Origin of the sequence: Turicimonas muris, from assembly GCF_002221595.1 — a bacterium.
Lineage (GTDB): Bacteria > Pseudomonadota > Gammaproteobacteria > Burkholderiales > Burkholderiaceae_F > Turicimonas > Turicimonas muris.
This window is the reverse complement of the sequence record NZ_NHMP01000001.1, coordinates 341,079-398,749: the sequence shown is the minus strand read 5'-3', so window position 1 is coordinate 398,749 and position 57,671 is coordinate 341,079. Positions and strand designations below refer to the sequence as shown.

The 57,671-nt window shown below is 42.2% G+C and carries 45 protein-coding genes, 1 pseudogene and 1 CRISPR repeat array (2 of these 47 cut by a window edge); of the genes and pseudogenes, 16 read left to right on the top strand and 30 right to left on the bottom strand.

The features are described from left to right. Together ADH67_RS01970 and ADH67_RS01965 are read left to right on the top strand one after the other, a co-directional pair. On the top strand, positions 1–196 hold the 3' end of the coding sequence (locus tag ADH67_RS01970) for a porin (protein WP_066591144.1). It extends 950 nt beyond the left edge of the window; 196 of the gene's 1,146 nt are visible here — the last part of the coding sequence; the start codon falls outside the window, past its left edge; the stop codon is at positions 194–196. Positions 197–614: 418 nt separating this feature from the next. Beyond that, positions 615–2,426, top strand: a complete 1,812-nt coding sequence (locus ADH67_RS01965) for a gluzincin family metallopeptidase (protein ID WP_066591143.1) — start codon at positions 615–617, stop codon at positions 2,424–2,426. Positions 2,427–3,039: 613 nt separating this feature from the next. On the opposite strand, the gene ADH67_RS01960 is transcribed toward ADH67_RS01965, so the two are convergent. Beyond that, positions 3,040–4,212: an AAA family ATPase gene (locus ADH67_RS01960; RefSeq protein ID WP_236578445.1), complete on the bottom strand. Its 1,173-nt coding sequence runs from the start codon at positions 4,210–4,212 to the stop codon at positions 3,040–3,042. A gap of 506 nt (positions 4,213–4,718) precedes the next feature. Beyond that, the gene (locus ADH67_RS01955) at positions 4,719–6,095 is read right to left on the bottom strand and encodes an ISNCY family transposase (protein ID WP_066591141.1); all 1,377 of its coding nucleotides are present in this window, start codon (positions 6,093–6,095) and stop codon (positions 4,719–4,721) included. 286 nt (positions 6,096–6,381) lie between these two features. On the opposite strand from ADH67_RS01955, the gene ADH67_RS01950 reads away from it, so the two are divergent. Together ADH67_RS01950 and ADH67_RS01945 are read left to right on the top strand one after the other, a co-directional pair. Further along, entirely contained in the window at positions 6,382–7,050 is a 669-nt protein-coding gene (locus ADH67_RS01950) for a Fic family protein (protein WP_066591139.1), read from the top strand. Between the two features lie 148 nt (positions 7,051–7,198). Beyond that, a complete protein-coding gene (locus tag ADH67_RS01945; RefSeq protein ID WP_066591137.1) occupies positions 7,199–8,515 on the top strand; it encodes a glycosyltransferase family protein in 1,317 nt (438 codons plus the stop codon). A 256-nt stretch (positions 8,516–8,771) separates the two neighbouring features. On the opposite strand, the gene ADH67_RS01940 is transcribed toward ADH67_RS01945, so the two are convergent. The 12 genes and pseudogenes from ADH67_RS01940 to argH (ADH67_RS01885) form a co-directional block, all read right to left on the bottom strand. Further along, positions 8,772–9,680, bottom strand: coding sequence for a permease (locus tag ADH67_RS01940; protein ID WP_066591135.1), 909 nt, complete (start codon positions 9,678–9,680; stop codon positions 8,772–8,774). Positions 9,681–9,781: 101 nt separating this feature from the next. Continuing rightward, positions 9,782–10,090, bottom strand: coding sequence for an ArsR/SmtB family transcription factor (locus ADH67_RS01935; RefSeq protein WP_066591133.1), 309 nt, complete (start codon positions 10,088–10,090; stop codon positions 9,782–9,784). Beyond that, positions 10,074–10,559 (bottom strand): molecular chaperone TorD family protein, encoded by a 486-nt coding sequence (locus ADH67_RS01930; RefSeq protein ID WP_236578444.1) that lies wholly within the window; start codon positions 10,557–10,559, stop codon positions 10,074–10,076. The genes ADH67_RS01935 and ADH67_RS01930 overlap by 17 nt, the downstream gene beginning before the upstream one ends. A gap of 125 nt (positions 10,560–10,684) precedes the next feature. Continuing rightward, positions 10,685–11,446 carry a 4Fe-4S dicluster domain-containing protein gene (locus ADH67_RS01925; protein WP_066591129.1) on the bottom strand — a complete coding sequence of 254 codons (762 nt, stop codon included), beginning with the start codon at positions 11,444–11,446 and terminating at the stop codon, positions 10,685–10,687. A 14-nt stretch (positions 11,447–11,460) separates the two neighbouring features. Then, positions 11,461–14,010 (bottom strand): molybdopterin-dependent oxidoreductase, encoded by a 2,550-nt coding sequence (locus ADH67_RS01920; protein WP_066591127.1) that lies wholly within the window; start codon positions 14,008–14,010, stop codon positions 11,461–11,463. Positions 14,011–14,206: 196 nt separating this feature from the next. After that, the gene (locus tag ADH67_RS01915; RefSeq protein ID WP_089275691.1) at positions 14,207–15,418 is read right to left on the bottom strand and encodes an ATP-binding protein; all 1,212 of its coding nucleotides are present in this window, start codon (positions 15,416–15,418) and stop codon (positions 14,207–14,209) included. A gap of 520 nt (positions 15,419–15,938) precedes the next feature. Then, positions 15,939–16,208 (bottom strand): annotated as a pseudogene (locus ADH67_RS13715) (HNH endonuclease); the annotation flags it as partial. Positions 16,209–16,232: 24 nt separating this feature from the next. After that, entirely contained in the window at positions 16,233–16,877 is a 645-nt protein-coding gene (locus ADH67_RS01905) for an OmpH/Skp family outer membrane protein (RefSeq protein ID WP_066591125.1), read from the bottom strand. Positions 16,878–17,429: 552 nt separating this feature from the next. Beyond that, positions 17,430–18,413: a lyase family protein gene (locus ADH67_RS01900; RefSeq protein WP_084081405.1), complete on the bottom strand. Its 984-nt coding sequence runs from the start codon at positions 18,411–18,413 to the stop codon at positions 17,430–17,432. 2 nt (positions 18,414–18,415) lie between these two features. After that, the gene (locus tag ADH67_RS13595; RefSeq protein ID WP_084081404.1) at positions 18,416–18,856 is read right to left on the bottom strand and encodes a lyase family protein; all 441 of its coding nucleotides are present in this window, start codon (positions 18,854–18,856) and stop codon (positions 18,416–18,418) included. Between the two features lie 3 nt (positions 18,857–18,859). Continuing rightward, entirely contained in the window at positions 18,860–20,182 is a 1,323-nt protein-coding gene (locus ADH67_RS01890) for a lyase family protein (protein WP_066591124.1), read from the bottom strand. A gap of 60 nt (positions 20,183–20,242) precedes the next feature. Next, on the bottom strand, positions 20,243–21,754 hold the full coding sequence (gene argH / locus ADH67_RS01885) for an argininosuccinate lyase (protein WP_066591123.1): 1,512 nt from the start codon (positions 21,752–21,754) through the stop codon (positions 20,243–20,245). A 136-nt stretch (positions 21,755–21,890) separates the two neighbouring features. Here argH (ADH67_RS01885) and ADH67_RS01880 point away from each other — a divergent pair, with 136 nt between their 5' ends. Next, positions 21,891–22,910: a LysR family transcriptional regulator gene (locus ADH67_RS01880; protein WP_066591122.1), complete on the top strand. Its 1,020-nt coding sequence runs from the start codon at positions 21,891–21,893 to the stop codon at positions 22,908–22,910. 1 nt (position 22,911) lies between these two features. Beyond that, positions 22,912–23,703 (top strand): hypothetical protein, encoded by a 792-nt coding sequence (locus tag ADH67_RS01875; protein ID WP_066591117.1) that lies wholly within the window; start codon positions 22,912–22,914, stop codon positions 23,701–23,703. A 77-nt stretch (positions 23,704–23,780) separates the two neighbouring features. Here the strand turns inward: ADH67_RS01875 and ADH67_RS01870 are convergent, their stop codons facing one another. The 7 genes from ADH67_RS01870 to ADH67_RS01840 form a co-directional block, all read right to left on the bottom strand. Continuing rightward, on the bottom strand, positions 23,781–25,091 hold the full coding sequence (locus tag ADH67_RS01870; RefSeq protein ID WP_066591115.1) for an anaerobic C4-dicarboxylate transporter family protein: 1,311 nt from the start codon (positions 25,089–25,091) through the stop codon (positions 23,781–23,783). Positions 25,092–25,331: 240 nt separating this feature from the next. Then, the gene (locus ADH67_RS01865; protein WP_066591113.1) at positions 25,332–26,309 is read right to left on the bottom strand and encodes a LysR family transcriptional regulator; all 978 of its coding nucleotides are present in this window, start codon (positions 26,307–26,309) and stop codon (positions 25,332–25,334) included. 12 nt (positions 26,310–26,321) lie between these two features. Beyond that, complete coding sequence (locus tag ADH67_RS01860; RefSeq protein ID WP_158212609.1) at positions 26,322–27,356, bottom strand: threonine aldolase family protein; 1,035 nt, start codon at positions 27,354–27,356, stop codon at positions 26,322–26,324. An 84-nt stretch (positions 27,357–27,440) separates the two neighbouring features. Continuing rightward, the gene (locus tag ADH67_RS01855; RefSeq protein ID WP_143597700.1) at positions 27,441–28,901 is read right to left on the bottom strand and encodes a lyase family protein; all 1,461 of its coding nucleotides are present in this window, start codon (positions 28,899–28,901) and stop codon (positions 27,441–27,443) included. Beyond that, entirely contained in the window at positions 28,810–30,264 is a 1,455-nt protein-coding gene (locus ADH67_RS01850) for a lyase family protein (RefSeq protein ID WP_066591109.1), read from the bottom strand. Before ADH67_RS01850 ends, ADH67_RS01855 begins: the two co-directional genes overlap by 92 nt. A 327-nt stretch (positions 30,265–30,591) precedes the next feature. After that, positions 30,592–31,452 (bottom strand): DMT family transporter, encoded by an 861-nt coding sequence (locus ADH67_RS01845; RefSeq protein ID WP_066591108.1) that lies wholly within the window; start codon positions 31,450–31,452, stop codon positions 30,592–30,594. Between the two features lie 109 nt (positions 31,453–31,561). After that, positions 31,562–32,692, bottom strand: a complete 1,131-nt coding sequence (locus ADH67_RS01840) for a LysR family transcriptional regulator (protein ID WP_066591107.1) — start codon at positions 32,690–32,692, stop codon at positions 31,562–31,564. A gap of 62 nt (positions 32,693–32,754) precedes the next feature. Here ADH67_RS01840 and ADH67_RS01835 point away from each other — a divergent pair, with 62 nt between their 5' ends. The 3 genes from ADH67_RS01835 to ADH67_RS01825 are packed head-to-tail and all read left to right on the top strand — an operon-like array spanning position 32,755 to position 36,973. Continuing rightward, positions 32,755–34,071: an anaerobic C4-dicarboxylate transporter family protein gene (locus ADH67_RS01835; RefSeq protein WP_066591105.1), complete on the top strand. Its 1,317-nt coding sequence runs from the start codon at positions 32,755–32,757 to the stop codon at positions 34,069–34,071. Between the two features lie 12 nt (positions 34,072–34,083). Next, the gene (locus ADH67_RS01830) at positions 34,084–35,538 is read left to right on the top strand and encodes a lyase family protein (RefSeq protein WP_066591101.1); all 1,455 of its coding nucleotides are present in this window, start codon (positions 34,084–34,086) and stop codon (positions 35,536–35,538) included. Between the two features lie 10 nt (positions 35,539–35,548). Beyond that, positions 35,549–36,973, top strand: coding sequence for a lyase family protein (locus ADH67_RS01825; protein ID WP_066591100.1), 1,425 nt, complete (start codon positions 35,549–35,551; stop codon positions 36,971–36,973). A 177-nt stretch (positions 36,974–37,150) separates the two neighbouring features. On the opposite strand, the gene ADH67_RS01820 is transcribed toward ADH67_RS01825, so the two are convergent. After that, entirely contained in the window at positions 37,151–37,561 is a 411-nt protein-coding gene (locus tag ADH67_RS01820) for a peptidase dimerization domain-containing protein (protein ID WP_066591099.1), read from the bottom strand. A 9-nt stretch (positions 37,562–37,570) separates the two neighbouring features. Further along, positions 37,571–39,268 (bottom strand): zinc-binding metallopeptidase family protein, encoded by a 1,698-nt coding sequence (locus ADH67_RS01815; RefSeq protein WP_066591098.1) that lies wholly within the window; start codon positions 39,266–39,268, stop codon positions 37,571–37,573. A gap of 201 nt (positions 39,269–39,469) precedes the next feature. On the opposite strand from ADH67_RS01815, the gene ADH67_RS01810 reads away from it, so the two are divergent. The 3 genes from ADH67_RS01810 to ADH67_RS01800 all read left to right on the top strand — a co-directional run bounded on the left by ADH67_RS01810 (position 39,470) and on the right by ADH67_RS01800 (position 42,938). Further along, entirely contained in the window at positions 39,470–40,336 is an 867-nt protein-coding gene (locus ADH67_RS01810; protein WP_066591097.1) for a DMT family transporter, read from the top strand. A 20-nt stretch (positions 40,337–40,356) separates the two neighbouring features. Beyond that, complete coding sequence (locus ADH67_RS01805; RefSeq protein WP_066591096.1) at positions 40,357–41,172, top strand: helix-turn-helix domain-containing protein; 816 nt, start codon at positions 40,357–40,359, stop codon at positions 41,170–41,172. A 68-nt stretch (positions 41,173–41,240) separates the two neighbouring features. Further along, the gene (locus ADH67_RS01800; protein ID WP_066591094.1) at positions 41,241–42,938 is read left to right on the top strand and encodes an FAD-dependent oxidoreductase; all 1,698 of its coding nucleotides are present in this window, start codon (positions 41,241–41,243) and stop codon (positions 42,936–42,938) included. A 77-nt stretch (positions 42,939–43,015) separates the two neighbouring features. On the opposite strand, the gene ADH67_RS01795 is transcribed toward ADH67_RS01800, so the two are convergent. From ADH67_RS01795 to ADH67_RS01785, 3 genes are all read right to left on the bottom strand, one after another. Beyond that, complete coding sequence (locus ADH67_RS01795; protein ID WP_066591092.1) at positions 43,016–43,342, bottom strand: HigA family addiction module antitoxin; 327 nt, start codon at positions 43,340–43,342, stop codon at positions 43,016–43,018. Further along, positions 43,342–43,620: a type II toxin-antitoxin system RelE/ParE family toxin gene (locus ADH67_RS01790; protein ID WP_066591090.1), complete on the bottom strand. Its 279-nt coding sequence runs from the start codon at positions 43,618–43,620 to the stop codon at positions 43,342–43,344. The genes ADH67_RS01795 and ADH67_RS01790 overlap by 1 nt, the downstream gene beginning before the upstream one ends. 129 nt (positions 43,621–43,749) lie before the next feature. Beyond that, complete coding sequence (locus ADH67_RS01785; RefSeq protein ID WP_066591088.1) at positions 43,750–44,244, bottom strand: 3'-5' exonuclease; 495 nt, start codon at positions 44,242–44,244, stop codon at positions 43,750–43,752. A gap of 85 nt (positions 44,245–44,329) precedes the next feature. Between ADH67_RS01785 and ADH67_RS01780 the strand changes: the two genes are divergently transcribed. After that, on the top strand, positions 44,330–48,412 hold the full coding sequence (locus ADH67_RS01780; RefSeq protein WP_084081401.1) for a DEAD/DEAH box helicase: 4,083 nt from the start codon (positions 44,330–44,332) through the stop codon (positions 48,410–48,412). A 293-nt stretch (positions 48,413–48,705) separates the two neighbouring features. Then, positions 48,706–50,139, top strand: coding sequence for an NAD(P)/FAD-dependent oxidoreductase (locus ADH67_RS01775; RefSeq protein WP_201415703.1), 1,434 nt, complete (start codon positions 48,706–48,708; stop codon positions 50,137–50,139). A 333-nt stretch (positions 50,140–50,472) separates the two neighbouring features. Here ADH67_RS01775 and ADH67_RS01770 read toward each other — a convergent pair whose 3' ends face one another. Continuing rightward, positions 50,473–51,075 (bottom strand): MarC family protein, encoded by a 603-nt coding sequence (locus ADH67_RS01770; RefSeq protein WP_066591079.1) that lies wholly within the window; start codon positions 51,073–51,075, stop codon positions 50,473–50,475. An 82-nt stretch (positions 51,076–51,157) separates the two neighbouring features. Then, positions 51,158–52,666 (bottom strand): argininosuccinate lyase, encoded by a 1,509-nt coding sequence (gene argH, locus ADH67_RS01765; RefSeq protein ID WP_066591076.1) that lies wholly within the window; start codon positions 52,664–52,666, stop codon positions 51,158–51,160. Positions 52,667–52,826: 160 nt separating this feature from the next. On the opposite strand from argH (ADH67_RS01765), the gene ADH67_RS01760 reads away from it, so the two are divergent. Together ADH67_RS01760 and ADH67_RS01755 are read left to right on the top strand one after the other, a co-directional pair. After that, positions 52,827–53,771, top strand: coding sequence for a LysR family transcriptional regulator (locus ADH67_RS01760; RefSeq protein ID WP_066591074.1), 945 nt, complete (start codon positions 52,827–52,829; stop codon positions 53,769–53,771). Between the two features lie 220 nt (positions 53,772–53,991). Further along, a CRISPR array of direct repeats spans positions 53,992–54,532; the repeat unit is 37 nt; unit sequence GTTTCAGTTGAAGGTTGTAAGTTTGTACAATTGAAAC. A 556-nt stretch (positions 54,533–55,088) separates the two neighbouring features. Further along, positions 55,089–56,879, top strand: coding sequence for an IS1634 family transposase (locus tag ADH67_RS01755; RefSeq protein ID WP_066591070.1), 1,791 nt, complete (start codon positions 55,089–55,091; stop codon positions 56,877–56,879). A 102-nt stretch (positions 56,880–56,981) separates the two neighbouring features. Here the strand turns inward: ADH67_RS01755 and ADH67_RS01750 are convergent, their stop codons facing one another. Further along, positions 56,982–57,302 carry an integration host factor subunit beta gene (locus ADH67_RS01750; RefSeq protein ID WP_066595594.1) on the bottom strand — a complete coding sequence of 107 codons (321 nt, stop codon included), beginning with the start codon at positions 57,300–57,302 and terminating at the stop codon, positions 56,982–56,984. Positions 57,303–57,320: 18 nt separating this feature from the next. Further along, positions 57,321–57,671: the end of a 30S ribosomal protein S1 gene (rpsA, locus tag ADH67_RS01745; protein WP_066591067.1), read on the bottom strand. Its footprint extends 1,347 nt past the window's final position; 351 of the gene's 1,698 nt are visible here — the last part of the coding sequence; its start codon lies off the right edge, out of view; its stop codon occupies positions 57,321–57,323.

The following is a 57,671-nucleotide window of genomic DNA, read 5'->3' as shown; positions in this document are numbered from 1 at the left end:
TAAAGGTAAAACCGCATCATATGGAGATTATGAGGCTGTACAAAGCTCGTTGGGTTACCTGTATCCTTTGAGTAAGAGAACCAGTGTTTACACAGTGTTTAGCTATTGGCACGTCAGAAAAGTTCACAAAACGGTTGCCACCAACTCCGTGACAGATAATTTTTCTTTTGCCCTGGGACTTAGCCACAAGTTCTAATTTAGAAATCTGATCCGGAAAGACGGAGTCTTTCAAGCTGAAACTTTTCTCTTGAACAGGCTCCTTTTTTCTAGAATCCAAAAGAGTAAACGACCAATTATTTCACGCTAAGCTCCGGAACCAAAGGCAACTTCAAAAAGTATTAACGGCTAATTTACCACGCGTGAAGTTTTGGAATTCAGGTATTCATGAGCCATCCCATTCATGCCTTTTGGAGATATTCTTCTCTCGCAAAGTAAAAAAATAAATCGATTTTTAAGCCCTTAAATACCACTTCGTTATAGGTTTTGTTGACACGAAGGACTTGCAATTGAAAAATAATAACCTTTGCAGACGATTGCCTTTTAAGAAATATTAGCCCTTGTCCTTTGGGACTCAACGAAATATTATGCAGATGCTTTAATTGAGAAGAACTAAAATGGATAGATTGAATAGCAGAACTCAGAATCCTCCTCAGTGGACTCTTAAAGATGCTTTTGAAAGCTCTACGAGCTCAAAATTTCGGTTGGAGCTAGCGCGCTTGAAAACTCTCATAGCGGCCATAGACGGCAGTGCACGGCTAGCTAAGGAAGTTGAAGTCTATTCGCATAGTTCTGTCTCTTTACGAACAGTCTTTGGCAAGCTTACACACCTTAAATGCTTTTTTAAGATGCGAAACATCCATAGATGCGTTAAAAGATGCGCCCTTAAAAAACAAGCTGAAGTTAATAGCATCGGCAGCAAACTAGATTCCGCTATCGCACCCGTGATTTCTTTTCTTCGGAGTCTCTCGGATGACGATCCTATTTGGGAAGACGAAGAAATCCAAGAATGGTATGTTTACCTCAAAAGTCTTCCTCATTTCAACGATAAGCTGAACGAAGATGCAAGAAGCGTCATCTCGCAATTTCAATACCAAATCAATCTTCATGTCAGACAAAGCTTTCATTTATTAAATAAAGGAATGAGACTGCGCGTTAAAAACCTAGACGGCTTTGATCAAGTTCAAGGCTATATGAAAAGCATCGGAGTTCTTAAAGGAGAAGAAGACGAAGAGTTGCGCCGAACAACCTTTGATGCGATGAATATGTTCTACAACGAACATGGTTCTATGTACGCTCAGCTTCTTAATTTGCTCGCCGGCTTTCGTATTACATCGTACAATGATTCTGGAAATTCGGAAGTTCTTTCCTATTCGCTTCAACAGAATCGTATCAGCAGAGAGGCTGTAGAACAGATGCTTAGTTGCTGTGAGAATAGGATTTCAGATATTCGCCGCACTATCAGTCTTCGTTCTAAAGCCGTAGGAAGTAAGCTAAAGGTATACAACCTATATTCTCCTGCTCCCCTCTCGCCATCACTCATAAATAAAAAGACGAATTTTTACGACAGTATTCAAAATATCAAAGAGGCAGGGAAAAATATTAGCGATACATTTCCTGACTTTGTTGACTTAATGATTGAGAAAAAATGGATCGAGGCTCGTTTTTCATCGGTCAAGGCCGGGGGAGCCTTTTATGTTTTTTTAAAAACTTTAAAACAGCCTCGAATTTTTTCAACCTATTTCAATAATTTGTCATCAGAGTATCAACTTGCTCTGATGCTTGGGCACGCTTGGCATGCATGGCAATTGAAAGATTATCCCGAGCACAGAAGTTTAATTCCAATGAGTTTAACGGAAGTAGCCGGCATCCTCATGGGTGAACAATTGCTGTCTTTTTTGCTGAATAAGTCTGAAAGCCAGGAAGACAAGTTTTATTTTTTATGGCAGCAAATGAAATATGCAACAAACTACCTCCTTAACATCCCTGTACGATTTGAGTTTGAAAAGAACTTACTCAGTTCTAAAAAGAGAGGAAACCTGACCGCTTTGGATCTCAACAAATCCATGGAAAAAAGTTGGGAGAAATGGTATGGAGATGAAGTAGACGGCTGCGATCGTTTCCTTTGGGCGTACAAGCAGCACTTTTATAAACCGGACCAATTCTTCTATAACTATCCTTATGCGGTTGGCTACTTAACCGCCCAAGGATTTAGCAATATCCTTTCCGAGACACCCGATAGATTCAAATCAATTTATCCTAAGTTTTTACTAGATTGCGGTTCGCAAAGTTTTGATGAATGCATCCAGAAGTACTTTAAATTAAGTCCTCAAAGGCCTGATTTCTGGAATTGGTGTTTAGATAACGTTGTGAAGAAAATCAACTCTTTTGAGGAATTGCTCTCCTCAGGACATTCCAAAAGAAATTAGACACTTCGCTTCTGCATGCGGGCTCTCATTAGAGAAGAATCGAAATAAAACCGCTATCAATGCTTTGAAGCCCGAACCTTTCTTCCAAAACTTTTTCGTAGGAAGATCTAGACTTCGATGCATGAATGGACGTGCTTGGGTGTATTTCTGTGCCATTCGGGGGAAAAAGCTACTTTGATTATCCACTTGTGCTCATTATTGTTCTACTTTAACTGCAAGCCCACTTTACGAAAGTTTTTTCTTTTAACCCGAATACCAGAGCCGTCCGGTAATGAACTTTACTCGCATTGTCAGCCCCATACCTCCTTGCCTGTATTTGAGTTAACGCTTCTTGCAGTTTGGATTCCGAGCTTTCTCCTTCTCTGAAAACTTTAAATTCAAATACCCCGTCCTCTCTCCTATCTCCACCTCGAGATCGGTACGACCATGCGCATTATGATGCTCAATACGTGAATTCAGACCGGCTCCAGACAAGTAGACTTGAACAAATGATCTCAGCGAAAACTCATCTTCAATTGGATAACGAACATAATCAATGGCAGCAAACAATCGATTCAATATATAAAAGACCGCCTCCGTTAAGATTTTTACGATAGACCGGCTCCGACCTGCCCTAGTACTTGGCCATTGAGCTGTTGCTGCAAATATAGCTGAGCGATAGCTTTTTAGCTTCCTTATTCGGATATCGTAGGAATACCGTATCGCCATACTCTACAGATTTAATAGTTAGATAACCTGAGAGTGTCAACAATTCGACATCTGACAAATTTTCAATATCCGATGAACCGCGTAAGACGTATAACGACAAACTTTGTTCCTTATCGTATTCTTCCGGATTTCTTAATAAGTGAGACTGAAGATACTTAACCAATGGACTCGGTTTTCCGCCGCTTTCAAACCAATAATCCTTCAAGCCTCTTTCAGGTGATGAGAAAAAATGCAACAAAGACCAAGGAGCAAATACCTTTTGTTTTGCTGTCTCTTCAAAACAAAAACCGTCATAGTGTTCCGTCAGTTCTTTGAAAAGTTCATCCTGCGTAGTTCCTAACGTTTCCGAAGCAGAAATCAAGTACTCGGAAAAGTACTTCTTCACCTCTTCATACGTAAATCCTAAAAGCGAGCCATACTCTGCCGAAAGTGAAATATCAGATAAATTGTTTAGCTCCGAAAAAATACTGGAATTGTGAAATTTCGTTATCCCCGTAACGAACAAAAAACGTAACGGACCATCATTTGATTTAATGACTGCATAAAATCTTGATAGTTGTCGACGAACCTGCTCAAAAAGCTTGAAATTATCAAAGCAAGACGTCAGCGGCGCATCATACTCATCTATCAACAACACTACAGAACTCACGGCTTGCTTCTTGAACCAAGTAGACAATTGACTCATGAGTGAGGTACCGTGAAGTTCAAAACGAAATCCGTAAGGTGCAAAAGCATCAACTATTAAATCGTGAAATTGGAGCTCAAACTCTTTCAAATTACGGAAACTTTTTGCTTCAGAGAAATCTAGTTTCACCACCAAAAATTCTTTGTCCTCTTTCCAAAGTTTTTCAATCTCGAGACCATGAAAGTCTCTCAGTCCATACTTGAATAAAGATTCAAACGTGGAAATTAACAACGATTTTCCAAATCTTCTCGGACGAGCCAGAAAGTACTTTCCATTGCGACAGGCTAGAGAGTAGACCTTCTCCGTCTTATCAACATAGATTTGGCCCAGTTGTCTTAACTTCTCAAATGATGATTTACCTAAAGGCAGATGTCGCAATAGTTCCGTATTCATAGGAATTCCTTCTCCTTACATCACAATTATAAAAGTGTCAGCTTTTCTCAAGCCTTCTCTCTTCATGGAGTAACTCAAAAAATTGAACCAATCTGCCTTACAATCATGCCGGCCCGGTTATGTCTTGATTCAGAGGAGTTCAAAGCACGCTCAGTTAACCTACTTACCTCAACTACTACTCCTTTGGATAAATCCAGTTCTGCCTAAGATCCATATTCTCTCTTTCGGGGCATAAGTAAGAGCTGAAAAAATCAAGAAATATCTGAAATGGTTCTCTCACCGGTTCCTTTTCTTTTGAAGAATGAGCCAAGTAATTCTTCTAAAAAATCTCGATTCCTTGTTAAGCCAAGGCGATTTTGAGAGTCAGAAAACAACACGATTTTGAGAGAGCCAATTTTTAAGTGAAAGTCTTGCAAATTCTGTGGCTTTTAATTGCAATGAAAGGGGGTATTAACTCAGGTAAGCGTAGCGAACCTGAGTTAATACCCCCTTTCATCGCAATGCGCTTAGTGCTTATCCTTTTCGCTGTCTTCCTTTATTATCTCTTCAGCAGCCTCGATCACTAGTTCTCTCATGTTTAGTACTTCTCTTACTTTGGCAGCTCGCTTATTAAGCCACAGTTGTCTTCGTTGATTTTCTTTCGCCATGATTTCGTCGACACGAGCATCAATGGTTTTAGCCGTTTCTGTGTATTCTTCAAATTTAGGACAACCTACCTTAGGAATAATTTTTATGGGTATTACTCTCAATCCCCATAGCATCTCGATCTTTCCATCCGGGTACTCTACGATAGAAACCTCCTTTCCAATCAAGCCATGACGGTTCTCAACCCCAAGAGCCTGAATGATTTGATTTTTGAAACTACAACTAAGATTTTTAGATAAATGTCGTTCGTGCCAGGTAGCACAGATCCTCTTTAACTCCTCTTCTGTTGCCAAGAGCGGTACATGAGCATCTTCTTGGTAAAAAGGCTTAATTGCAAACTCTTCGTTGTACTCGTTGACAAACTCCTCTATGTGCAAATTAGCGGTGTTAATATCCTTTATGCCTCGGAGCTTGAACTCTTTAGGCCAACGTCCTTGCAAAGTTTGATTTAGGCGTTCAATCCTTCCTTTTGCTTCGGGAGTTTTTGCATAGATGTACTCAATTCCAAGCATATTGCAGATGCGTTGGTACTGAGTTCCGTCTTGGTCTTCAGAGGTTAGTGGCCCCGAGGTCGTCGGTTTAAAAATGCTGTATCTATCGCTATAGAAAGCCGCTGGTATGCCGTATTTAAAGACATGCCCCATAATGAGCTCTCGATAGGCCTCTCCTACTTCTGTAGGCCGCAGGCACGCCGCAGTAATGGTTCCTGTTGCATCATCAATAAAGGCGTGAACGACACAAAAAGGCTCATCCTCTCCGAACCAACGATGTCGGGATCCATCAATTTGGATCAATTCTCCGAACCGGCTGCGACGTCGACGTAATGGATGGCCTTTACTCTCTGCTTTCTTTTCTCTGGGATAAAGTTCAAGAAGACGTTGCCGGATAAATTCTTCGGATACTTCAATTTGTTCGCAATTCTTCAGGTATTTCCTTGCCAAAGCAGCTTGGAAGCCAGCGTACTTGGTTTGGAGCAAGTTGTCTATTCTTTCTCTTAGGTCCTTGTCCAGTTTGTTTACAGGTGAACGCCCCCGATTACCATGTTCTAAGCCTTCGGCTCCTTGTAATGAAAACTTGTTTAACTTCCTGAAAAAGGTTGACTCAGGCATTTTTAACTGAGTCAGTGCTTGCTTACAGGTGATCAGCCCGGCTCGGTACTCAGTAAATACAGCAACCAGTTCATTAATCGAGGGATGCTTAACGTTCTTTTTTGACCATTTAAAACCTCTAAAAAGCACAAGAATAAGTCAATAAAGACCGCCTAACTCCCATTTTCGCTTTGGTAAAACTCCCAATTTCGCCCTGGAATAAGCTCTCAGAATCGCCTAGGAAACTACTCTCAAAATCCCGTAGGAAGTTACTCTCAATTTCCCTTTTGCTTAACAAAAAAATCTCGATTCCTTCTTTTCTACAAATTTCAAGATATGATTTCTTCCTAGACCAACTCAACACTTAGATGCTTCACAAATCTCATCGATGAAAGAACATTTAAACGGTATTTTTTGGAATACAGGAGCTTTCGAAATGAACCTCCTATGTTCTGCGAAAACGAATGAAATCTGCAAGTCTTTCCAGGCAAATCTGAATCATCTAACCTGGTGTTGGCTGAGTCTGCTCGAAAACAATCCTGCTTCACTTAGTCAAACAGCAGCCGTGTTGGAAGGTAAGAGATGCAATGACTTAAATCCTTTTGATGCCATGCAGGTCAAGAATTTTGCATCCGGTGCTGAGTTCTTATTGAACCTTGTAAAAGAACAAAAGTTTGACCTTTCGGTGTCCCTTGCCTGTAATCTCCATAGCAGAGTTGGTAAAAACGAAGCTCTTCAATGGGGCTGCCTCCGGACTGCTCCCGTCACTCTCAGAAATATCAAATTTTGTCCCCCCACTGCTAATCTCCTCCAAATCATCAGCAATGGTTTCCGCTACTTGGAAGATTGCATTTCCAATCCGGTAGAAAAAGCCATTGCAACTTTTCTGTTTGTGGCTAGAAATCAGCCGTTCTACGATGCAAACAAACGAACCGCGTCTTTACTGATGAATGGCTTATTGATGAAAAGCGGATTCTTTGCAATTTCAATACATCCGCGCAATACTCGAATTTTTCATGAAACGCTGGGAAGGTTCTACGAAACCGGCGATGCCAATCCAATGTTTGATTTATTCCTCCGGTTCTCCCAACCTTGCAAACTTTAGAACTTAAAAACCCTTTGAAAAGTTAACGGATTAAGTGTTTACGTCAAAACCGCAACATCAAAAGAGTGCCATCCTCTAAACTCATTCAATCCTAAAAAAATCATCACCTTTGACACCAACCTTTGAGTGAGTAGAGAACAAGATATTGATGTCCATTTTCAAAGTTACACGGTACGGCTTTTTTGGAAAAGTCCTGACAGGTCAGATTTTAACGATTCACATTTTCTCTCTGGTGAGAACTTTCAATCGAGAAGAGTTTTATCTCTTTGGGAGAAAGATTTTTGTGCGTCCGCTTCCTTTAGCTTTCTCCCAAGCTTCAATGATTAACTCAGTCTTTTCTCGTCAAAACAGAGAGACACTTCGACAACAATCAAAAACTAAGACATCTATGCCTCCGGAATCTCTGACACCGGACCTCAATGAATATAAGAGCTTCCTCAAACGAAAAGTCATTCTCCTCATGACCGACCATCTGGCCTCAGTCGGAGGCGCCGAAACCAGGATCGTAAGAACTGCTGATCTTTTATCTGAACTTAACTTTGTTCCCATGATCCTGTGCCAACATAACGCACATACCGCTTCTCAAAAATTTCCCAATTTAATTTTGGATTATCGAGATCCGCACCTTGGTACGGTCATTGGTAAATGGATTGACGAAGGACTCATCCACGGCATTGAATTCCATGTCAAAAATCCACGGGTACTTTACGACCTTCCGTTGTTTGATTGGAAAGACAAAATAATGTTAGGAGCTCAAATCCATAACCTCTTCGCATTGACGAAGGAACTGAAACAACAGTTTGAATATTGTCATTACATTGTTTCCTCCCAATTGGCCTTTGTACCGAAAACTAAAGTCATTCGAAACTGGATCGATGCCTCGAAGTCAAATTCGTTCTGGAGCTACAAAAATCAGAAGAAAGCACTATTAATTTCTCGTCTCTCGAAAGACAAAAGGATCCACATCTCTAGATTTGTCGATTTCTGTCGAAGACATGGACTAGATTTTCATATTGCTTCCGATTGGCCACGGCTACCGTGGCAACGTCGTTTTCTTTCTTCTCTTGAACTAAACGATGCTGAATTCATCGGACCGGTGTCCTCTAATTCTTACCTCAGACATTCCGCTGGACAATATCTGTTCATCGCTGGAATTGGCCAAGTTCCGCTTGAAGCTGCATCTTTGGGAATTCCTACCGCTGTAATGTCATCGAAATCCGAAAAGGAGTTTCAAGATCCGCTCGTTTTTCTTGAAAAAGACAATTTACCTCTCCTTGAGCAATGGAACTTTGTGATCAATCAATGTCCTATTCATACTCTTACGCCTAATGCTCAAAGGTTTATGCAGAATCAAACTACTGGAGCAATCAGGGAAGAATTTTTCTTAGAAGATGAACTCAAAAATCTGCGAACTCCGAATGACCTAATTGAAGTCTACGAAAGATGCTATATGAAACCGTCTTAGGAGATATGAATCAAAATCCTTTCAATCAAATGAGCATAAAAATACTTATTCACCCCAATTGAGCCGCCCATCTTTGAAAAAAAGCTCCAGATTAGATGACGTTTTATTCCGTTTTAGTTTTCTGGATGTCCGAAGATCTGCTGGAACTTTCTTTTTTGTCATTCTTCTCTCTAGCAATTTTTACCTTGCAGCAACATTCCTTTTCAGGGGTAATAAAGATTTTTTTGAATATGCTCTTTAAGTCTTTCATAATGAACTATCCTAATAACGAGTTAAAAATAAAGCCTGTTGCGCAAGCGACGGTAAAAACTGAGATAAGAAAGGCTGCCAGCATCTTCTTGGTAAAAATGGAGCTGAGCAATGAAACTTCGGGGAGGCTTGCGCCTCCGCCCCCAATCATTAGCGAAACTAAAACACCAGGCCCTAACCCTACACTCTGAAGAACCGTAGCCATTGGAATAATAGTTTCCGTCCTTATGTACAGGGGAATTCCAATAAGCGCTGCAGCTGGAACACTAAACCACGCTGGGATCCCTGCAACTTTTTGAACAACGGAAACCGGTAGGAGACCATGAATAAGAGCTCCGATCGCAGTACCGACAAGAAGGTAAGGAAATACTTTTCTCAAGAGCAAAAGAGAATTGAAGATTGACGTTTGAATAACAGTTTTTAACCTCATTCCAAACGTACCGGTTAATTCCGACCACATCTGTGACTCTTCCTTTCCTCCGGTGATACTAATGTCATAAATCTCTTTTTCAAACCCAAATTTCTCCAGAACCAGTCCGAATAAAACGGCAAAGATAAAAGTACATAAACCATATAAGATTGCTGTTTTAATCCCGAAAAATACTCCCATTAGGGTGAGGATCGCAGGGTTTATAATCGGAGATGCTAAAAGAAAAGCAATAGAAGTGGAGAAGGGTGCCTTTGACTTAACGAAGCCTACAAATAACGGAATAGTTGAGCAGGAGCAAAACGGAGTAACGCCTCCGAGGAGAGCCCCACAGCTTGCAGATAAAAATTTATTGTTTCTCGAAAACGTGAAAATTTTGCTCTTCGGATTGATGAAAAATTGACCGACTCCGACTAAAAACGAAATCACAAAAAATAATCCGATAAGCTCAAAAGTAAGTTTTAAAAATTCAAGCAGAAAAGAAGGCATCTTGATCCCAAATAAAGATAATAAGAACTCATCTGCAAGCTAGAGCCTGCATGCTTCTTAAAAGTTGTAAGAATGTAGAAAAGCGGATATTTCGGAATCCGTTATATCATTCTTTTGATTCTTTTCATTGTTACTGTATTTCTCGAACATTGAAGGAAGCCCTTCAGACAAGTCATCTCAATCGAGTAAATAATGGAATTAGCTTTCTTTTGTGCCTTAACGACTTGAGCTTCTTTCAAAACTGCTAAATGTCGGGAAACAGTAGGCATTTCCAACTGAACCATGTTTGTGAGCTCAGTAACTGTTTTAGGATTTTCAAGCATCGCCTCTACCATCATTAAGCGAGCCGGATGGCCGAGAGCTTTAAATATTTTCGCTTGCTCTTCGTAAACTTCAGGAAATTCTGCCATTCTCTTTAGACTCCCACTTACTCCACTCAGCAAAAAATCTTCCTAATTCTTTATAAAATTCGTGCTTGGCTTCTGTTTCTAACAGCAGAGACCATTCTAGGACGAATTTACTGAGAAATCTTTCAAAAAATTCGGCTTTTTCTTCTGGTTCTAAAAGCTCGTATATCTCGAGGACTGGAACAATATGCTCGGGCGGCTCTTTTATGTCTCTTTCTACTTCAAAACCCCTGCTTCCTAGGTAAGATAAATATTCGTCTAGAATCTTGTCGCCCAACTTATCTTTCCAGCAAGTAAGATAATTCTTGGCAGGAGGGCTACCAGGACTTAAAAAAAGCCGTGTGTAGTCCAAAAGCATTGCTTCAAAAGATTTTGCATCTTCGGTCCCTTGAGTGTACAAATCGTCCAGACGACGGGCCTTTTCTGCTAATTTCCCATCCAAAGATTCTGCAGCTTTCAAAAAAACATGCATATCTCTAAGTTCCTGACTGGGTTCAAATAAACCGAGCAAAACAAGATTAAGAGGTCTTTTCCTCATAAATACATTTCGCGGCAAGGAAGAGGCCTAAGCCCCTTCCGTGTTAATAGGTTAACAGATCACTCTCTCGGAGAGAACTGTCCCATGTAGAAGACCTTTGGATTAGTTCCCTTTTCTTCTTGAAGTCTTTGGACTTTTCCCGTCTTCAATTTTGCAGAAATAGTAGAGGTTGGATCATCTAAATCACCAAATATCCTAGCCCCGGCAGGACAGGCATCCACACAGGCAGGATTCATTCCGTTGGAAGTACGGTGGTAGCAGAAGTTGCATTTTTCTACTACGCCCTCCTTTCTTTGAGCGGCGGAATCGCCTGCCTTAAATAGATTGGCATATGCTGGAACAGCACCGGCCTTTTGGCCAAGTTCCTGAGCATCGCCTGTGGCTCCTCTGATAAGAGCAGGTCGGGTTGCAGCATCTCCTCTCGGATCAACTCCTTTAGGATTGAAGCTGATGACAGAGTAAGTCTTACCGTCCAAGCTTTCGGGTCCTAACTCAGCAGAAGAGTAAGGGCACGCATTCTGACACAGACGGCATCCTACGCATGTCTCGTCATTGTGAAGAACAACTCCTTCGGGGCTGACAAACATGGCGCCTGTCGGACAGACTTTAACGCACTGCGGATTTTCGCAATGGTTGCACATGACAGGAATGGCAATCTGTGTTGTATTTGGGAATACCCCTCTGGTTTCTTGAATGAAATCTGCCCAATTAAATGACTGGCCTTCTCCTCGGGTTCTTGTGTTATTCTCAGCTTTGCAAGCCAGGGCGCAGGCACCACAGGAAGAACATAAATTCAAATCAATGATCATTCCAAATCTCATTTCTTTCTCCTGGCTTAAAGTTTTTGAGAATTTTTCTTAATGTTGACTCTGGTAAATCCGCCATTTCTGCAGGAAGTACCCGATAAGCGGTCGTAGTCGTCCACTAGAATTTCATTGTTATTGCCGCCCCGGGGTGTTTTTCTGTATTCTTTTGCAGCAATCTGGCCATATGCCCAGTGACCCTGACCATAGGCTTTTGCAACCGTACCTGGACCTACACCTTCCCAAAGTTTCACTTCAGTGACAATGGTTCCGACCGGAGAAGAAATTTCGACGATGTCATTATCCTGAATACCCAGAGCTTTAGCATCGATCGGATTAATCTTAAGGACATCTCCCCATGAACGATCCCCGGCATCACATTTCTTGAATTCCTGCATCCAAGGAAGATTGGCAGAGCGACCTTCACGGTTCAAGCGGCTCTTGTGATCAATAAACAAGAACGGATATTGCTTCTCTTCACCATGACGCAAAGGTTCTTCATAGTGAGGCATCCACCCTTTGATCCCTTTAGCTTGATAATGGCAAGCATCAAGAATCTTGTCAGGAGTTGTGTTGTATTTAGCTGCGTGAGCTTCTAAGACCTTTTTTAGATCTCCGGAAACAAACTCAAATTTACCGCTCGGTGTTGGGAACTTTCCGCCCCAATGTTTCTTGTAAACCTGATGAGCGGAATTATGCATTCCTCTCTTCCTGAAGTCTTCCCAACCATTGATTTGATCGCCCGGAATCGGCTTCGACGTACGGATCCAGCATGGTGCAGAGGCTATCTTGGTAGTGATAAGCTGGAACTCTTTTTCATTAGTTGGTCTAGCACCTGTCTCAGGATCGACAAATTCTGTTGAGTAATAGTTCAGCAGTGTCGGCCAGCCTTTCTTAGCTAGTTTTTCTGCCAAAAGCCATGTGACTTCATTTTCTTCCTGTTTTACATCCCAAATCCTATCGCATGTTGGTTGCTGCAACGAGGTCCAGGCATGCATGGATCCGAAACCTGTTACTGCGCCCATCCCTTCAGCTGCATTAAAGGTAGAAGGAAGAACAATATCAGCAAACTGAGTCATTTCTGATGGGAACGGAACCATATGTACAAAGAACGGTACCTTAGCCAAAGCTTTTTCCCAGCGTTTGCCGTCGGCTGCAGCAAAAGGAGTGTTAGTCCACGAACTAATCATAACTTTCACGAAATCTGGATTCTCGAGCATATAGTTGGCAATATTGTTGGTCACAACGCCACTGCCCAGTTTGGCCTTCATAGCCGCCGGCATATCCAGGTCTCCACGGCCATCGATTTTCTTCCCTTTACCATGAGCCTTGGCGAGTTCGTCAATATATTTATCCATTGACGGATACTTGCCGCTGAGAGATTTGACAGGATCGTGGGTTCCTCCAACGTTATCAACTGAGCCTAAAATGCCGTTGAGCGCATGAACCACCATTGCCGTGTACGTACCTCTCGGATTCATACAAACACCGGGCCCCATCCACACGATCACGTTCGGGGCGGCCTGCCCCATAGCCTTAGCTACCCGTCTAATTTGTTCCGCATCCAAACGGCATTCTTTTGCGGCTCTTTCGGGAGTCCAGTCTTTAGCCTCCTCATTCCAATATGTAATCAGTCCGAGGGTGTTGTTTTCTTTAAAGGTCTGAGGATCTACCGTCTTTCCCGGAACAAACAAGTTCTTACCGTCAGCAAAGTCTCCGACAAAATCTTTATTCCATAGTCCTTCGGTAAGAAGCACATGAGCTATAGCATTAGCAAGAGCTCCGTCAGTTCCCGGAAGTATCGGAAGCCATTCTTTAGATTTAGCGGCCGCAGTAGATAGTCTCGGATCGACAGTAATTAAGATACCTTTTTTCTGAAGCTCCCCTAGTTTTGAAATAACGTTAGGAACCTGCCTGTTGGAGGCAAAAGGATCCGTACCCCAGAACACAACGCACTTTGAATTTCCAAGGTCATAATCTCTGTAAGAGAACAACCCCTGTGTGTAACCGGGCCCCATTTTTTCTGTTTCGGCACAAAGAGCAGAGGTTGAGAAATTATTCGGAGAACCGAAGAGTTTTGTCAGAGTACCATAAAGAAGAGCATGGGAAGTATTGCCGTATCTTCCTTTGAGATAAAGAAGTCTTTCCGGTTCGCCTGCATTTCGAAGTTCAACCATCTTGTCGGCTACTATATCCAGAGCTTCATCCCAAGAAATAGGAATCCATTTTGGATCGATCCCGCGTCCTTTCTGAGGATTTGTTCTCTTAAGAGGCTGTTTAATACGATCCGGATCATAATTTTCTTGAGGGAGCAAATGTCCTCTTGGGCAGCAGAATCCATGATTACCTTTCGAATTTTGATTTCCGCGTACTCTTGTGGCTCGCCCATTCTGATTAAAAACTTCGATAGCACAGTATTGAGTGCATCCCTGACAAGCCGATCCAATCCATTTGCCTTCAGCTGGCCTGCACGGAAGTGGGAGTCTTTTTACTGAGAGGCCTTGGGCCAGCACTGTTGGTGCAGAAACCATCAAAGCAGCGCTGCCGGTAAGCTGTATAAATACTCTTCTTGTAAGTTTCATAAGAGGTTTTCCTTGGGGAAAAGAGATTAGAAATTAGCTAATTTTATATTTAGCTATATTGCTAAGTATAAACCAAAGAAAAATAAATATGAACAGCATTTATCTGGTTGGGTATTTATGATTTTCTTAGACTTCCTTAAAAACTCTACTGACCGGATTTATCATCCGAACTTTTTTCAATCTTACGTATAACTGCTTACTCGGAAAGGAGCCAGTCCAGAGCGTTAATCTTGTGAACACCATCGATACTTGCCTTCGGATCATTGTCTAATGTTAAAAGATACTTGGGGAAATTATCCTGAATTCGAAGCAAAGGACGCAATTCTCGACGCAAAACCTCTTCGTCTCGCACCGAAGCTGCAACTTGAATGTAAATTTTTTCTTGACCGTTAGTACATACAAAATCAACTTCAAATTCGTCAAGTTTTCCCGTGAAGACTTTATAGCCTCTCCGCTTCAACTCCAGAAATACTACGTTCTCCAAGAGATGACCTACGTCGGCCAGAGAGCCGCTACCTAACAGAGTTCTTCTGAGGCCCAAGTCCACAGCGTAATACTTTTTGAGACTCTTCAAGAGTTCTTTTCCTTTTAGATCCCATCGATCAACCTCGTAGAGAACAAAAGCATCAATCAGACCGCGAAGGTACTTCTCTACTGTTTTATTATCGGTTTTGGTCCCCGCAGAGGTCATCGAGTTTGCAAGTTTTGCCACAGAAACTCGATTCCCGACGGAATCAAAGCAAAACCTTGTTAGCTTTGTCAATACTGTCGGCTCACGGAGCTGAACTCTGGACAGAATGTCCTTCACAACTACAGTGTTGTATAGCCCGTCAAGAATCCTATCTAAAAATTCAGATTCGGAAGGAACTTCTAGAATAAAAGGAAAAGACGTAGTGGACAAATATAACTTGTACAGCTCCTCAGCACTTTTATCGGGGAAGGCTTTCTTAAATTCTTTCAAAGAGAGCGGCAGCATTTCTATTTGAACATATCGACCCGTTAAAAGAGTAGCCAACTCTCCGGACAAAATATGACTGTTGGAACCTGTGAGATAGATATCGAAGTTATCGTGAAGAAAAAGACTGTCGACAGCTTTTTGAAAATTCTCAACTTGTTGAATTTCATCCAGAAAAATATAGTATTCGCCAGAATTAGAAGCTCTCTCGAGGATATACCGATGCAACTCCTGATAATCAGTAAGTCTTTGGTTGGCTAGATCCTCTAAATTAATTTCAATGATTTGTTCTGGCCGGACCCCACTCTTCAAAAGACGCTGAGCAAAAATCTTTAATAAAGTCGACTTACCGCATCGACGGACACCCGTGACAATTTTAATGAACGGAAGATCCTTCCACTTATCTAGCTCTGCTAGATAAGGCTCCCTTTCCAACACTACCTTTTTTCTCATACAACATTTCTTTGGATCATATTCCATATTTTACTTAAAAATAATAATTAGTGGAATACAATCCAAATTTTTATTAAAAATATAAAAATTTGGATTGTATTCTTAAAATTTTCACATAAACCAAACCAATTGTGACAGCGAATTCTTATTTCGGCTAAAGCTTCTTACTTCTAGCGTCCTGGGATAAACGCAATAATTAGATGATCTCTACCTAATCTTTAAAGCGTCAGCAAAGCCGGCAACAGCATCCACAGGGACGAGTCAGCTCTCCCATCCAATATGCATAGGTGGCAACAAATGCCAAGCTTGCTAGTGATGGTATTTCCCAAAAATTACAAAAATAAGTTTTATTTTTGAGACAAAAGCTTCGGGTCATGGAATAAGTCTGAAGCTTTTTTCAACCTGTTGAGCGACGTGAAACCATAAAAAAAAACGATTTACACAGAACAAACAGATTCGCAATGTCTGACCCACTTATAGTTGAAAATCGAATTACCGCCCCCTCTCATACCTGAAAACTTCACTTAAATCCGTGCATTTTTCTATGGAACTTAAGATAATCACACATTTTTGAAGATGGCACGTTCTCAAGCTTTTCATTTCCACAGAGGTTCAGCCTTTCTCGTTCTGCCTTACTTAAGAGAGGAGATATCAAAATTTTTCCATTGTTATGAAAACTAATTAAACCTCTATCAAAGAGCTTGTCGAAATGAGCCGAAAGAAGAAGTAAATTATCAGGATCATATTTTTCGCGATCTCTACAGTCTTTCCAAGGTTTTATGTGAGAGGCTACTAGAAGCTCTTTAGTTTGGACTCAGGAAACTGCACAGTGTTTTCGTGCATCCAACAAAAACTCTCTCAACTGGTTCTGATATTTTCTCTGTTTAGCTTCTCGGATTTCTTCAGACTGGAGGTCTTCCTTCTCTAGAAATTCCAACTTTTTTTTAAGAGAAGAAGCAACATCAAGACTAGAACCCTCGGTTCCAATCTGTGATGTTTTATTCTCTATTTTTTCTTTTTTGCTAGAAAACATAGGATATTTTTGATTTCCCCATGCTATATAGGCCTGAAGAAGATTTTCAAAATCTCTTAAGGAGGAATCATTGCATTCATCCATTTTCCAAGCGGAGACACCTTCCTTGTCTTCTGGAATAGATTCGTGATTTAGCAGAGTCTGTAGATTACTATTTCTCCCTTCATGAGGAAGGTAGTTACTGCACACAAACGATCCTTCCGGAGCATCAAAAATATAAGTCCAAATATTGGCTCCATACTTGGTTGGTTCCACATCAAGCGGCAAGTCATTATCCATATGAATAAATCTCCTCACTTTTTTGGTGTGGCCTTTACTTGATGGCACGAATCCACAAGATCGAGCTATAGAATCCAATTTCTGTGCTTGAGGAAATTTTAAGAAACCTGTGTTTTTCCACCAATTTGGATCCAATTTTTTACCCATGGTTAAATTCTTAAAACAAATAAAATTTCCTTCCCTCAGAGAAGGTAGAAATTAAGCGATCCTACAAAGAATATCTGCTCTATGGAATATATTAAAACTTAACTTTTCACATTATCGAATAACTTCAAAATCTCAAAAATAAGAAAAAAGAGCCGTTTTTTAATGGGAAGTCTGAAAATTATTTCCATTTTTATTTTTGACCAAATTTAGATTTTGTTTATAAAATTTTTCTAGTAACAAATCCAAAATGTGAACTGTCGTACTCGAGTCCCATCCGTAAACCCTTCCAACCTCCTATTCCTTTTCATGATTTTGGTTTCTCTCCACTCGCTAGGAGTGCCATTTTTTGGCTATTTGCTCCTGCACCACAAAAACAAAGTAGGAACGCCTTAACCCTCTGGTTTTAGCAGATCATCCAAGCCAAGAGCTAATGCACTGCTTAGCTCTTAGGCGCCTGTCATCCACAACATCACTGGGGATCAAAACAGTTGTAAGCTACCCATCCCCTTCTTATCCTTATAGACTCTTACTGACTTTTATCAACTCCCAGGACTAAACTTTTCGATAGGACTTATATTTTTCAAAAAGTCTTTCCATATTGTCAGGATTAGTGAGGTTGGAAACATCAAAAAGCTCGTTAATGATTTCCTCCGGCAATATGTTTAGCTCTTTTGCTGCTTCCTGACAAGAAATATTTTTTTCTAGTGCCAAATGGGCTACCTTGCCACCCACCTCATAGCCGAAAATTGTACTTATCATAGTCGAGTTAGAAACAGAACTTTCCGCCATTCTTTTGCAAAATTCTTTATTAGGAACGATTGACGGAAGAACTTTCTTTGTCAAAGTATCCATAGCCGCCACTAACTGATCCGAGCTGTCAATTATCGAACGCAAAGGGATACTTGAGCATGCTCCTAAATCCAACCAACCGTTCTTCAAACCGTAAAGAACACCTGAATTATTTGCAGCAACATGGTTACAAGCCGCAATTACTGATTCTAATGAATTTGAAGCATAACGTTGAGGATATAGCGGGGTTCGACAGTTCTTATCAGTTTTAAAACTAATCTCACATAATCCCGACTCTGGGCCGCTAGACATTAATCTCAAGTCTCTAGCCAGTTTCCAAACCTGGGCACTTAGCGCAACAATTATCCCGTGACAAGCAATCAAATCATCAATTGCCATCATCCCGTCAACTAAATCGTCATAACTTTCTATCTTTCTTCCCAAAACATCTGAAAGGTGTTTATTCACTTTTGCACGAAAGCCGGGCAAGCACCCCATACCGGTTCCTACAGCGGTTCCACCCAAACAAGAATGATTACAGTTGTGAAGTTCCTGCGTAAGCCTTTGTTTAGATCTTTTCATTCCTTGAGCAAAGGCATTTAATTGTTGGCCCAGTGTAATAGGCACAGCATCCTGAATACCGGTCCTGCCCATCTTGATGACATCGGAGAACTCTTCGCCTTTACGCTCCAGCTCCTGTATCAATGAGTTAAGACTCTTTAAAATCTTCGTAACTTGTTCCCACATTACTATTTTTTTGCTGTGGGAACAACATCGTTACTTGACTGCGCCATATTTACGTGGGTACTTGGATGAACTCCTCCCTCAGTTTTGGAGCCACTTAAAATTTCATTTGCTCTATGTGCGACTATCTCGTTAATACCTGCATTTAAAGGAGTCCCTGAACCACGATAAATATTGACGGGAAAATCCAGCGAGAACTTTTTCTCAAGGATTTCTCTAGCTGCCTGCTCTATAGCTTCTGCCCTTCTTTTATCCAGCGCGCCAATTTCCAAATTTGTCCTTGCACAGGCAATTTTTATTTTTGTTACTGCTTCAATAAAAGCCGGATAATCTTCTAACAGCAACGGACTAATATCAAAAGCAATGTGGTTTCTTTCTGTTTGAATCCCGTAATACACTTCATCCGGAACTTCTAAGAAACCAAGAGCGTCATGTTCTTTTCTCATGTTTTAATCCTTATAACCGTTCTCTGCTAGAAATGCTTTCACTTCTTGTGGATTTTTGAACTTTTCCAGCCCTAATATTGTTGAGACATTGTTAGAGTTAGCAAAACCAAGTTCTATAACAGAAACCTCCCTGTCAAGACAATACTCAGCCACTTGAGATGCGGTTTTATTTCCGAAAATGTGCTTAACAATAGCTATTAAGGAAGCCGAGTTCCTTAGATGTTCACTGTTTTCAAAGGGTTTTAGAGAAATCCCTTGAACACACTTTTCTACAAATTTAGAGGATCCTCTCCCTATTACCTCTATTATTTCTAAGGAATCAAAAAATACGGGATTATTCGTTGGCTCCAAATCAATATCTTCTTCTACATAAGAAAAACAGGCCATTTGATCTATTGACATTGTTTGGTGAAAAACCTGCAGCATCAGTTCCGGCATACTTGGATTAATTTTCCCGGGCATGATTGTGGAACCTGGAGCAATTGCGGGAAGAGAAAGTTCAGAAATACCACATCTTGGCCCCGAAGAATATAAATATAGGTCATTGCTGATTCGAGCTATGTTTAAAGCCAGCAATCGCAAAAAGCCCAATAGTCGGACAAACTTGTCGTTTCCCTCGATCGAGGCTATGTAATAAGTATTGGGCTGATCCGAAAAGTCAATTTTAGGTTTTCTTAATCCAAAATGACTATACCTTCTAAGATACTCAATTGCCAACGACGAGAACCCCGGAGCACAAACCGCAAACTGATCAATAGGCGTCGCCCCTAGATAAACCTCAAGAAAGACCTCTCTAACGTTATTTATTTCTTCAAGCGCTTTTTGTATTGATAGAGCCATTGCTCCGAAGACGCCTCCCCATGTGACCGGCAAAGACTCCTGCATGTGAGATCTTCCAATATGAAGCGTGTCTTGGAACTCAATAGATTTTTCTCTCAGTGCCCTTATAAGGGTTTCAACCCCAAACATGTGAACATCAAGATATTTTAAAACCGTCAAGTTCTGGGCAGTCTGGAGCACATCATTAGCGATCTGGTTTTTGTTAACCAAGTCGACCTGAACTCCAGTTTCAGCCGAAATAAAGGAATTAAATAGAAAATTAAAGTCCACTCCGTCTATACACCAGGCCTGAGTCTCAAAAATTTTTGATTGAGGACTCTCTTTGAGTTTGTCACAGCAGGATATGATTTTCCCGGCTGCTTCTTCCGTAATACAACCTAAATCCTTATTCGCCTTAGCTGCGGCTTTTTTGATTTCGGCATAACTTTGAATAAAAAGAGGATAACTATTCAAAGAGCGTTTTGAAAAAAGAATGCTATTCATCATAATAGTCAGATAGGAAGATGACCTTCGAAGAATGGTTTCTATCAACACAAAAGACGAGCTCTATGCCTCCTCAAGTTCTTTCACGGAGGCTCTCAGATTAAGAGCGGCGTTTTCAATTTGAACTACTCGATCCGCTAATATCTTTTCATCTTTTTCAATTTGATCTTCAAGAAGGTCAAGCTGGCGTTTAACTTCAGCCATAGCTGTTCCGCCTAGGCATTTTTTAGCCTCGGCAATTCTTGTTGGATCAAGCGCCTCTTTGATTAACTTGTCGGTTAACTTAGTTTCAAATCCAAAATGCTCTTCTGCAATCTCATTGACTAAAGCTCGGTCGATCTTAGAACTATCCAAACCTTCTTCACAAAGTTTTCCAACAACTCCTGCTACCACATGATGTGCTTCTCTGAACGGAATTCCATCGTAGCGAACTAAATAATTAGCTAATTCAGTGACGGTGCAGAAATTCTTAAGAGCCTTATCGCGCATCTTATCTTTCTTTACGGCAAGTGTGCCGATTGTAATATTTGCCAAAGTAAAGTCGATTTCCATGTCATGCATGGCTTCATGCAGATATCGGGTAGATTCAACACTTGTGTCTTTGCAGTGGGAGTAAATGATATTCTTCATGCAGGAATAAATACCTACCACAAAGCCTTCCATATGTCCTGCCAATCCTTTCATATGCTCTAGAGTGAACGGATTCTTTTTCTGAGGCATAATTGAAGAGCATACAGCGCAAGAATCATCAACTTCGATATATCCATATTCTGGAGTCGACCAGATATAGAGGTCAAAGGCCAACCGGCTCATTGTGTCGCTAGCCATTGCCAATGTCATGACAGTTTCTAAAGCATAATCACGAGAAGCGACACAATCAATTGAGTTTTGAATAGGACCGTTAAATCCTAAAAGCTTAGCCGTATATTTTCTATCGATGTCATAAGAAGTGGATCCCATAGATCCGCCGCCCAATGGACAGAGATTCAAAGACTCCCAAACATTTGCATATCGTTGGTAATCTCTTGAAAGACCAGAAAGAACTCCAGAAAGGTAATGGGCAAAAGAAACTGGCTCAGACGGCTGCATATGGGTGTAACCAGAAAAAACTGCATCATAATTTTGTCTAGCAAGAGCCAAAATTGTTTTTCGCATCTTATTAAACAAGGTGGCAAGCTGAAGGTAATACTTTCTAGTATCCATTCGTATTACCGTTGCCCCTAAGTCATTGCGAGAACGAGCTGTATGCTGTTGTCCCCCGACTTCCATTCCGACCATTTTGATAAGTCGACCCTCGAGGTTGGTATACAAATCTTCAATATTCTCACTAAAGTCAGGAAGGACTCTATCTTTTTGAATTTCATCAGTTGCTTTCAATATTTTTTGAGCAACGGCCTTTTCAATGATCCCTTGTTTGCACAGCATAAGCACATGCGCACGATTAATATCCAGCATCGTGTCATAGGATTGTTCGAAATCTGCTCTGGCAATCGGATCGTTAATATATTTAATGATCTCCTGAGCCAATGGCTTGGAGATTTTCCCTCTGGAAAAATCAGGTTTCTTTTGAGACATTTTTTCTCCTTGGTCAAAATCAATGAATATTCTTGTTATTCAAATCAAGAACTCCTGAGTATTAATTTTTCACAATTGCGAAAAAACGTCTAAAAATATTCATAATAAGCATAATAATTTTGCCTCAGAGAAAAATATGCCTGCGTCCCAATCTCCTCGCTCTTTTTTTGTCTCAGAAGCGGTGGAACTGCTGTTCCAGATCCATAGAACTCAATCTTTTACGGAGGCAGCTCAGAACTTAGGAGTATCCCAGTCAGTTGCCTCGAGAAAACTTGTGGCCTTTGAAAATGCTTTGAAAACGACATTAGTTGACCGTTCGACTAGACCAGTAAATTTAACAGCGGACGGTAAAGAAGTATTAGAAACCTGTAGGCCTTTCCTTAATTCTGTCCCGGAACTAATCGAATCACTAAGAACAAAAAATCATTTGAGAATTGATTTGAGAATCGGCGTGCTCGATAGTTTTACTCGAGTGATAACGAGTTCTCTCATCTCAACCATAAATAAACAAATAACACATTGCACAATTCTTTCCGGGACAAGCGATCATCTATATAGTCGTTTTTTAAAAGATGAAATCGATATCTTTATTTCATCCGATCCAAGTATTGAGCTAAAAGACATGAGGAAAAAGTTTTTCTATGGGGAGCCCTCTCTTTTAGTTTTACCTAATTCTTTCCCCTTAGAAAATCAAAGCTTGACCTGGTCCAACTTAAGATTATGCGGCTTACCTTACATTGGCTTAAGCAAAGCCACCGGAGGCGGGAAACTCTTCCAAAACTTTTTAGTCTCCCATGACATTCCAATCTTGCAAAAGTACAATGTTGACAACAACTCTGTTCTTCTAGAATTAGTTGATGCGGGTCTAGGATGGACAATCTCCAGACCTTCCGGAGTGCTTCAACATGTAAAGTACCTGCCAAACATCCAGTTAAGAGCAATGCCTGCACCTACTTTATCAAGAGAAGTATTTTTAGTTTCAAGAAACTCTGTTCCATTTAGCCTCTTTCAGACCATATTTGAAGCCTTGACCAGAATTACTCAGAAAAAATTAGCCAAAGAAACTATTGAAATTGCTCCTTGGTTAGAAGAAGAAATATTTACAGTGGATCTTGATAACGAAAAAAAGATCTCTTTCAGCTCTGTTTCTGATTAGCATGAAGAGCTTAACTTTTATCCAACGTTTATCCGAAGGTTTATTCTTCGAGCCTGATGAACGGAGTTACTGGCGTCCGGATATTTTAGGCTATCATTTTGAGGAAGCAAGCCAAACTACGATTGTCGGGCATCCTCCTACAAACTTTCTCATAATTGAGCCGTCAAAAGGGGAAATAGGAACCGTAATTTTTACCACAGACGGTTCTAAAAATATGTCAGCTCATTTACCACAGGTTTTATGGCTCTGCGATCTCGGCCTGAAAGTCATTCTTTACGATATTCCGGGTTTTGGAAAATATGAGGGTGAATTAAATTTAGAGATCTTCATGGAACTTTCTAAAGAAGCCATCGGCTACGCCTCTCAAAATTTTAGCTTTTCCCCTTTCATTCTCTACGGGAAATTTATCGGCTCTTTGCCCACATTGGCAATCGCCTCTCAGTTGAAAAAAGCTCCTAACCTAGTGATCGTCGAAAATTGCTTTTATGAATTTAAGACTTATCTGATATCAAGATATGGCCCCGGTATCGGACACGTCATAAGTTCTTTTATTCCCGGAATGATTGAGCCTTCTGCATTCCTAAGCCAAGCTTCCTTACCAACTCTCGTGTTATTCAGTGATAGAGAAAGGGTTCAACCCTCGGAATACAAAAAAATCTCCCAAATAAAAAATTCAAAGTTAAGTTTTATTGACTTTTCCAATGAATCATCAACATTGAGGAATCCTACTATTCAATCCAAACTTGTAAATACAATTTTGGAGTCAGTTCTTGAAGCTCAAAACAAATCTTAAGAGCAAAGTAATTTTAAAAGGACCTGGGTTCAGCTCCCCAAGTCCTGTCTCAAATTTTTAAGTCTTCCGAAAAAAAGTTAGAGAACGATTCTCGAAAAAGCGAATGCAATTAAGGTTGCAGAAGTAGTGGCTACCAACATTGGAACCATAAAAGAATGATTTAATACGTAGTTCCCAATCTTAATAGTCCCGGATTGGTCAAACTGCATCGTTGAAATAACAGGGCCGCTAGCTGGGAAAAAAGAGGTTCCATTAACACTTGGGTATAAACCAACCAAGGTTGCAGGCGTTAAACCAAGCGCAATCCCAATTGGCATAATTGCTCTAACTGTTGCTGCCTGAGAAGCCAAGAAGGAAGAAGCAAAGAAACAAATAACTGCGAAAAGAATCGGGTAATTTTGGAGGTACTGTCCCATAGAAGCAATCCATGCGGCTTTATGGGCGGAAATGAATGTATCAGCCATCCACGCAAGTCCAAAAATAACAATGATTGCGGAAATTCCTGCTCTAAGGACAGAGGATTCTAGAGCTTTTTTCATCTGAGGTCTGCAGATGATCAGAATAAGAAAAGCGGCTGCCAACATAGACATTTGTAAGAAAACACCCATACCAATAGGTTTTCCGGTACTTGGAGTTCGCATCTCAGGGAAGAATCCGGCCACAACGGCGAAAACAACTCCAAGAACAAAAATGATAGCGGACCACGCTGCTGTCTTAGGCAATTCTTTATGTTCGATCGGTTTCGGAGGCAGCACTAATCCATCTTTGAGTCGTTGGAGATATTCTGGATCGTTATCCAACTCTTTCCCGTAAAAAGACATAACACAAGAGGTGATAAGGACCGCAATCAGTGTAGAAGGAACAGTCACCATCATAATTTGACCCAAGGTCATATTAGATCCGCTTGAGCCAAGTAACCCAAGCAATGCCGCCGTACAAGCTGCAACAGGAGAAGCAACTAATGACTGTTGCGCTGCAATGGCAGAGACCGTCATAGAACGTTCCGGGCGCACTCTCGAAGAATACGAAACTTCATAAATAACCGGTTGCAGAGCCTGAACAATGTTTGCAGTACCTGCCAAAAAGGAAAAAAACCAGGTTACTAATGGAGCAATAAATACTATTCTTTTTGGATTTGCACGAATGATTCGTTCTGCAATTCGAACCATAAAATCAATTCCACCAGCTGCTTGCATCGCAGATGCTGCAATGACGACTGCCAAAATAATAAGAATTACATCAACCGGTGCTCCTGTAGGCCTTAACCCAAAAACCTGATTTAAGATCATCAAACCGCCGCCACCACATATTCCGAGCCCTATGCTCCCGAATCTGACGCCGATAATAACTGCACCAAGTACTACTACTGCTTGCAAAAAGACATCCATGATTATTCTCCTTGGGAGGTTTAAATTTTTTGTTTTTTTATCTTCTTGCTAACAAGCAGGATTGTCATCTTAGTTGCTCAGGCTGCAACTTAAATATGCAAAAACTCCTTAAAAGGATAAAAAAGTAGCCACTACCTCTTTGTATTTCCAGAGTATCAATTATTTTTTCCGGGATAAATTTAGAGATTTTTTAATGCAGACAAAAGGTAAAAAAAGACAGCCCAGTAACTCAAGGCGGCATTAAAAGGTGGCCTGTCGAATGTGAAATTCACCAATATTTTGGTGACATAGAGTTTTGAGAGAGGGCAGAACTGAAGCGGAATATAGTTTGCAAACTTCTTTTGCGATGTCCTCAAACAAATCTTGGGGAAAGAGCTCGTTTGCTATCAAATAAATCCGTCTTTCCATTCCTGGAGCTGGAAGAGGGATTGCATCAATATCTTTCGTAAACGCAGGATAGTTTAAAAGACTCAAGGGGCTAGTAATGGTCCAACCGCTGTTATTTGCCACCATGGAAAGTTTGATCGCAAGATTGTCGACTTTAATCCGGCCAACTAACTGAATTCCATAGGTTATTAAAAAGTTATTTACCAGTTTTCCTCTGCCGCTCTTTCCATAAGAATTGATGAATGGCAAGTTGCATAGGGAAAGCTGGTTCCAGCTAAGGTTTTTTCTTCCCTCCCCTAAATAGATACCTTTAGGGAAGAGAGCAACAGAAGGTTCTCGAATCATCAAAATTCTTTTCCAATCTGTATTTTTTAGAGCCGGATCGGAAGAGACAATAATATCTACATCGTGCTTTTTGAGTCTTTCAATCAGTCTGTCTGAACTCCCCGTCAGACAAGTAATAGTTCCTACTCTTGTCTTAAAATTTGATAAAAATTGGGGGACTATAGACAAGGACATACTTTCTAAGAAACCAATTTTTAATTCTGAATGCAATGAATTTTTTTCTCTCACATTCTCTAATGCCTCTCTAGTACTCTTCATTGCAGTCTTGACTCTAGAGTACAGAATTTTTCCGTCTGGTGTCGGGGTCATCGGCTTGGAACAACGATCAAAAAGAGTGACCTCTAGTGTGTCCTCCAGCCTTTTTAACGCTCTCGATGCAGCCGATGTACTAAGCGAAAATAATTCCGCTGATTCTTTCATCGAACCAGTCTCACATAGAGAAATAAACAGCAGCCACTCGTGGGTATAAACAGCATCCTCGAGCATACTGTTCTCCTTTTAGATTTTCTTAAGAAAGGCGACTATTGTTTGAATTTGGTTTTCAGAAGTGGACCATGAAGTACACAAACGCAGTAAATAATGTTCATCGTCTGTCTTCCTTAGGACTCTTAGTTTAAACTTTTTCTGCAGTTTCTCCAGAGTAGAAGCATCTACGACCGGGAAAACCTGATTTGTCATGGTTGGCACCAGGAGCGGAAAGCCGGCATTTTCAAAGGCTTCGCTAATGACTTGAGCCTGCTTAACCGCTCTCTCTCCGATCGAAAGATATAAATTGTTCTCAAACAAAGCTAAAAAACTGCAGCCAAGAAGTCGGCCTTTAGCTATTAAGCCCCCGCGCATTCTCAAAACTCCAAGTAATCTCTTAGAAATCTTGGAATTATTTACAACCAGAGCTTCCCCTATCAAGCTTCCGCATTTCGTACCTCCGATATAAAAGACATCGGCAACCTTTGCTATTTGAGCCAACGATATATTGGAAGCGGCTAATCCATAGGCTAATCTTGCTCCATCTATATAAAAGATTAGATCGTATTTTTTGCAGGACTTCGAAATATTTTCTAATTCATCCAAAGAATAGAGAGTTCCGAATTCTGTAGGAAAAGAAATATAGACCGCTGCTGGCCGAGAGAGGTGGGAGCGTTCTACTTCTTCGCGGCTATAGTAATCCTCACAAATCTCGTCAATTTGAGAAGATGATATTTTTCCTAACTTATTATTTAGGGAAAGGATTTTTCCTCCACATGCTTCAATTGCACCTGCCTCTGCGGTGGCAATATGGGAGGAGTCAGCCGCCAGCACAGCTTCGTTACTTGAGAGAGCAGTATCAATCGTCACCAGATTGGCCATTGTTCCGCTAGCAACCCAAAATACCCTAGCTAAAGATGAGGATAAATGGCATGTTTTTAATATTTCTTTTTCTGCTTTTTTGCAGAACTCATCTTCACAGTAGCCTAGCTGCACAAGTTCATTTGATTTTTTCAAAAGATCAAGTATTGCAGGATGACAACCTCCTGTGTAATCACATTGAAACATTTCCATTTTCATGCCTTTCTAAAGTCTTATGCGCCAGGGCATCTTTAATTTCAATTTCTGGAATTCTGAATTTTGAATCTTGCCTTATTGGGTAAATAATCTCAATTTATTCATGAAATTTTTTGCACCTTCTTTTCGAGAAAGAAGGTAGACGTCGAATAGATCCTCAAGAAGAGAACCTTTTTCTATTTCTCCAATGAGCTTTCTATAGGAATCCGCTAACGAAATATTATTGATTAATGCAAACTCAAGAACTTTCTTGGTTTCATTTTTACCAATAATCTTTTGAAGAAATAAAGCAGGAGCCAAGCTCATTTGCGCCTGTTCTAAACAACGTTCAGAATTAGACGTTATTCCTTTCACAACCTTTTCTACTAAGACCATAGCTCCACGACTAAGCAATTGGCAAGAGTCAAGAATTGCTTTCAATGGCAATGAGGAATTTGAATCGTTTTCAAGCCATCCTGCGTGAACCCCCACATTCAACCCTGACGAGTTAGCAAAGACCTTATCACAGATATTCATAATCAATTCTGCAACTGTTGGATTAATCTTGCCAGGCATGATAGAAGAGCCAGGGGCAACTGCTGGCAAAACGATCTCCCTAATTCCAGCACGCGGACCGGAAGCCATGATAGTAAGATCTCTGGCCAATTTCCATAGTGCAACTGCGGCGGCCTGGATCTTTGAATGAGCAATTATGAATCTATACCGATTGTTTAATGAAGGCTGGAACTCTTCTTCCTTAAGAGATAATTTGTAGCCTAACTCTTCACTTAAAAGCTGAGTTACCTTACTAGAAAATGAAGGAAGCACTCCGAGTCCGGTTCCTAGATCGCCTGCCCCTAAGACACTAAATGTCCAAAATTTCTCTTCTTCCTGTAATTCTCCGATGATAGCTTCAATTATGGTTTTATGAGATTTGAATTCGTCTCCGAGCCTTATGGGAAAAGAATCCCTTAAACCCAATCGGCCGCATTTCACCACCCCTTCAAATTCTTTTGCCTTTCTTCCTAACTCGTTGCATAAGATCCTTAAGTTTTTAGACAACAAAGACAGATCTGAACGAATTGCAATAGCTTCTGCTGTCACGGTAACATCATTTGTCCATTGATTTAAAGAAATCTCATCCAAACTAATTGGTATCTCAGCCTTTATCTGTATTTGTTCATTAATAATTTTGTTTGCCGGCATACCGATAAATCTAAGTATAGTTTGTTCAAAACAAGTCAATGGCTCAGATACATTTATTAGACCGTCACAAACCCGAGAAATTTCTGCCGCCTTTTCTTTTGAAAGATATCCTAACTCTCTATTAGCCAAGGCAGAAGCTTTCCGTATTTTCACAACGGCATTTACATATTCGGGAAATTCATTTAGTTTTTCGTGACCAAAACACAATGGTGCTTTGGTAAGTGATTCATTAGCAAAGAAACTCATTTTTAAACCTTTTTCAGTCGATTTTTCTAATAGATTTATACTTTCTGAAAAGTTCAACAGTTTTGTCCCTGTCAGTAAGTGCAAGAACATCAAAAATTTCTTCACACACTTCTGAAGAGAGAATTTTTTCCTGTTTTGCAACCTCTTTACACGATCGATTAGTTTCTATGGCTTTTTTAGCCACTTTAACTCCAGTCGGATAGCCGAACAAAGAACTTACCATCGTGGACAATGAAGTGGATAATTCAGCGTAACCTCTCACCACTTCTTCGTTAATCTGAACTTCTTTTAGACACTCTTCATTAAATAACCTTAATGAAGAAGCTGCCAATTTCAAAGCATTCACCACCGTTATAAATCCGCCTGAGTTTATCGACCCATGGTCCAGTTGACCCTCATTAGAAGAGTAAAAAGCCATCTCCTCGGCTATAACCATTTCACCGAGCACATCCGTCATTAGTTCACATAAATATGCCGTGTTCTCAGATTCATACCCTGTAGTACCTTCAGCGATATAGGAAAGCACAACTTCTTTAATCCCGGCTCTCGGACCTGAAGAGTACAAGATCAAATCATTAGCTATTCTCGTTATTGCGGCGACAAGCTCTTTTATTACCTCCATTAAAATCGAATGGTGGTCTGTGTTTCTCATCCCGTCAAAAATCCCGCTATTCTTTACTACCTCATCTTCATACATCCTTTGCTTCATCTCAAAACCAATTACTTTCGAGAGATTCGGATATATAAGTTCCGGATAACCAGGCAGAACCCCCATCCCCGTCCCTACGGCAGTCCCACCCATTACACCAAATTGAAAAATAGGTCTAAGATTTTCTAGTTCCTTTCTAACCCGGGAAACAGATCTAAGCCATCCAGCAAAAACTTGCCCCCAAGTCATAGGGACGGCATCTTGAAGGCCAGTTCTTCCTAGTCGAACTACTTCTTTGAACTCATTAGCCTTGATCAGGAGAGTTGATTCAATTTCTCTAGCTTCTTTTAAAACAGGTTCGATTAAACGAAAAATGACGATGGCTTCCGCAGTTGGGAAAACATCATTCGAAGACTGGCACATATTTACATGGGTATTGGGATGAATTGCCTCATAAGATACTTTTCCCGTTAAAATCTCGTTTGCTCTGTTGGCCAATACCTCATTGACATTCATATTAACGCCCGTTCCTTGCGACCGCCACACGTTCACTGGAAAATGACCTGCGAATTTTCCACTGATAACTTCATCGCAAGCTTTGCATATTGCTCTGGCTTTTTCTTCATTTAACGCCCCTATTTGTGCGTTTGTTATTGCGCATGCTTTCTTTATTTCTGCAACAGCCGCAATTACCTCGGGGTATTCATTGTAAGTATGGTTACTCACCCTGTAGTTATTTGAGGTTCGGACGGTTTGTATACCGTAATATGCCTCATCAGGAACCTCTAATTCTCCCAGAGAATCTTTCTCTAGACGCATACAAACTCCTTAAAGATATGGGAAGGATATAGAGGAATTATTGAGAGATAAAGAGAAAAACTCCAACAAAATGCAGAGAATTCAACTCTTAGTTGCTGTGATTGAAAACGTATGCTATTTCATATGAAAAAAAGTAGTTATAGGAGCACGAAGACACTTCTACACCGCTCTCTCAAAAAATTAGAAATATGGCCGAATTTCTTCAGTGTCTAATTTTTGTAATCCCTTTCGGAAAAATCATAGAACCTCAACAAAAACAATAAAAGTGTCTCCTGGGTCTTATCAAATTCTCTCCACCTCGTCGTTAAATCCGAACTTATTCTGCAATTATTCGCTCTTCAAACTCAACACCAAAATAGAAACCAGAATTAATCCGATACCCAGCAAAGTCCAAGCAGAATAAGGTTCATGAAGCAGGAAAATCCCCCAGCAGGCCGCTCCCATCGGCTCAGCTAGACCGAGAGTAGAAGCAACGCTTGCTTTGGTATGCCGAACACCGGTAAAGAAAAAGGCAAACGCCAAAGATGCCGTTACTAAACCAAGTGCGACTGCACAGCTAAGCCCTTGTGCCGTAGCGATCCAAGATATAGGGAAAAACATCAGCATGGGTGCATTGATGAGAGCCACCAAACCCATGACCACTACCATGGCCGATTCTGAAGAGACGCCTTCCATCGCCTTCGGCGCGGCTACAATTTCGCCGGCATAACATAGCCCGGCCAACAGAGGAAGAAGCAAATAAATCCAATGGATGGTCGAATTGAAATTCTCTAAATTCAATAAAACAATGCCGACAATCGCTGTCACGGTCGAGAAATACCAAATCTTTGAAGGATTTTTACCGTAAACGATCTTCTCAATGATCGCCGTCCAGATAGGCGTTGAGCCAATAGCAGCAATGGTTCCGACGGCTACGCCCGTCTTTGGAAGTGACGAGAAGAACAATAGTTGGAAGCCATATAAACACAAAGCCACTAATACGAGAAATTTAAAATTAAAAGAGGACCAAGAGTTCGGAAATTTTTTAACAGCCCAGCAGAAAGCCGCTAGACCTAAAGTTCCTATAACCATTCTAGCTTCAGTAACAGTAAATGGTGTTGCTGCTTCCGGTGCAAAACTCTGGATCGTTCCCGAAAAACTGAAGCACAAGGCACCAATCAAAACAAAAAGAGGGCCTGATAATCTCATTTTCTTCCTTTCCCTTGAAATTCTTCCTTCTTCTCTTAGAAAGGAATTCTCTTTTAACGTTATGTTTTTTGCTAACAGAAGTGAGCAAACAGAATGCCTAACATTCCATCTATGAATCCTTCAAAGGTTTTCCCTGAATGTTTTTCAACAGCTTTGACTCAGGATCCAACACAAAGATTTCTTGTTTCATCCATGGAGCAATATCAACCAACTCTTTCAAAATATCTTCCCGGAGAATTCGGCATGCCTCTTCAATAAAAGTGTTCATTAGAATCTCCGGCTCATTTCTTCTAGCAAGCACATAGACTTTCCTTGAAAGAAGGGGCGCCGGCATTGGGCGATAGGTCACCTTATCCATAAAATTTTTGTTCTGAAGAATCGTCGACGCCCTGGACACTGTCCAGCCGACTCCTTCACTGATCAAGGCGAGCATTGTACTGTTGCTGTCAACCTCAAGTTGATGAGGGAAAGATATTCCCGAGGTATCTAAAAAAACTTCATTAAGTTTTCCTCCCCCGCTGGAGTGATGGTATTTGAGGAAAGGCAAACCGCAAAATTTAAGAGAGTCCCAAGACTTCCAACACTTCGAGTTTTCCATTTTTCTTGGAAAAACCAGCAGGCTTCCTTCCTGAAAAATTTTCTGCCGCTTCAAATTTGCTAAATCCACCGTTGAATCACTCGAGAAAATCACGTCAAGCTCTCCGCTTAAAAGCTTTTGATGGAGGACATCTGAAGTACCGACTACTGATACCAACTGTCTGGTTTTATTCCGGAGCCGAATGATGAGTTTCGGCAGAAGATCAACGCTAAGGCTTTCAATGCATCCAATCCTAATAAGAGGCTTGAGTTTGTTTTCTTGCCGAATGTTTTGAGCTAGGTTTCCGAAAGAAAGCACATACTTTTCCAGTTCTTGCTTCAGGACTTGTCCCTCCGGGGTAAGTCTGACCGGGCGGCTGTTCCTTTCAAAGAGAGGCACTCTCCACTCGTCTTCCCAATGCTTGATTATTCGGGAAACCGCACTCTGAGTCATTCCGAACCTCTCCCCGGCCTCTGTAAAACTGCTCGTTTGGGCTGCCTTCAAAAAAATTTGTGCTGCTTTGTTCAGAAACAAATCGGATGCGTTAGAAATATCAGTCATATTCTTAAAACCTCCGTGGGCAAAGGTCTTTCCGTCAATATTCCGGTGTGCTATGAGTTTGCACGGGAATGTTTTCCATTCTTTGGAAGCATGTTCTTTCACACTTTACCACCATTGCTGCAAAGTTATACAAGAATAAACCTCAACCTGATAAGGAGCTGTCTATGTTTTGGATTCAAGCTTTAGTCATATTGGCGTGCATTATGATCGGCGCGAGAAAGAGCGGCGTCGCCATGGGTTTTGCGGGCGGTGTCGGTCTTTTCATACTTGTTTTTATTTTCGGCCTGCGACCTGCCTCGCCTCCTGTTAATGTCTTACTTATCATTATTGCAGTATCGTCTATGGCCGCTTGCCTGCAAGTCGCCGGAGGCCTTGACTTATTGGTACATTTGGCCGAAAAACTTCTCAGAAGAAATCCCAACCGAATCACCTTCATGGCTCCAATAGTTACTTTCCTTTTCACGGTATTTACCGGAACCAGTTACGTTGCGCTGGCTGTTTATCCGGTGATCTGCGAAGTTGCTTTAGAAGCCAAGATCAGAGTTGAACGGCCCATGTCAATCGCTTTGATTGCTAGCCAACACGGAATTTCCGCCTCCCCGGTTTCAGCTTCCACAGCTGCCCTTCTTGCTGTTCTTGCGGCTCAAGGGGTTTCTCTTGGTCAGATTATGCTGGTTTTAGTACCTGCCATTTTCCTAGGTATCATGATTGGTGCTGTCAGTGTCTACAAGAAAGGCCTCGAACTGGAAAACGATCCGGAATTCAAAAAGCTTATTGAATCGGGTGAAATTACTTTAGGAAAAGGAGCCTCTCGGGAATACAAACCAACAAAAGAAGCCTTAATTTCCGTCACACTTTTTGCTCTCGGTGTTGCTTCCATCGTTCTTCTCGGCAGCGTTAAATCCTTAATGCCGCATTGGATGATAAACGGCAAGGACACATATCTTTCAATTCCCAATGCAATTGAAATCATTGCCTTCTTTACTTCCTTCTTAATAGTCTTCGCCTGCGGCCTCAAACCTTCAAATATCGCTAAGAGCAGTGTATTCTCTGCAGGTATAACCGGTGTGATTGCAATCTTCGGTATCGCATGGATGACGGATACTTTCTTCTTAGCCCATAAAGCCATGATTATTGATAATCTCGGCGGAATCGTTCGCGAATTCCCGATCCTTTTCGCCGTTATGATTTTCGTTATGTCTGCTTTGCTCCTGAGCCAAGGTGCTACAACCCGTTCAATTATGCCTCTAGGCGTCTCCCTTGGTTTGCCGCTCGGCTCTTTGGTAGCTTTTGCACCCGCCGTCAATGGTCTGTTCTTCTTCCCCGCAACCGGCAGTGCAATTTCTGCAATCACCTTCGACCGTTCGGGGACGACCAAGATCGGCAGCTATGTCTTAAACCACAGCTTCCAACTTCCTGGATTTGTCACCTGCATTAGCTCAATCTTTATCGGTCTTGTTATCTCTTACTTTGTATTCTAAAAGGAACTAAAAATGCGTATTGAAAAAGATTCATTAGGCTCTTTGCCGGTTCCGGATGATGCCTACTTCGGCATCCAAACTGTCCGCTGTGCCCAGAATTATGACGTCACCGACCATACCTTCAATGAATTACCTCACGTAATTAAAGCTGTTGCTGAAGTCAAAATGGCCGCTGCCCTTGCCAATGAAGAAATAGGCGCCCTTGAGCCGGAAAAAGCAAAGGCTATTGTGCAGGCTTGTCAGGAAATCATTGACGGTAAATTTGCTGATCAATTTCCGGTAAATATTTGGAGAAGCCATGGCACGGGCGTCAATATGAACGTTAACGAAGTCATTGCCAACCGAGCCAATGAAATCCTTACCGGAAAAAAAGGATACGATGCGGTTCATCCGAACACACACGTGAATATGTGTCAATCCTCAAACGATATCTATCCTGCAGCCGAAGCAATCGTTCTGTACCGGATGATTGCCAAAACATTGAAATCCGTGAAGTATTTTGAAGATGCTCTCGCGGAAAAAGCCAAGGAGCTTAAAGATGTTCCCCGTTTAGGCAGAACCTGTATGCAAGATGCAGTGCCGATGACTTTTGGTCAAGTTTTCGGTGCTTGGCATAGCCTCATCGCCCGAAATAGAAAACGGCTGGAGAATTTGCTGCCGGAATATCAAGAAACCATCCTTGGCGCCACTGTACTCGGCAGCGGCATGGGCGAACTTCCGGGATATAACGAAACAGTTTATAAGCATTTGTCTAAAGTCGTTGGCTTTGAGATGAAGCAAGCTAAGTTTGCTGAAGAAGTTATCGAGGACTCTGCTCTGTTTGACGGCTCTCAGAACAACGATTCATTCATCTACTTGATGGGTGTCTTGAAGGCTATCGCATGTGCAGGCGGCCGCATCGGCAATGACCTCTATGTATTCAGTTCCGGTCCGAGAACAGGAATTGGCGAAATTATCCTTCCGTCGATTGCTCCCGGATCCTCCATCATGCCGGGCAAAATCAATCCTTACATGCCTGAGTTACTCCTCCAGATCATGCAGCAAATTATTTCGCATGACATGATGGCAACCTTGACGGTGAACGAATCCGACTTGGATCTTTGCTCTTCAACTTGCGGCAGTTTCTTAGGAGCAATGGAGTCTCTCGAACTCATTGACAAAGGCTTCCGCCTGGTAGCAGACAGATGCATTAAAGGTATAAAGGTCAACGCAGAAAAAGCACGACAGAATGCAGAAATGAGTACCTCTTTAGCAACGATGGTTTCTGCTCTTTACGGCTATCCGACCGGCACAAAGATTGCTCACCAAGCCTGGAACGAAGGAAAATCGTGCAAAGAAGTTGCTTTGGAGGAAGGATTGATTCCGCCTAAAGTAGCCGAAGAACTCTTTGATGTCAGAAAGCTGGCCGATAGAAAAGCCACAATTGAAATGTTCAATAAGTTTAAGAGCCTCAGAAAAATCGACTAGGAGAAACCAAATGAGACAAGAACATGACGGATTAGGCACAATGGAGCTTCCTGACGAAGCTTACTGGGGCATAGTTTCTGAAAGAAATAAAGAAGCTTTTGATGTGGGACCGCTGACATTGGATGATTATGCGCCTTACATGCGTGCAGTTGCTCTTTGCAAAATCGCATGTGCACGTGCAAATGCAGAAATTGGCGCTTTGGATCCCGAAAAAGCAAAATACATCGAGAAAGCCGCTTGGGAAATCGTCGAGGGAAAACTAAAAGGCAATTTCGTTGTCAACATTTACCGAGGCTCGGGCACACCGGCTAACATGATTGTCAATGAAGTCATTGCCCACAGAGCTAATGAATTAATTTCCGGAGATAAAAGTAAAGGCGGCATTCATCCGAACACCCACGTCAACATGTGTCAGTCAACCAATGACCTGATTCCGACGGCTAAAGAAATCGTCGTCCATGATGAACTTGGAAAAGTTGTTGAAGCTACGAAGTACTTTGCTCAGGTTCTTCGCCAAAAACAGGAAGAGTTCAAGGATGTCATCAAGATGGGACGTACTTGCCTCCAAGATGCCGTTCCTATGACTCTCGGCCAAGAATTTGGTGCTTTTGCTCATGCTGCCGAACGATTGGCCAAGAGAATAGCCGTGGAACAAGCAAGATGGAACCAATCCTGCATCGGCGGTACTTGTGTTGGCACAGGCATGGGTTGCATGCCGGGATTTAGAGCAGTCATTGATAAACACCTGTCAGACGTTTGCGGTCGCCCAATCCATACGGAAGAAGATTTGTTTGACGGAATGATGGCAACAGATGGCTTGGTCATAGCTCATGCTCACCTGCAAGCCCTAGCAACTTTAGTATGGAAAGTTGCGCGAGATATTCGTCTTCTCGGTTCAGGACCTAGAGCCGGATTCGGAGAAATCAATCTGCCTGCCGTGGCTCCGGGATCCTCTATCATGCCGGGCAAAGTAAACCCTGTTATTCCGGAAATGGTGTTCCTCTCAACAGACAGAGTCTGTTCCAATCATGCAGGCTTAGTTGCTGGCGTTCTTTCCGGCTGGCTGGAACTCGGAACGTCTTCCGGCGTTCCAATCAAGAGTTTCATTGAAAGCAGCGATTTGCTGTGTAGGACAATGAGAGTTTTCGCCGACAAATGCATCAAAGGTATAACTGCAAATAGAGAGCATTGCTTAGCAATGACTGAAAAATCCACTTCATTAGCAACGATGGTCTCGGCTCTCTTTGGATATGAAGTTGGTACTAAGATTGCCCACATCGCTATCGACGAAGATATCACCTGCAAAGAAGCAGCAAAAAAGGCCGGAGTCCTTCCTGACGAAGTCATCGACGAACTTTTTGATATCAACAATTTGGTAGAACCTGAAAAGATGGAAGCTTTATTCGCCAAATATCAAAATTACAGAAAGGTCTAGTGTTTTCTAACGTAATCTAAATAAGCGAGGAACTTCCAATCCTCGCCTTTCTTCGAGAAATAAGAAGAAAAAGGTTTCTAGACTAAAAATTTGACATCCTTCCTCAAAATTACAAGAAGAAGGATGTCTTAATTTTTAAGCCTCAGCCTTTTCTTTAAAAGCTGAGTTGCTCAAAGTTTATTTGCCGACTTGTTTCACAGAAAAACGAATCTCGGCCGGAAAACCTTTGACAAGGTCCCCTGCTTTCACGGAACGGAATGCATTTTCTTCATCAGCTCCCTGCTTTACTGCTGCAGTGATCTTTTCTTGAAGAGCAGCCGCGTCTTCTTTGCACACGCCGGTGTTAACCAAGAATCTGGCATCGCCGGCAATAGCATTTACCGTTGCGCCACCCTTGAAGTTATAGGCGGAAGCACAAGGAAGTGCTTTTTCCAATGCAAGAATTGCACGTGCTCCGGCATGAACGGCATTAACGTTGCCGTAGTTGCCATTGGAGTGGCCTCCCGGACCGGTCATTTCAACTTCAAAAACAGCTGCATTAGCGGCAGAACAAAGACCGAACAAACCAATTAAAAGTAATTTCTTCATTTCTGCCTCCTACTTATAAACTTCTTCAGTGGTTCTCTTGCCCATCGGGTCAAGCAACGGTTTAACAACTTTACCGTCAGCGGTGTTGTAGCCTGCGGCCATCAATCCCATGAGAATCATGCGGTATACACGGTTTCCTTCGGCTCTTCCGTCACCCGGAATGCCCCATTCATACCATGTGTGTCCGCCGCCACCCGCAGCCGGAGTTCCCACATTGATATTGATAGTCGGAACACCAACGGCAGCAGGAACGTTGTCATTCAAAGAAGGAGCTCCTTCAGCAAGTGCTTTTCTTTGGTCAATGCCGACTGTGTCTGCAGCCTGCCAATGAATCTGAACGACGGGATCATCGTAGTTTGTTCTGCGGTGAGCCGGTCTGTCGCCGAACCAAACCAATTCCATTTTGACTGCTTTAGGATCTCCCTTCTTGAGGCCGAATTTTGCATTTTCTGCATCCATCGCTTCTTGGAACTTAGGTTCGATCTTCGATCTGATCGCTAAGAGAGGTTCCGGGGTCGGGCTTCTCATATCAACCATCAAAGTGCACTCTTCGCTTCTGCCTCCTTCAGGAGCCTTTGTACATTCGCCGACGCCAACGGTATAAGTGGTTCTTTCAGCATTCTTGTCAAGATCGTAAGGGGTCTTGAGATCGGCAATGGCTGCAACTGCACGGTTCATTGCCATCAAAGCGGATGGCTGCTGTGCTCCGGCTTTAACGCCTTTCGGCTCAATGTACTTAATTTCAAAACGATAAGAGCCGAGATAGTTAACGGCACCGGAACCGGGGCGTGTACTGTCAGCGGAAATATTGGCCACGAAGTTCAATGCATTGTTGCCCTTACCGGTGTCTTGGCTGTAGCCGTATAACTGTTTCATACCGGCCAAGTTGCCTTTTCCTTCTTCACCGGCGGTCCCGCATACCCACAGGTCATAGACCGGCTTAACTTTGTATTTCGTCAAGATCTGAGCGATCTGCATAACCGCGGCGGTATTAATCATTGCATCGTTGTAGCCCGGAACGTAGAGACGATAGCCTCCTTTAGCAATGGCATCGTCTAGGCTTGCATATCTCTTATAGGCTTTTTGATAGTTTTCGTCCTCAATGATTTTGCCGTTCTTATCGAAATGCAGTTCATCAGGAATAGCCGCTAATTCCTGAGGTGTTTTGACCAGAGGAGAATCGGCTTTTTGAAGTTTGATCGGCATGTAGGGTTTATCCTTCGGAGGAAGAACCGGCGGATTAACAGTATCGATATGACCTTCTAACAAAACTTTCGGACCCTGACCGGCATAAGTTTGAGCGCCGGCAGTCTGAGAATAAGTTCCGGGAATTCTTACGCAGGCGTTGTAAACGGGAAGTCCGTCAACTTTTTGGAGTCCTGCTCCGGGCAAGTTTCCGCCGACTCTGGACATGACGTTCTTTTCGTCAATACCCCATTCTTGAACAAATCTTCTCATCAGCTCTTCTTGTCTTCTCAATTCAGAACGAGAAGGAGAAGCGATTCTGACGACTTCCATATGAGTATTGAATCTCCATTTCTGAGCTTCCGGTGTTTCTAATTCTTTTTTGATTTTCTGCATTACCGGATCGGAATTAATAGCTTCCGCTGAAGCTTTAGTTGCTTCAGAAACGTTTGGTACAGCAGCCAAAGCCAGCGAAGAGCAAACAGCGCTGGAGACCAAAACAGCTAAAAATTTTAATTGCATGTGCACCTCCTTAGGAAAAATAAAAGTGACGCAACTATCCTACCTGCGGCACTACACCCGGTCAATAACAAGTCCTTACAAGTGTCGTAAAGGACACATCTGGCTTTTGAGAAATTCACAGTATGACCGGAGCCGTAAGAATTAACTCGCATTTACAGGTTTTCCAAACCGCCTTAACCTCAAGTCCTATAGGAGGAGAGTTTGAAAATTACCAATTCCTTGTGGTTGATTGCCTCAGCATTTTTCTTTTCATGTCTGACCATTGCTACCAAACTTTGCGGACAATCTTTTTCTTTTTTCGAATTCATGTTCGCAAAATACGTGTTGGTAACACTGCTGACAGCTGTACTGTTGACCGCCAAACATCAAAGTTTTCTACCTAAAAATCCAGGCTTAATTTTTCTTCGCTGTCTTTTTGGCGTTCTGACCGTGCTCGCCAACATCATTCTCATTTTTAATATGCCGGCCGCCGTAGCTCAAAGCTTCAATTACACGGCCTCCTTTTGGGTGGTTTTGGCTCTTTGTTTTTCCTCCCGCAGTTTCAGTATTGCCGTTCTCTTTCCTCTCTTTCTAGGCTTCGGCGGAATTCTCCTCGTTCTGAATCCTCAAATGAACGGTGAAATTTTGACAAATCCTTTAACTCCCATTTGTGTTGCATACGGCCTTCTGGCGGCACTAGGAATGCTGGTCCTTAGAAAACTTGGAGAGAAACATGAAGCCACACTGGTGACAACCTTCTACTTTTCACTTGCTTCCGCTATGGTTGGTCTGATAGGAAGCCTTTGTACCGACGACAAAAATCTATTGAATCTCTTTGCAGATCCTTTCTTGCTTTTAGCTGTTCTTTTGACGCTGCTTTTCCAAATAGCAAAGACCTTTTCCTGGCAGTACGGAGACAGCACTCTCAACTCCATTTATTTATTCCTAGGAGCGCCTTTTGTTGTAATCTTGGGATGGTTGTTTCTTAATGAAATGCCCACAGCCTTCCAAATGCTTGGAATAGTGTTCATCGTTGGGAGTGCCGTAAGCAGCTATTTCATCATTTCCAAACTCAAAAAGAACCGTTAAGTTCGGCAGGATTATTAAGTATGCAAACTGTTAAGGCCATCGCAGACGCACTCGGTGTGACATCAGATGTTGTAAGACACTATACGGAATGCAAACTCGTCACGCCTGTAACGAATTCTGAGAACAAATACAAGTACTACGACGAATTTGACTTTCTTCAGCTCGCCAACGCCAGAATCCTGCGCAGCCTCGGCCTTCCATTGCCTGAAGTACTGGAATACAACAATTCTTCAGTTGTTCATCAGAAAGAAATATTGTCGGAGAAGTCCCGTCAAGTAAGAGCACAAATAGAGAAATTACAAGAACTGGAACTGCGTTTGCATGAAGTCCAAGGATATTTGGAGAAAACAAACCGTTGCGTGCCTACCGTAGAAGTGGTGGAGAGAGATTCAATTCACGATATCTATACCTTCGGGTCTGCGGTTCCTTCCAAAGAGATAAAACAAATTGCGAAACTGTGGGCTGAGCACTTTCCTTTCACGCATATCTCCCTCAAAATACCAAAAGAAGAGCTGCAAAATCCGGCTTTTTCCGGCCCCTACTCTGTCAGCCTCGGCCTCGGCGTAATCAACAAATACGCCGAACAATTCCGGCTGGAAATTGCACCTCCTATCGAAACCATTCCGCCGGGTCGTTTTCTGATTATTTATTTGAAGGTCCCGGATATATTCAACCTCTCAAGACAAGACCTTTTGCCTTTATTCAAAAAAGCTGAGGGGCTTGGAGTGCGCTTTTCTCATCAATCATCCGGACGCCTGCTGGCTATTGAGGGAAACGGTAAAGAGACTGAATTCTTCATTTTGATTCGAGTGAGAATAGAAAAGAATACCGATTAACTCACTTGACCTGTGTGTTACACCAAGGTTTATTCTGAAAAAAATAAGTTGATTCTCAAGGAGAAAAAATGAAATTTTTCAGATTAAACAAAGCAGCTGCACTTATTGTCGTCCTCACTTCCAGTTCTGCCGCCGTCGGTGCTCTGACCTCCGGCACTTATGAAACTACAGGAAAAGGAAATAACGGTCCGGTTGTCGTTCAAACAACCATTGAAAATTCTCAAATCAAAGACATCAAAGTTCTTAAAAATTCCGAAACGCCCATGATCGGCGAAACAGCTATTCAGCAGCTGCCGTCCAAAATCATCGCTTCGCAATCCTTAGCTATTGACGGCTTAGCCGGAGCCACAAACACCAGCAACGCTCTCAAAAACGCAGTTAGAGAAGCTTTGGACAAAGCCGGCGGAAGTGAAAAAGACTTGAAGCCGGTTGCGCTAAATAAGCAAGATGCTGTGCCAAACAAAGATGAATCTACGGATTTGGTAGTGGTTGGTGCCGGCGGCAGCGGTATGGCAGCGGCCATCCAAGGAAAAGAAAGAGGTCTTAACGTTATTCTTGTAGAAAAGCTTCCGATGATTGGCGGTACAACAGCCTTGTCCTCCACTGCCTTTAACGCCGGCGGCAGCAAGGTTCAGATGGCGCTTGAGAAACCGTATACAGCGGAAGACTATTACAAAAAGTTAAAAGGCAAAGGACCGGATGATGCTTCCTTAAAGAATTTGGCAGAACTCTCGGGGCCAACCACAGACTGGCTCGTTAATATGGGAGCTGATCTTGGCCGTGTTATTAACGGCTCTCAGCACACGCCGAAAGATGGCGGCGCTCTTGGATCCATGCTTGTTCCGGTAATGAAAAAGAAGATGGATAGTCTTGGAATAGAACCGAGAGTGTCCACAAAAGCCGAGGAACTTTATGTCAAAGACGGCCGAGTTGCGGGCGTTAAAGTTAAAAACGATAACGGCACCTATACCATTTACGCCAAAGCAGTCGTTTTAGCCACCGGCGGATTTGCGTCCAATCCGAAACTCGTTGAAAAATACACACCTATGTGGGCCGGCTATCCTTCAACTGCCAGCAGAGGCGCTACAGGCGACGGCTTAGAGATGGCTCAAAAAGTCGGAGCTGGTCTGGCTCAGATGGAAAAATCCGGACCTCAAACAGTGGCTTATGACACCGGCCATGGAGCAGTGTCATTAACCAATGTCAGATACAACGGCGCCATTCTTGTTAATACAGACGGAAAGCGTTTCGTTAATGAATTAGCACTGACTCCGATTCTGGGAAAAGCTATCAAAGACCAACAAGGCGGACATGCCTATCTGATTTTTGATCAGGCTTCTATCGATAGAGCTGCCTTGATGAAAAAATACAAGGAAGCCGGATATTTCGTGGAAGCTGCTACCGTTCCCGAATTAGCGGCAAAACTTGGTATTTCCGCTGCAAATTTAGAAAAAACGGTAGAACGTTACCGCCAAGGAATGTACAAAGGCGTAGATGAAGAGTTCGGACGTAAAGATTCTCGCTTCTCACGAATCGACAAAGCTCCGTATTACGGTGCCAAGATCAGTCCGGCAAGCCAGACCACATACGGCGGCATCAAAATTGATCTAAAAGGAAGAGCATTAACTCCTGAAGGCAAAGTCATCCCGGGACTTTACGCCAGCGGAGAAGCTGCAGCTCAATACGGCCAAGGTGTTTCTATTGGAGTTATCTTAGGTAAGCTGGCTGCCGATTCAGCAGCAGACGATATTGCAAACGTCAAATAACTGACATGGAACGAAGGCTTCCTTGAAATCAGAAAAGGATGGGGACTTCCGCTGACTGAGGTCAGCGGAAGTCCTCATTAACTATCTTGGTTAAACAAATCCTGCGCGGCAGTACCTTTGATGGAATAACGTTGAATATAACTCACATCGATCCGCTGTTCGGCCTGCCAAGCGTCATAAGTTGCCTGCATACGCAGCCACATAGCGGCATCGGGTCCCGGAATTGCCGCACTGAGCTTAACGGCCATTTCCGGAGAAATGGCGATCTCTCCTTTTACGAGCCTTGTAACAGTAGCCGGAGAGACACCAAGATTAGCTGCAAACTTACGAGCACTCAGTCCCAGACTTTCCATTGCTGACTTAACTATACGTCCCGGATGTGGCGGGTTAAACATTTTTGCCATTAGTGATAATCCTCGTAATTTGTGATATACGCATCCCCTTCATGAAATTCAAAGGTGATACGCCATCCTCCTGAAACAGTCAAAGACCAAGTACCTTGTCGATCGCCTGATAAGCTATGGAGGCGGTAACCAGGAAGATTTAGTTGTTGTACTTCCGTTGCTGAGTCCAAGACGAAAAGGAGTTCACTGAGCCGATCAGCGTGTTTTGGTTGAATTCCTGCTTTAGATCCAGTTTCAAAAAACTTCTTCAAACCTTTGTGAGCCCAGCTTTTTATCATTTTTCCGTTTACCAATATGCAACAGTATACCCTGGTGTTTAATCTTATGCAACAGCGAATAGATGGTTCTAAATCAAAACCTCTTTTTAATCGAGTTGCGCTGTATTCGTTTTGCTTTCCACCGAATTATTAAAGGATCTTCAACGCAATTTCGGCGCAGGCCTCAGCATCAGCTAATGCATGGTGGTGGTTAAGTAAGTTGTAGCCGCAATAACGGGCGACAGTATGAAGTTTATGGTTCGGAAGTCTGTTTCCAATAACTCTTCGGGAGGCTCGGCAGGTACAAAGAAAATGATATTCCGGATACGGCATCTCATAATGAGCAAACACAGCCTTCAAACATCCTTCGTCAAACGGACTGTTATGAGCAACCAGCGTCAGACCCTCTACAAGGGGGGCTGCTTGCATCCAAACATCCGGAAATAACGGCGCATTCAAAGTATCTTCTTTGCAAATGCCGTGAATCTTTGTATTGAAAGACGTGTAAAAGTGAGGTGTAGGCCGAATAAGACTGTAGAACTTATCCGCAATGATGCCGTCTCGCACAATGACTAAACCAACGCTGCATACGCTGGTTCTGTACATATTGGCCGTTTCAAAGTCAATCGCCGCAAAATTCTGCATCTTTTCCTTTCCTCTCTTGAATCTTTAGATTTTGTCCTACCGGACACTTAAAATCAATATTTTTAAAAAGTTGAAACCGAACATCATGTTTCTCCTACCAAGCATCCAAGACTTTATCGACGAAAAAACTTCAGATAGTATTGAGTTTTGCTTACTGGTCTGTCTCACCAATGGCGACGGAGATCCCTACGCAATTCAACAAATGCGAAGCATACTCGGGCTGCCTTGGTACCTCGTAGATTCTTCGGTGCCTGCTTGGATGTTTGACGAAGATTATTGGTACAAGTTGGCAAAGGATCCTGACGTGGACGACATTTGCGTAAATCCTTTGTTTGCGGCTTCTTTGTTTTTGCACGTTTCTCAAACAATTATCACCGGATTTGCGGACCAAATCTCCCAAAAGTATTGTTTTACGGATAAAAGCGGAGCACTCCTACTCGCAAAAGTTGTTCGCTGCTTCAAAAAGAATCTCTCCAAAGGCAATACCTTCTCCGAGCGAGAATACCAAAGAATGGTTGAGTCTCGGTACATCCAGGCGGTTCTCGTGTGGATGGCTTTCTTAAGCGGCAAAACCAACTTTTTGAGCTCTCTTCCTTCTAATGTATTAGAGGCTTTCTGGGATCAATTTGTGGCCGTTTTTCGACGTGAACCGATAGTTTTGGCAGCAAATTTATGCGAAAACCTCAAGAGTTTCCTGTTAGACAAAGAAAAAGAAGGAGTATTGGATGCCGCTGAAATTACGCCAAGTCAATTCTTCCTTTTCTATATTGATTGTTTCAACGGCGCAAATCTTCACAAGATATCGGCCGAAGTTGTAGCCCAGATCCCGGCCTATTTCTTCTTATCTCTTTTTTATACTTTTGAAGGACACTACAAAGAAGCTGTCGCTACAATTCAGAAGGCATGCAAGGAAATTTCTAATAAGCGTGTGGTAGATGATCCTTTCCTCAATACTTTTTTGGGAATCTATCTTTTGCTTGGAAAGCAAGATCCTTCTTTATTTAAAAAAGCCGTTTCTTTAGCATCACTTAAACAAACAAAAATCCCAAGAGACGGCGGAATTCTGTTTGAACTCTGCAGTCGGATTACAGATACGGAATCCTCCGAATGGGACAACGCAGTCAGATATTATTTGCAAGGTTTCAATCCCGAATCTTTTAGCTTTTGGTGGGCCCTCCTTTGCACGAAGCTGAGGCCCGAGTCCACCCAGAGAGACAACCTAAAATCTTATTCAGAGGCTCCGGAACTTCCCATGTTCTTCCGAAGAGAAGCAGATGCTGTTCTCAACCCGGAAAAATATGAAAACGGAGAAACCACTTTCAGTTATGACAACAAGACCTGCGATTTTGGCGTTCCTCCCTTAATGTCTCTCATTAAAGTTCAAGCGGAATGGGAACGAGTAATAGAGCGGATTATCCAAATACAAAACGGCAGAACCAGAAGACCGGATACTGAAGATTCTGAGCGTTTCGTCTATGAAATCGACGAGGATACGCTCGAGATTTGGCCAAGACTCCAGAAAAGAACTAAAAATGGATCCTGGACGTCAGGCAAGTCCCTAACTCTTTCTGCTTTTAAGAAATCAACTTCTCCGTCAGGCCCGGTTGAAAATGCACTTAGAAATTTGGTCGAAGGAGGCGAACGCTTTGTCTCTTCCAGACTGGGAGGCGCGGAGGCCATGTCTCACCTCATAGGCTATCCCTACGTCTACCGTTTGGACACAGATCTATCGCAGAGGATAGAGGTATGTAAAGGTTCGTTGGAACTATCATTTACTAAAAATAAGAACGGAGAAATCGTTCCTCATCATAATTTGGAAAATTTTTCGCAGGCCGCCCTGCTGACATATGATTATCTGTCCGTTTGGGAGTCTCCCGAAGTATTAAAAATCTACCATCTCTCCCATGAAGAACAGCAGATCCTAGGTCAGCTCAACAAAGTCAAATCATTTCCGGCAAGAAGCGTTAAGCCGCTGACCCAAATGATCAAAGAGATTAGTACGGACATTCCGGTACTCTCTGATCTTGTCAGCGATAAGGAGATGAAGCCGACGGCTAAAGCTGTAAGCAAAATTACTTTTCAATTCTCGCCGACAGATTACAACTGTTATTCAGTTCACGCCGTCGTACGGCCGGTACCGGGCTCAACCATGGCTTTTGAGCCGGGTCATGGCCTGCAATTTGTCACGGTTAACGTCAATAAAGAGCTTGTCTCGGTCAGCCGAGATTTGAAGAAAGAAAAGACAAATTGGGAAGAAATCGAAAATAAACTTCTGAGCTTTTCTGACTACCAAGAAAATTCAGACACTTGGATCCTCAACACGGAGCAAGTCTTGGAATTCATGGAAGTATTAAGAGAAAACAAGGGAATTTGCGACATCGCTTGGCCGCAGGAAGTTAAATTCAAAGTTGATAAACCGCCAATTACATTTGACTCCATAAATCTCAATATTCGCAGCATCGGCTCGTGGCTGACCATGCAAGGAAAAGTTCAGCTTGACGGCAAAACGGCCTTAGAAATGGATGAGCTCCTCGATAAAATCCGCGAAGCCAAAGGCCGGTTCATTAAACTCGATGACACAGAGTACGTAGCAATCAGCGATAAGCTCAAAAAAGTTCTCTCGCAGATCGCCAAAGTCACTCATAAAAAGAAGAAAGAACTGGAAATCTCTGCTTTTAACGCCGGCTCTTTGAAAGAGTTAGAAGATGCCGGAGTCAGCTTAAATGCAGACCAAGAGTATCGAGATCTTCTCTCTCGGATTGATTCTGCAAACAACCTGAACGTCTCTGTCCCGTCGGCTTTACAAGCAGAACTAAGAAGTTACCAGATCGACGGATTCGAGTGGTTAGCTAGATTGGCCCACTGGGGCGCAGGTGCCATTTTGGCTGATGATATGGGTCTGGGTAAAACGATTCAAACCATCACACTGTTGTTATTTAGAGCCTCGCAAGGCCCAAGTCTTGTCGTGACACCGAGCTCCGTTCTTTATAACTGGCGTGATGAAATCTCCCGCTTTGCCCCGTCGCTGAATATTCACATCTTTAATTCCGGAGACCGTAAAAAGATCTTAGAAACCGCAGGCAACAACGATGTTGTGCTTTGTACCTACGGCGTTCTTAGCTCAGAAATTGAAAACATGTCTAAGCCGGTATGGAATGTTGTAGTACTTGATGAAGCTCACGCCATCAAGAACAGAACATCCCAGATATCAAAGAATGTTCATTCTTTAAAGAGCAAAGCCCGTGTCTTGCTGACGGGTACTCCGATCCAAAATCATTTAAGTGAAATTTGGAACCTATTTGATTTTGCGAACCCAGGCCTGCTCGGCTCATTGCCGGATTTCAGCGAACGATTCATCATTCCTATTGAGAAATATCAGGATAAAGACCAACAACGCCTTCTTAAAAAAATGATTTCTCCGTTCCTGTTGAGAAGAACGAAGGCGGAGGTATTGGAAGAGCTGCCGCAAAAAACGGAAATCACTATTAAAGTCTCGATGTCTCCGGAAGAAACCGCGCTTTACGAAAATCTCAGAAACAACACTCTGGAGAACCTTGCTTCCGGTGAAATTAATTCTATTCAGGCTATGGCAGCTTTGACCAAACTGCGTCAGGCTGCCTGTAATCCCAAGCTCGTTGATGCCAAACTGGACATTCCATCATCCAAAGCTTCCGTTTTCCTGGAGTTGGTTAAAGATTTGATTGCCAATAATCACCGCGCCTTGGTGTTCAGTCAGTTCACGTCTCATCTTGCTTTGATTAAACAAGTTCTTGATGAAGCAAAAATCGAATACTTGTATTTGGACGGTTCCACACCAACCAGCGAAAGAAAAGGCCTGGTAGAGAAATTTCAAACCGGCTTAACTCCAATCTTTTTGATTAGCCTTAAGGCAGGAGGACTTGGTTTGAATTTGACAGGAGCGGACTACGTTATTCATCTGGATCCGTGGTGGAATCCTGCCATCGAAGATCAGGCTTCCGATCGAGCTTACCGCATTGGTCAAGAAAGAGCCGTCACGATTTACAGGCTCATTACAGAGAACACGATTGAAGAAAAAATTATCGACCTTCATTTAACCAAACGTTCTCTGGCTGACGCCTTATTGGAAGGCGCAGATATGTCGAGCAAGCTCAGTAAGGAAGAAATTTTGAAACTTCTTAGCGTTTAGACAACTTGCCGGCTGTTACTACAAAAACGGCCGGCTTTCCTCCACACCATTTTAAGCAAGAAGTATTTCGAACAAACGGATGATTTTTTATATAGAATGGATGATTTTTTCACTAATTTTTTCATACTTCTTATTGTCTCCGTTTCCTTCGGCTTCTAAGATTTTCCACCTTCTCAAAAGGAAAGAATGTCTTTTTTCGATACCGAACTGAGCAGGCTCAAGCTTTGGATTGAAAAAGACCATAAGAAACACAGTGTGATATACCTCCACAAATGGTATATGAGGTGCGAAAAGTGAGTGAATTTATTGAATCTGAAGATTGCGCTTGCGAAGAAACATACAAGGACGAACATGTTTGGATGAACATTCCCGATAAACGTGGGCGCCAGCGCGTCGTCATTATCGGGGGCGGCTTTGGGGGTCTGACTCTGGCGCGCAAGCTCAAGGATGAGAACTTCCAGATCGTCTTAATTGATAAAAGCAACCATCATGTTTTTCAGCCGCTGCTTTATCAAGTTTCTACCGCTGCTATTGAACCAAGCACCATTTCGTTTCCTTTTCGAAACATCTTTCGCGGCAGAGAATGTTTCCACATTCGTGCCTGCGAAGCACTGCGTGTAGACCCGAAAGAAAACATTCTTTACACCACTATCGGGAAACTTACCTTTGATCATTTGGTCATAGCAACCGGCGCGGACACAAACTACTTCGGCAATAAAAACTTGGCCCTCTATACAATGGCTCTGAAGAAAACGTCCGAAGCTCTTTATAACCGCAATCAGATCCTAGAAAGTTTTGAACTGGCTCTTTCTACCAACAGCGCAGAAGAAAGACAAAGACTCATGACTTTTGTGGTTGTCGGTAGCGGTGCAACCGGTGTGGAACTTGCCGGGGCATTAGCGGAAATGAAGAAATTCGTGCTCCCGCGAGACTACCCCGACTTAGACGCTAATCTCATGCGGATTGTCGTTGTCAGCTCCAGCAGCTGTCTGCTTCCGGCCTTTAAAGAAAAATCTTCTAAAGAGGCTGCAGATTACCTGACTTCTCGAAAAGTCGAACTTTTGTTTAATACCAGAGTTGAAGATTTTTCGAACGGCATCCTGAAGTTAAAGAATGGAGACATTCATACCTATAACGTCTTTTGGGCGGCAGGCGTACGTGCTAATTCTCTGGAAGGCTTTGATAAAGAGCTCTATGGTCCGGGTAATCGTCTTATCGTTGACCAATTTAATAGAGTTAAAGGGTTTGATCGAATTTATGCCATCGGCGACACAGCGTACTTTCCGACTCAAAAATATCCTAATGGGCTGCCCCAGGTTGCTCAGCCGGCGATGCAGCAGGCAACTAATATTGCCTACAACTTAAAGAAAATGATTAATAGCGAGCCTCTCAAAGAGTTTAAATACTTTGATAAGGGTCAGATGGCTACTATTGGCAAGAGCCACGCTGTTGTAGAGATTGGCAATTTCTGTTTCGGTGGAATACTAGGCTGGCTCTTATGGCTCGGTTTACACCTCTTTTATATTCTTGGTGTAAAGAATCGAATCGTTATATTTATGGACTGGTTCTTGAGTTATCTCACGTACAGCAATGCTCTGCAAATCATTGTTCTTCCGTTACGCAAGAAGCGCCATACCATTTCAATTCGTAAGGATGAAGCGCTATGTTCGAATCCGGTTAAGGACACTCCGGAGATACCGAAGGCACCCGGCAACACAGCATCTTAAAAGAGTTGGGCAGATTTTCCTGCCTGATTCTTCCTGTCTGTTGTTTGTCTACAAGGGCAGAAACAGTGGTGTCAATTCAAGCCGGATGTTTCATGTTCCTTTCGGTTTGTAGTTAGCCTCAGTCTGAATATGCCTCCTTTTTGTTTAGAAAAGGAGGCCTAGCTTTTTCCAGCTCCGGAAAAATTAAACAGATTTTTGACAGATTCGAAGGTTAGGAAAAAGCCGGCTGCCTCCCGCCTCCTCAATTACCTCTTAACTTCCTGGATCTGCAGATATCGATATGTCAAACACGAAATCGCCATCACCGCTAGACTATATAAGCAACAGAGTGATCTAGGAAAACAGCAGCGCTTTCGCTCCATCAAATATCATTTGTGAGGAGAGAGCCGCAAGAATGAGCCCGGTAAGTTTGCTCATAACCACAAGACCGTTCTTTCCAATGGCTTTTTCAATGTAAGCTGAAGACCACAAAAGGAAACCGATGCACAAAATCGCCAAAGCGATAGAGCAAAAGGACGCAATCCATTCAACAAAACCGTTGATTTCACCGCCGTACACCACTAATGCGCCGACGGTTGCCGGACCAACAGTGATAGGGATCGCCATAGGTACTACTGCGATTGAATGGAGTGAGCCTTTTACTTTTAAAGAAGAATCTTCTCCTCTTACCAAACTCACTGATGTCAAAAAGAGGATTGCACCTGTTCCTATCCTGAAAGCATTAATAGTGATGCCGAACACTGAAAAGATATAACCTCCGCAAAGAAGCAAGACGGTACTGACCAACAAAGTCGCAACCGTAATACGTAAAGCCAAAGAAGCTTTTTCTTGAGGAGAATAGTTCTGTGCTACAGCCAAAAAAACCGAAATCACAAACGGAGGCGTCATCAGAAAGAAGAACTTAACAAAAAGCGCGAAAAAATCTGTAACTGTCATCTTGGAAAGGCGGCAATGAAGCCGCCTCAAATATTAACTTGACACAATTTTACGAAAAAAGCTTTGGGCCCTACAGAAACTCTTATTGGCCTTGAGCCATGAAATTTGTGGTTTCTTCAAGAAGAGCTTTTGCATTGTTGATTTGCTCAACTCTACCGGCAAGGATTCTTTCGTCTTTTCCTAGCTGGTTCTTCAATTCTGTTAATTGACGAAGCACTTCTTCTTTGTTTGAGCCGCCGATAGTCCTTTTGCTTTGAGCATTGAGTTCAGGATCTAAAGCTTGCTTAATCAATTCATCCGTAAGAGTCGTTGACTTACCGAGGACTTCAAGACAAATGAGATCTACTTCCTCTCGGGTGATTTCATTGGCGAGTTTGCCATGATGCTGCATGTATCCGACCAGACGGGCAACAACGTTATGAGCACTTCTGAAGGAGATACCGTCATGGCGAACGAAGTAGTTCGCCAATTCAGTGACGGTACAATAGTTCCCGACGGCCGCTTGAAGCATTCTGTCTTTCTTTAGAGTCAAAGTCTTAACAGTAACGTCAAGCAAAGCTATAAGTGCTTCAAATTCATTCAACGCCGTCCAAACAAATCTCATGGCTTCTGTTGAAGAGTCACGGCAGTGAGTGAATGGAATATTCTTCAATGAACTGAAAACGGAAACAAAGAAGCCTTCTAAGTGAGCTGCCTTAGCCTTACAGCATTCCAAAGTCAGCGCATTTTTCTTCTGAGGCATGATGGAAGAACATCCGGCAACGGAATCATCGACTTCTAGATATCCGTATTCCGGTGTGCTCCAAACATACAAGTCAAAACAAAATCTAGATAATGTACATGCAGCAATAGATAAAGCAGCGATGATTTCCAAGCAATAGTCACGGCTTGCGGTACAGTCAATAGAGTTTTGAAGAGGCTTATTGAAACCTAACAGCTCGCTTGTGCGGTTTCTATTGATCATGAAGGTCGTAGATCCCATGGAGCCGCCACCCAAGGGACAAAGATTCAAGGCGTCCCAGCAGCGTTCAATTCTCCAGTAACTTCTTTCTAACGCCTCAAGCATGCCGGCACAGTAATGAGCAAATGTAATCGGCTCAGAAGGCTGAAGATGCGTATATCCGCTCATGACGGCATCGGGACAGCTCTGTCCTAGTTCAAGAATGGATTGGCGAAGGCCATTGAAAGATTCGCAAAGTTTGAGAAAATATCCGCGAATATCCATCCTCTGTTCAGTAGCAAATAAATCATTACGCGAGCGAGCGGTATGCTGCTGTCCGCCGATTTCAGGTCCGGTTTGCTCAATCAAGTAACGCTCTAAATTGAAATACAAATCTTCAACATTAGGATTGATTTCAAAAGCCGGATTCTCTTGCATTTTTGCAATTTCTTGAGTGCAGGCAAGAATCTTTGAGCCAACCTCTCTGGTGATGATTCCCTCTTCAACAAGCATGATGACGTGTGCCTTGTTGATATCCAATATCGTCTGATAGCTTCTTTCCAGATCTTGTTTGATAGCTGGATTTATTAAATACTTCACAACTTCTGGAGACGGCTTTTTAGAAATTTTGCCACGATGCTTTTCGTCCATTTTGAACTCCTTATTGTCTTTGGAATGAGGCAAAACTAAATATGCTCCTCCAGCCTAAGAGACTCAATAAAGTTCAAAAAGTTAGATTATTAAGTTTGAAAATTTCTATTTTGTCGTAGTTATATTAAGCTATTGAAGAATCAATCAAGTGAGCTATGACATGAAGCAAACCTCAGTCTTTAGCAAGCATGGTCAAATATTTTTGACAGTTGCGGAACAGCTTTCTGTAGTGAAAGCCTCGGACGTTCTTGGCATGAAACAATCCAGCATCTCATACCACTTAAACCAATTGGAAAAGGAACTGAACGTTCCTCTGCTGGATCGGAGAACAAAACCAATTTCATTAACACCTGAAGGCAAATTACTATTTGATGAGCTGAGTTACGAACAAAGACACCTGACGGAGTTTTTATCAAAGCTGCAGCAAAAAAACTTGCACGCTCCCGTTATCCGATTCGGCATCATCGAAAGTCTTTCCTATAGTTTGGGCACTGACCTTATACAATGTTTTTTCTCCAAGAGCCAACATATGAAAATGCTTTCGGGAACTTCAGAAAGACTAATTCACCTGTTGGAAAATGATGAAATAGATTGGGCTATTACAAGCCGCACTCCGGATGCTCTTAAGTTCTCGAAAACGGTTCTTTTTGAAGAACCTTCCGTTTTAGCAACGCCGAAATCTTTGAAATTTCCAACAGACCATCCTACCTGGGATAATCTTAAGTATTGTGGCCTTCCGTTCTTACGATACAACCGCTCATCCGGAGGAGATGTGATAACAGAATCCATGCTGAACTCACTTTCTCTCCATTTACCTTACCGGCTTCAGGTCGACACAGGTGGTGTAATGGTGAGACTTATTCAGAAAGGCATTGGATGGAGTTTTTTAAGACCTGCAACCTTGCTTCAGCATTCAGAGTTTGTTAACAGCCTTAATATTTTGCCGATGCCCTCTCCTGTAATCACAAGAAAAATCGTGCTGATTCATAAAAAGAACAGCCATATATTTGGCTATGAAGAGATCAAGCAGAAATCAATAGAATTCTTGAACGGACAGTTCAAAAGAGATCTAACACAGCTAATTCCTTGGCTCTATAAATCTTGATTGAGTGCTAGACAAAAATGCCAAAAGCTCTCTACCAAAAAAAATGCTGTTCTTTTATTCTAACATTCAAATTGATAGAAGGTTAGAATATGTCGATTTTTATTAGAATAGCGTGTTAGAAAACAAGGTCTGCTATTCTGAATTTTGAACCCTTCAATTTAGAATTTCACTCTGAGTGAAAAAATAATTGTAACCCTCGCCAACACGGTATTTCAGTTGAGTTTCAGTTGAAGGATGTAAGTTTGTATAATTGAAACTGGATTAACCTTAACCGCAATGTATCTGGCAGTCTGGTTTCAGTTGAAGGATGTAAGTTTGTACAATTGAAACGAGGAATGACGCTCAAAGCTATTTCTCAAAAAAGTTTCAGTTGAAGGTTGTAAGTTTGTACAATTGAAACGAGCCGGGTCAACAATGTTGTTATTGTTCTTCCATGGTTTCAGTTGAAGGTTGTAAGTTTGTACAATTGAAACCTTTTACGACATCGAGCATGTCTCTAATACGACTGTTTCAGTTGAAGGTTGTAAGTTTGTACAATTGAAACGTATTCGCTCCCATGTATACGGACCTAAGTGCAACGTTTCAGTTGAAGGTTGTAAGTTTGTACAATTGAAACTTAAGAGAGATCTCTATTGGCTTTCTCATAACAAGTAGTTTCAGTTGAAGGTTGTAAGTTTGTACAATTGAAACCTGGAAATATCACGTAAGAGTAAGTGTTAGAACGGTTTCAGTTGAAGGTTGTAAGTTTGTACAATTGAAACATTTCGAAAAATTTTATATTCACCCTCCCTCTATTACCGAGCCAAAGAAACTTCCTCCTGTCCATCCGGTACTCCCTCCGAGTTAGTTTCCTTTGGAATTGAAAAGCCCTCCCCCGCTTGTTGTTTTTCGAAAAATTGAGGAATTCTCGCTGGCGTCGTCATTGGTTCCAGCGCCATCGTCACTCGTATTTTTTTACGATGTTTTCCTGGTAGCCAGTTAAGAGATTTTTGGCAACGGTGTCAGAGTGGCAGGCTATTTTGCAAGAATTAATCTATTCCCCCTCTTCCCTGTCTGTCTTTCTTGTTATCGCTTACTCATTTTTTATGTCTTTTTCTTTGTTCAGATCAAGGTCCCATAAAAAACTGTGATAGTTGAATTTCGTGATAACGAAAAAGTTAAATACTCAACTCCGGACAAGCCAGAATCCTGAATTCCCGTTAATCTAGGTGCATATTTAACAATTTCTTGCTTTTTCTTAATAACTTGCTGATTTAGTGCTCTTTTTGAGTTACGAATCAGCTTTTTTATATATTTAATAGGTGATAATTATCTCCTATGAAAACCGATACTTCTCAAACAAATTTTGATCCTTCGGCTCAAGAAAACTATTTCATTGAGTCAGGAGTTATCTCACCCATTTTTATTAAGAACAATCATGGGATTAGATATGCGATTTTCTACAGAAATAAATGGGAAGGCTCCACTTGCCAGAAACAATTCCAGAAAACGGTAGGAAGAATTTTTGATGATGACTCAGTAGAGCTAGGAAAGAAATTCTTAAGTCAGTTTCCTGCTTTAAAGGACTGCAAGGCCACCTTATCTGGAAGAACAATACGTCTTGCCGGTCCAAATATTGCGGTGCTTCCACCTCTTGAGCCCATGGCTCAACAACGTCAGGCTTTCTTTGATGAACTCGATCAGAACACTCGACTTTCTGCCGGAGCCTCCTATGTCTTGTGGCAAATAGCCCAACAAAACCATCTGCTGACTGATCTTGAGGATGTATTTGGGAAAAACCGTGCGGCAGTTCTTCTGTCTTTGGCTATTTTCTTTGCCTCCGATCCGGGCGCCGTTGCCTCAGAATTTGAGATCTACAGCCATCACACTTGGCTGCCTTGCTCTCCCTTGAGCTCTCAGGAAGTCTCCGAAGTTTTTCAAAGCATCTTAAATCCAGAAGTCATGCGATTTCTTCACAAAAGGATTCAACACTCTAAATCTTCCGAGCAGAATTCTCTTTATTGGAGCTTTGACACCACCTCTATCTCTTCTTACTCTGAAACCATCCGAAAAACTGCCTATGGTTACAGCAAAGAAAATCCAGAACTGCCTCAGTTAAACTTGGGTCTGATCGTTTCCGAAAATTCCGGAGAACCTCTGTATTACAAAGTTCTGGAAGGTTCAATTTCTGATCCTCTGGCTTTAAGGCAGTTGTTGGTAGACACCGCTCAATTGGATACCTCCAACGTTAGCTTAGTCATGGATAGAGCCTTTAGCTCACCTTCTTTGCTTGACCAACTTTATAAAAACAATCTTGGATTTATCTGCGGCTCTAAGACCAACCTTAATTACTGCAAATCGGTTATTAACAGTTTTGCCAGGGAATTGCAGTTAGGAGGCGTGGATACATTCTTAGAAGAATATGGACTGCAAGCCAAAACATCTTCAACTACTTGGTCTTACTACGATCCTTCAACAGGTTATCGTGAAAGGAAGCCACTGTATATCCATGTTTATCTTGACCCATTCCGTGCCGCCGGAGAAAGAGAAACATTGTTGAAAAAGCTGAAAAAACTGCAGAAAAAAATTAAAGCTAAATCTCCCTTAAATAAACCGGAAGCAGACTTGCGTAAACAGTTCTTTATCAAGGGCTCTCTAGGATGGGCTTACGACAAAGAACTGTGGCAGCAAAATGAAAAACTACTAGGGCTATTCGTATTGGTGTCCAGCTCAGTATCTTCGGCAGCTGAAGCTTTGAGAATTTACCGGCAAAGAGACATCGTGGAGAAGAACTTCAATAACCTCAAAGAGAGATGTTCGGGACGCCGCATGCGTTGCCAGGAAAGCGCTTTAGAAGGAAAAGTATTTGTTCTATTTCTAAGCTTGATTTTGCTGATGAATTTAAAAATGCGTTTCCACCGGGCAAGAGAAGAAGAAAACTGTCAGGAAGAAAAAGCAAAATTTTTGCCTGACGATGTCCCCGACTTCTTAAGAGGGCTGAGTGTGATAGATGTCACAAGCCGGAAATCAGAAAACAATCAATTCTTTTATTGGGACTTAATTCCAAAGAAAATAAGATTAACTTTGGAAGCCATAGGAATCAAAGAACCTCCTAGATTTATCACCTAGGAGGTCCGGAATTCAGGCAGAATACATTCCTCAGAAATTTTTCAGGTCTCCAAAAACACTAAAACCCGCTCGAAAGCGGGTTTTTGTGTTTTTATCGCAAAGTTATTGAGATAACGGAATAGATTTACAAGCGTCAGAATCTACTCTTTCACGCATCTCTTTGCCTGCTTTGAAGTGAGGGGCATATTTGGCCGGAACTTCAACTGAGGCGCCGGTTTTTGGGTTACGTCCCTTTCTTGGAGGTCTGTAATTTAAAGCAAAGCTCCCAAATCCGCGAATCTCAATCCTGTTCCCTTCCGCCAGGGTCGCTGCCATCACGTTAATGATCTTATTTACAGCTTCATCAACTTCCTTTGCTGACATGCGATCCTGGACAAGAAGCGGATCCTCTGCAAGCAATGCTATCAATTCAGATTTAGTCATTGCCACGTGAGGTGCCTCTTACTTGGATTGGTCCAATTTTGCTTTCAACAAAGCGCCGAGATTTGTGGTGCCGGACTGTGCGTCAGCAGTCATCTTTTCCATTGCTTCGCGAGTTTCAGCCTGATCCTTAGCCTTGATGGAAAGCTGGATTGTACGTGCCTTGCGGTCAATGTTGGTGATGGCAGCTGTAACTTCGTCGCCTTCCTTCAAAACGTTTCTGGCGTCTTCAACTCTGTCCGGAGAGATTTCGCTGGCGCGGAGATAACCTTCAGCTTCGTTGCCGAGATCGATAACTGCACCTCTTGCATCAACAGATTTAACCTTACCTGTTACAACAGCACCCTTTTCATGAGTGGATGTGTAGTTGGA

Coding starts and splice junctions, on each gene's coding strand:
- ADH67_RS01870 (WP_066591115.1), bottom strand. CDS start 25,091: ATGGATGTCTTTTTGCAAGCAGTAGTAGTACTTGGTGCAGTTATTATC.
- ADH67_RS01820 (WP_066591099.1), bottom strand. CDS start 37,561: ATGAAGAAATTACTTTTAATTGGTTTGTTCGGTCTTTGTTCTGCCGCT.
- ADH67_RS13595 (WP_084081404.1), bottom strand. CDS start 18,856: ATGAGAAAAGAACATGACGCTCTTGGTTTCTTAGAAGTTCCGGATGAA.
- ADH67_RS01900 (WP_084081405.1), bottom strand. CDS start 18,413: ATGTGGGAACAAGTTACGAAGATTTTAAAGAGTCTTAACTCATTGATA.
- ADH67_RS01850 (WP_066591109.1), bottom strand. CDS start 30,264: ATGCGTCTAGAGAAAGATTCTCTGGGAGAATTAGAGGTTCCTGATGAG.
- ADH67_RS01965 (WP_066591143.1), top strand. CDS start 615: ATGGATAGATTGAATAGCAGAACTCAGAATCCTCCTCAGTGGACTCTT.
- ADH67_RS01935 (WP_066591133.1), bottom strand. CDS start 10,090: ATGGCAGAATTTCCTGAAGTTTACGAAGAGCAAGCGAAAATATTTAAA.
- ADH67_RS01905 (WP_066591125.1), bottom strand. CDS start 16,877: ATGGGTAAAAAATTGGATCCAAATTGGTGGAAAAACACAGGTTTCTTA.
- ADH67_RS01800 (WP_066591094.1), top strand. CDS start 41,241: ATGAAATTTTTCAGATTAAACAAAGCAGCTGCACTTATTGTCGTCCTC.
- ADH67_RS01875 (WP_066591117.1), top strand. CDS start 22,912: ATGAAGAGCTTAACTTTTATCCAACGTTTATCCGAAGGTTTATTCTTC.
- ADH67_RS01830 (WP_066591101.1), top strand. CDS start 34,084: ATGCGTATTGAAAAAGATTCATTAGGCTCTTTGCCGGTTCCGGATGAT.
- ADH67_RS01825 (WP_066591100.1), top strand. CDS start 35,549: ATGAGACAAGAACATGACGGATTAGGCACAATGGAGCTTCCTGACGAA.
- ADH67_RS01760 (WP_066591074.1), top strand. CDS start 52,827: ATGAAGCAAACCTCAGTCTTTAGCAAGCATGGTCAAATATTTTTGACA.
- ADH67_RS01790 (WP_066591090.1), bottom strand. CDS start 43,620: ATGATAAAAAGCTGGGCTCACAAAGGTTTGAAGAAGTTTTTTGAAACT.
- ADH67_RS01940 (WP_066591135.1), bottom strand. CDS start 9,680: ATGCCTTCTTTTCTGCTTGAATTTTTAAAACTTACTTTTGAGCTTATC.
- ADH67_RS01920 (WP_066591127.1), bottom strand. CDS start 14,010: ATGAAACTTACAAGAAGAGTATTTATACAGCTTACCGGCAGCGCTGCT.
- ADH67_RS01865 (WP_066591113.1), bottom strand. CDS start 26,309: ATGCTCGAGGATGCTGTTTATACCCACGAGTGGCTGCTGTTTATTTCT.
- ADH67_RS01785 (WP_066591088.1), bottom strand. CDS start 44,244: ATGCAGAATTTTGCGGCGATTGACTTTGAAACGGCCAATATGTACAGA.
- argH (WP_066591123.1), bottom strand. CDS start 21,754: ATGTCTCAAAAGAAACCTGATTTTTCCAGAGGGAAAATCTCCAAGCCA.
- ADH67_RS01925 (WP_066591129.1), bottom strand. CDS start 11,446: ATGAGATTTGGAATGATCATTGATTTGAATTTATGTTCTTCCTGTGGT.
- ADH67_RS01930 (WP_236578444.1), bottom strand. CDS start 10,559: ATGCATGTTTTTTTGAAAGCTGCAGAATCTTTGGATGGGAAATTAGCA.
- ADH67_RS01860 (WP_158212609.1), bottom strand. CDS start 27,356: ATGTTTCAATGTGATTACACAGGAGGTTGTCATCCTGCAATACTTGAT.
- ADH67_RS01880 (WP_066591122.1), top strand. CDS start 21,891: ATGCCTGCGTCCCAATCTCCTCGCTCTTTTTTTGTCTCAGAAGCGGTG.
- ADH67_RS01805 (WP_066591096.1), top strand. CDS start 40,357: ATGCAAACTGTTAAGGCCATCGCAGACGCACTCGGTGTGACATCAGAT.
- ADH67_RS01815 (WP_066591098.1), bottom strand. CDS start 39,268: ATGCAATTAAAATTTTTAGCTGTTTTGGTCTCCAGCGCTGTTTGCTCT.
- ADH67_RS01770 (WP_066591079.1), bottom strand. CDS start 51,075: ATGACAGTTACAGATTTTTTCGCGCTTTTTGTTAAGTTCTTCTTTCTG.
- ADH67_RS01780 (WP_084081401.1), top strand. CDS start 44,330: ATGTTTCTCCTACCAAGCATCCAAGACTTTATCGACGAAAAAACTTCA.
- ADH67_RS01845 (WP_066591108.1), bottom strand. CDS start 31,452: ATGAGATTATCAGGCCCTCTTTTTGTTTTGATTGGTGCCTTGTGCTTC.
- argH (WP_066591076.1), bottom strand. CDS start 52,666: ATGGACGAAAAGCATCGTGGCAAAATTTCTAAAAAGCCGTCTCCAGAA.
- ADH67_RS01950 (WP_066591139.1), top strand. CDS start 6,382: ATGAACCTCCTATGTTCTGCGAAAACGAATGAAATCTGCAAGTCTTTC.
- ADH67_RS01960 (WP_236578445.1), bottom strand. CDS start 4,212: ATGAATACGGAACTATTGCGACATCTGCCTTTAGGTAAATCATCATTT.
- ADH67_RS01915 (WP_089275691.1), bottom strand. CDS start 15,418: ATGAGAAAAAAGGTAGTGTTGGAAAGGGAGCCTTATCTAGCAGAGCTA.
- ADH67_RS01755 (WP_066591070.1), top strand. CDS start 55,089: ATGAAAACCGATACTTCTCAAACAAATTTTGATCCTTCGGCTCAAGAA.
- ADH67_RS01890 (WP_066591124.1), bottom strand. CDS start 20,182: ATGATGAATAGCATTCTTTTTTCAAAACGCTCTTTGAATAGTTATCCT.
- ADH67_RS01835 (WP_066591105.1), top strand. CDS start 32,755: ATGTTTTGGATTCAAGCTTTAGTCATATTGGCGTGCATTATGATCGGC.
- ADH67_RS01750 (WP_066595594.1), bottom strand. CDS start 57,302: ATGACTAAATCTGAATTGATAGCATTGCTTGCAGAGGATCCGCTTCTT.
- ADH67_RS01945 (WP_066591137.1), top strand. CDS start 7,199: ATGTCCATTTTCAAAGTTACACGGTACGGCTTTTTTGGAAAAGTCCTG.
- ADH67_RS01795 (WP_066591092.1), bottom strand. CDS start 43,342: ATGGCAAAAATGTTTAACCCGCCACATCCGGGACGTATAGTTAAGTCA.